This is a genomic window from Streptomyces sp. NPDC056222, from assembly GCF_042264065.1.
Taxonomy (GTDB): Bacteria; Actinomycetota; Actinomycetes; order Streptomycetales; family Streptomycetaceae; genus Streptomyces.
Genome location: NZ_JBHJTL010000023.1, coordinates 1 through 55,504, shown reverse-complemented (window position 1 = coordinate 55,504; position 55,504 = coordinate 1). Strand labels below are relative to the sequence as shown.

Annotated in this window: 54 protein-coding genes (1 of these 54 cut by a window edge); 17 read left to right on the top strand and 37 right to left on the bottom strand. The window is 71.1% G+C overall.

Translation table 11 applies throughout. The features are described from left to right. A protein-coding gene (locus ACFC0D_RS13940) for a DUF1844 domain-containing protein (protein ID WP_329122634.1) crosses the window boundary here: on the top strand, nucleotides 1-182 show its 3' portion. 181 nt of this gene lie to the left of the window's left edge; the window shows 182 of its 363 coding nt (coding positions 182-363); its start codon lies off the left edge, out of view; its stop codon occupies nucleotides 180-182. Nucleotides 183-247: 65 nt separating this feature from the next. On the opposite strand, the gene ACFC0D_RS13935 is transcribed toward ACFC0D_RS13940, so the two are convergent. Beyond that, complete coding sequence (locus ACFC0D_RS13935) at nucleotides 248-982, bottom strand: SseB family protein (protein ID WP_376434526.1); 735 nt, start codon at nucleotides 980-982, stop codon at nucleotides 248-250. Between the two features lie 95 nt (nucleotides 983-1,077). Here ACFC0D_RS13935 and ACFC0D_RS13930 point away from each other — a divergent pair, with 95 nt between their 5' ends. Continuing rightward, a complete protein-coding gene (locus ACFC0D_RS13930; protein ID WP_376434524.1) occupies nucleotides 1,078-1,932 on the top strand; it encodes a serine hydrolase in 855 nt (284 codons plus the stop codon). Here ACFC0D_RS13930 and mycP read toward each other — a convergent pair. Then, nucleotides 1,907-3,088 (bottom strand): type VII secretion-associated serine protease mycosin, encoded by a 1,182-nt coding sequence (gene mycP, locus ACFC0D_RS13925; RefSeq protein ID WP_376434522.1) that lies wholly within the window; start codon nucleotides 3,086-3,088, stop codon nucleotides 1,907-1,909. The two genes, ACFC0D_RS13930 and mycP, sit on opposite strands and share 26 nt — an antisense overlap. Next, entirely contained in the window at nucleotides 3,085-4,218 is a 1,134-nt protein-coding gene (locus tag ACFC0D_RS13920) for a hypothetical protein (protein ID WP_376434520.1), read from the bottom strand. The genes mycP and ACFC0D_RS13920 overlap by 4 nt, the downstream gene beginning before the upstream one ends. Before the next feature lie 505 nt (nucleotides 4,219-4,723). On the opposite strand from ACFC0D_RS13920, the gene ACFC0D_RS13915 reads away from it, so the two are divergent. Together ACFC0D_RS13915 and ACFC0D_RS13910 are read left to right on the top strand one after the other, a co-directional pair. Then, nucleotides 4,724-5,071: a hypothetical protein gene (locus tag ACFC0D_RS13915; protein WP_376434518.1), complete on the top strand. Its 348-nt coding sequence runs from the start codon at nucleotides 4,724-4,726 to the stop codon at nucleotides 5,069-5,071. 99 nt (nucleotides 5,072-5,170) lie between these two features. Then, the gene (locus ACFC0D_RS13910) at nucleotides 5,171-6,373 is read left to right on the top strand and encodes an amino acid deaminase/aldolase (protein WP_376434516.1); all 1,203 of its coding nucleotides are present in this window, start codon (nucleotides 5,171-5,173) and stop codon (nucleotides 6,371-6,373) included. A gap of 7 nt (nucleotides 6,374-6,380) precedes the next feature. Here the strand turns inward: ACFC0D_RS13910 and ACFC0D_RS13905 are convergent, their stop codons facing one another. The 5 genes from ACFC0D_RS13905 to ACFC0D_RS13885 form a co-directional block, all read right to left on the bottom strand. Then, a complete protein-coding gene (locus ACFC0D_RS13905) occupies nucleotides 6,381-7,283 on the bottom strand; it encodes a DUF2510 domain-containing protein (RefSeq protein ID WP_376434514.1) in 903 nt (300 codons plus the stop codon). A 22-nt stretch (nucleotides 7,284-7,305) separates the two neighbouring features. Further along, nucleotides 7,306-8,562 carry a haloacid dehalogenase-like hydrolase gene (locus ACFC0D_RS13900; protein WP_376434512.1) on the bottom strand — a complete coding sequence of 419 codons (1,257 nt, stop codon included), beginning with the start codon at nucleotides 8,560-8,562 and terminating at the stop codon, nucleotides 7,306-7,308. Between the two features lie 93 nt (nucleotides 8,563-8,655). Continuing rightward, nucleotides 8,656-9,441 carry a 3-oxoacyl-ACP reductase gene (locus tag ACFC0D_RS13895; protein ID WP_376434510.1) on the bottom strand — a complete coding sequence of 262 codons (786 nt, stop codon included), beginning with the start codon at nucleotides 9,439-9,441 and terminating at the stop codon, nucleotides 8,656-8,658. Nucleotides 9,442-9,446: 5 nt separating this feature from the next. After that, nucleotides 9,447-10,820, bottom strand: a complete 1,374-nt coding sequence (locus ACFC0D_RS13890) for an aldehyde dehydrogenase family protein (protein WP_376434508.1) — start codon at nucleotides 10,818-10,820, stop codon at nucleotides 9,447-9,449. An 8-nt stretch (nucleotides 10,821-10,828) separates the two neighbouring features. Further along, nucleotides 10,829-12,193, bottom strand: coding sequence for a glutamine synthetase family protein (locus ACFC0D_RS13885; protein WP_376434506.1), 1,365 nt, complete (start codon nucleotides 12,191-12,193; stop codon nucleotides 10,829-10,831). 129 nt (nucleotides 12,194-12,322) lie between these two features. Between ACFC0D_RS13885 and ACFC0D_RS13880 the strand changes: the two genes are divergently transcribed. From ACFC0D_RS13880 to ACFC0D_RS13870, 3 genes are all read left to right on the top strand, one after another. After that, entirely contained in the window at nucleotides 12,323-13,033 is a 711-nt protein-coding gene (locus tag ACFC0D_RS13880) for a FadR/GntR family transcriptional regulator (RefSeq protein WP_376434600.1), read from the top strand. Between the two features lie 113 nt (nucleotides 13,034-13,146). Next, entirely contained in the window at nucleotides 13,147-14,589 is a 1,443-nt protein-coding gene (eat, locus tag ACFC0D_RS13875; RefSeq protein ID WP_376434504.1) for an ethanolamine permease, read from the top strand. A 28-nt stretch (nucleotides 14,590-14,617) separates the two neighbouring features. Further along, nucleotides 14,618-15,295, top strand: a complete 678-nt coding sequence (locus ACFC0D_RS13870) for a gamma-glutamyl-gamma-aminobutyrate hydrolase family protein (RefSeq protein WP_376434502.1) — start codon at nucleotides 14,618-14,620, stop codon at nucleotides 15,293-15,295. 352 nt (nucleotides 15,296-15,647) lie between these two features. Here ACFC0D_RS13870 and ACFC0D_RS13865 read toward each other — a convergent pair whose 3' ends face one another. Then, a complete protein-coding gene (locus ACFC0D_RS13865; RefSeq protein WP_376434500.1) occupies nucleotides 15,648-16,583 on the bottom strand; it encodes a LysR family transcriptional regulator in 936 nt (311 codons plus the stop codon). A gap of 70 nt (nucleotides 16,584-16,653) precedes the next feature. Here ACFC0D_RS13865 and ACFC0D_RS13860 point away from each other — a divergent pair, with 70 nt between their 5' ends. Beyond that, a complete protein-coding gene (locus ACFC0D_RS13860) occupies nucleotides 16,654-17,811 on the top strand; it encodes a TDT family transporter (protein WP_376434498.1) in 1,158 nt (385 codons plus the stop codon). Here the strand turns inward: ACFC0D_RS13860 and ACFC0D_RS13855 are convergent. The 4 genes from ACFC0D_RS13855 to ACFC0D_RS13840 form a co-directional block, all read right to left on the bottom strand. Next, nucleotides 17,738-18,520 carry a helical backbone metal receptor gene (locus ACFC0D_RS13855; protein ID WP_376434496.1) on the bottom strand — a complete coding sequence of 261 codons (783 nt, stop codon included), beginning with the start codon at nucleotides 18,518-18,520 and terminating at the stop codon, nucleotides 17,738-17,740. The genes ACFC0D_RS13860 and ACFC0D_RS13855 overlap by 74 nt on opposite strands. Next, nucleotides 18,517-19,074: a helix-turn-helix domain-containing protein gene (locus tag ACFC0D_RS13850; RefSeq protein ID WP_376434494.1), complete on the bottom strand. Its 558-nt coding sequence runs from the start codon at nucleotides 19,072-19,074 to the stop codon at nucleotides 18,517-18,519. The genes ACFC0D_RS13855 and ACFC0D_RS13850 overlap by 4 nt, the downstream gene beginning before the upstream one ends. 161 nt (nucleotides 19,075-19,235) lie before the next feature. Further along, complete coding sequence (locus ACFC0D_RS13845; protein ID WP_376434492.1) at nucleotides 19,236-21,041, bottom strand: ABC transporter permease/substrate binding protein; 1,806 nt, start codon at nucleotides 21,039-21,041, stop codon at nucleotides 19,236-19,238. Continuing rightward, a complete protein-coding gene (locus ACFC0D_RS13840) occupies nucleotides 21,034-22,107 on the bottom strand; it encodes a glycine betaine/L-proline ABC transporter ATP-binding protein (protein ID WP_376434490.1) in 1,074 nt (357 codons plus the stop codon). The genes ACFC0D_RS13845 and ACFC0D_RS13840 overlap by 8 nt, the downstream gene beginning before the upstream one ends. 510 nt (nucleotides 22,108-22,617) lie before the next feature. On the opposite strand from ACFC0D_RS13840, the gene ACFC0D_RS13835 reads away from it, so the two are divergent. Beyond that, nucleotides 22,618-23,523, top strand: a complete 906-nt coding sequence (locus ACFC0D_RS13835) for a 5'-3' exonuclease H3TH domain-containing protein (RefSeq protein ID WP_376434598.1) — start codon at nucleotides 22,618-22,620, stop codon at nucleotides 23,521-23,523. A 73-nt stretch (nucleotides 23,524-23,596) separates the two neighbouring features. Continuing rightward, a complete protein-coding gene (locus ACFC0D_RS13830; RefSeq protein WP_376434488.1) occupies nucleotides 23,597-24,433 on the top strand; it encodes a siderophore-interacting protein in 837 nt (278 codons plus the stop codon). A gap of 432 nt (nucleotides 24,434-24,865) precedes the next feature. Here the strand turns inward: ACFC0D_RS13830 and ACFC0D_RS13825 are convergent, their stop codons facing one another. Beyond that, a complete protein-coding gene (locus ACFC0D_RS13825) occupies nucleotides 24,866-25,498 on the bottom strand; it encodes a MerR family transcriptional regulator (RefSeq protein WP_376434486.1) in 633 nt (210 codons plus the stop codon). Between the two features lie 177 nt (nucleotides 25,499-25,675). Here ACFC0D_RS13825 and ACFC0D_RS13820 point away from each other — a divergent pair, with 177 nt between their 5' ends. The 3 genes from ACFC0D_RS13820 to ACFC0D_RS13810 are packed head-to-tail and all read left to right on the top strand — an operon-like array spanning nucleotide 25,676 to nucleotide 27,969. Continuing rightward, nucleotides 25,676-26,578: a hypothetical protein gene (locus ACFC0D_RS13820; RefSeq protein ID WP_376434596.1), complete on the top strand. Its 903-nt coding sequence runs from the start codon at nucleotides 25,676-25,678 to the stop codon at nucleotides 26,576-26,578. After that, nucleotides 26,575-27,012 (top strand): ABA4-like family protein, encoded by a 438-nt coding sequence (locus ACFC0D_RS13815; protein WP_376434484.1) that lies wholly within the window; start codon nucleotides 26,575-26,577, stop codon nucleotides 27,010-27,012. Before ACFC0D_RS13820 ends, ACFC0D_RS13815 begins: the two co-directional genes overlap by 4 nt. A 9-nt stretch (nucleotides 27,013-27,021) precedes the next feature. Then, nucleotides 27,022-27,969 carry an ADP-ribosylglycohydrolase family protein gene (locus ACFC0D_RS13810; protein WP_376434482.1) on the top strand — a complete coding sequence of 316 codons (948 nt, stop codon included), beginning with the start codon at nucleotides 27,022-27,024 and terminating at the stop codon, nucleotides 27,967-27,969. Between the two features lie 16 nt (nucleotides 27,970-27,985). Here the strand turns inward: ACFC0D_RS13810 and ACFC0D_RS13805 are convergent, their stop codons facing one another. The 14 genes from ACFC0D_RS13805 to ACFC0D_RS13740 all read right to left on the bottom strand — a co-directional run bounded on the left by ACFC0D_RS13805 (nucleotide 27,986) and on the right by ACFC0D_RS13740 (nucleotide 42,986). Beyond that, nucleotides 27,986-29,128, bottom strand: a complete 1,143-nt coding sequence (locus tag ACFC0D_RS13805; protein WP_376434480.1) for a winged helix DNA-binding domain-containing protein — start codon at nucleotides 29,126-29,128, stop codon at nucleotides 27,986-27,988. A gap of 14 nt (nucleotides 29,129-29,142) precedes the next feature. Beyond that, nucleotides 29,143-30,525 carry a cytochrome P450 gene (locus ACFC0D_RS13800; RefSeq protein WP_376434478.1) on the bottom strand — a complete coding sequence of 461 codons (1,383 nt, stop codon included), beginning with the start codon at nucleotides 30,523-30,525 and terminating at the stop codon, nucleotides 29,143-29,145. A gap of 214 nt (nucleotides 30,526-30,739) precedes the next feature. Beyond that, nucleotides 30,740-33,568: a DEAD/DEAH box helicase gene (locus ACFC0D_RS13795; RefSeq protein WP_376434476.1), complete on the bottom strand. Its 2,829-nt coding sequence runs from the start codon at nucleotides 33,566-33,568 to the stop codon at nucleotides 30,740-30,742. Between the two features lie 60 nt (nucleotides 33,569-33,628). After that, complete coding sequence (locus tag ACFC0D_RS13790) at nucleotides 33,629-34,573, bottom strand: diacylglycerol kinase (protein WP_376434474.1); 945 nt, start codon at nucleotides 34,571-34,573, stop codon at nucleotides 33,629-33,631. 43 nt (nucleotides 34,574-34,616) lie between these two features. Continuing rightward, a complete protein-coding gene (gene tatC, locus ACFC0D_RS13785; RefSeq protein WP_376434594.1) occupies nucleotides 34,617-35,519 on the bottom strand; it encodes a twin-arginine translocase subunit TatC in 903 nt (300 codons plus the stop codon). Between the two features lie 105 nt (nucleotides 35,520-35,624). Then, complete coding sequence (gene tatA / locus ACFC0D_RS13780) at nucleotides 35,625-35,909, bottom strand: Sec-independent protein translocase subunit TatA (protein ID WP_137990383.1); 285 nt, start codon at nucleotides 35,907-35,909, stop codon at nucleotides 35,625-35,627. 185 nt (nucleotides 35,910-36,094) lie between these two features. Then, entirely contained in the window at nucleotides 36,095-36,292 is a 198-nt protein-coding gene (locus tag ACFC0D_RS13775) for a hypothetical protein (RefSeq protein ID WP_376434471.1), read from the bottom strand. 47 nt (nucleotides 36,293-36,339) lie between these two features. Beyond that, nucleotides 36,340-36,603 (bottom strand): hypothetical protein, encoded by a 264-nt coding sequence (locus ACFC0D_RS13770; RefSeq protein WP_376434469.1) that lies wholly within the window; start codon nucleotides 36,601-36,603, stop codon nucleotides 36,340-36,342. A gap of 105 nt (nucleotides 36,604-36,708) precedes the next feature. Further along, nucleotides 36,709-37,665, bottom strand: a complete 957-nt coding sequence (locus ACFC0D_RS13765) for a helix-turn-helix transcriptional regulator (RefSeq protein WP_376434467.1) — start codon at nucleotides 37,663-37,665, stop codon at nucleotides 36,709-36,711. A gap of 17 nt (nucleotides 37,666-37,682) precedes the next feature. Further along, a complete protein-coding gene (locus ACFC0D_RS13760; RefSeq protein WP_376434465.1) occupies nucleotides 37,683-38,663 on the bottom strand; it encodes a helix-turn-helix transcriptional regulator in 981 nt (326 codons plus the stop codon). Nucleotides 38,664-38,802: 139 nt separating this feature from the next. Continuing rightward, nucleotides 38,803-39,174, bottom strand: a complete 372-nt coding sequence (locus ACFC0D_RS13755) for an FKBP-type peptidyl-prolyl cis-trans isomerase (protein ID WP_376434463.1) — start codon at nucleotides 39,172-39,174, stop codon at nucleotides 38,803-38,805. 61 nt (nucleotides 39,175-39,235) lie between these two features. Further along, entirely contained in the window at nucleotides 39,236-40,174 is a 939-nt protein-coding gene (locus ACFC0D_RS13750) for an FKBP-type peptidyl-prolyl cis-trans isomerase (RefSeq protein ID WP_376434461.1), read from the bottom strand. Nucleotides 40,175-40,292: 118 nt separating this feature from the next. After that, nucleotides 40,293-41,654 carry a Pup--protein ligase gene (pafA, locus tag ACFC0D_RS13745; protein ID WP_137990376.1) on the bottom strand — a complete coding sequence of 454 codons (1,362 nt, stop codon included), beginning with the start codon at nucleotides 41,652-41,654 and terminating at the stop codon, nucleotides 40,293-40,295. Between the two features lie 9 nt (nucleotides 41,655-41,663). Then, entirely contained in the window at nucleotides 41,664-42,986 is a 1,323-nt protein-coding gene (locus ACFC0D_RS13740; protein WP_376434458.1) for an MFS transporter, read from the bottom strand. Nucleotides 42,987-43,113: 127 nt separating this feature from the next. On the opposite strand from ACFC0D_RS13740, the gene ACFC0D_RS13735 reads away from it, so the two are divergent. Next, nucleotides 43,114-44,130: a LacI family DNA-binding transcriptional regulator gene (locus ACFC0D_RS13735; RefSeq protein WP_376434456.1), complete on the top strand. Its 1,017-nt coding sequence runs from the start codon at nucleotides 43,114-43,116 to the stop codon at nucleotides 44,128-44,130. Between the two features lie 75 nt (nucleotides 44,131-44,205). Here the strand turns inward: ACFC0D_RS13735 and prcA are convergent, their stop codons facing one another. From prcA to arc, 6 genes are all read right to left on the bottom strand, one after another. Then, the gene (gene prcA / locus ACFC0D_RS13730; RefSeq protein WP_376434454.1) at nucleotides 44,206-44,976 is read right to left on the bottom strand and encodes a proteasome subunit alpha; all 771 of its coding nucleotides are present in this window, start codon (nucleotides 44,974-44,976) and stop codon (nucleotides 44,206-44,208) included. Nucleotides 44,977-45,020: 44 nt separating this feature from the next. Next, on the bottom strand, nucleotides 45,021-45,860 hold the full coding sequence (prcB, locus tag ACFC0D_RS13725; protein WP_376434452.1) for a proteasome subunit beta: 840 nt from the start codon (nucleotides 45,858-45,860) through the stop codon (nucleotides 45,021-45,023). Beyond that, nucleotides 45,812-46,411 carry an endonuclease VII domain-containing protein gene (locus ACFC0D_RS13720; protein WP_376434450.1) on the bottom strand — a complete coding sequence of 200 codons (600 nt, stop codon included), beginning with the start codon at nucleotides 46,409-46,411 and terminating at the stop codon, nucleotides 45,812-45,814. The genes prcB and ACFC0D_RS13720 overlap by 49 nt, the downstream gene beginning before the upstream one ends. Before the next feature lie 36 nt (nucleotides 46,412-46,447). Continuing rightward, nucleotides 46,448-46,660, bottom strand: a complete 213-nt coding sequence (locus ACFC0D_RS13715) for a ubiquitin-like protein Pup (protein WP_215071186.1) — start codon at nucleotides 46,658-46,660, stop codon at nucleotides 46,448-46,450. A 161-nt stretch (nucleotides 46,661-46,821) separates the two neighbouring features. Further along, nucleotides 46,822-48,333, bottom strand: coding sequence for a depupylase/deamidase Dop (dop, locus tag ACFC0D_RS13710; RefSeq protein ID WP_376434447.1), 1,512 nt, complete (start codon nucleotides 48,331-48,333; stop codon nucleotides 46,822-46,824). A gap of 167 nt (nucleotides 48,334-48,500) precedes the next feature. Beyond that, nucleotides 48,501-50,267 (bottom strand): proteasome ATPase, encoded by a 1,767-nt coding sequence (gene arc, locus ACFC0D_RS13705; RefSeq protein WP_376434445.1) that lies wholly within the window; start codon nucleotides 50,265-50,267, stop codon nucleotides 48,501-48,503. 254 nt (nucleotides 50,268-50,521) lie between these two features. On the opposite strand from arc, the gene ACFC0D_RS13700 reads away from it, so the two are divergent. After that, nucleotides 50,522-50,833 carry a ferredoxin gene (locus tag ACFC0D_RS13700; RefSeq protein ID WP_376434443.1) on the top strand — a complete coding sequence of 104 codons (312 nt, stop codon included), beginning with the start codon at nucleotides 50,522-50,524 and terminating at the stop codon, nucleotides 50,831-50,833. Between the two features lie 4 nt (nucleotides 50,834-50,837). Here ACFC0D_RS13700 and ACFC0D_RS13695 read toward each other — a convergent pair whose 3' ends face one another. The 3 genes from ACFC0D_RS13695 to ACFC0D_RS13685 all read right to left on the bottom strand — a co-directional run bounded on the left by ACFC0D_RS13695 (nucleotide 50,838) and on the right by ACFC0D_RS13685 (nucleotide 53,631). Next, complete coding sequence (locus ACFC0D_RS13695; RefSeq protein ID WP_376434441.1) at nucleotides 50,838-51,410, bottom strand: hypothetical protein; 573 nt, start codon at nucleotides 51,408-51,410, stop codon at nucleotides 50,838-50,840. A gap of 181 nt (nucleotides 51,411-51,591) precedes the next feature. Further along, nucleotides 51,592-52,479 (bottom strand): tRNA (adenine-N1)-methyltransferase, encoded by an 888-nt coding sequence (locus ACFC0D_RS13690; RefSeq protein ID WP_019884997.1) that lies wholly within the window; start codon nucleotides 52,477-52,479, stop codon nucleotides 51,592-51,594. A gap of 18 nt (nucleotides 52,480-52,497) precedes the next feature. Continuing rightward, nucleotides 52,498-53,631 carry a site-2 protease family protein gene (locus tag ACFC0D_RS13685; protein ID WP_376434592.1) on the bottom strand — a complete coding sequence of 378 codons (1,134 nt, stop codon included), beginning with the start codon at nucleotides 53,629-53,631 and terminating at the stop codon, nucleotides 52,498-52,500. 241 nt (nucleotides 53,632-53,872) lie between these two features. Here ACFC0D_RS13685 and ACFC0D_RS13680 point away from each other — a divergent pair, with 241 nt between their 5' ends. Further along, complete coding sequence (locus ACFC0D_RS13680) at nucleotides 53,873-54,787, top strand: RecB family exonuclease (protein ID WP_376434439.1); 915 nt, start codon at nucleotides 53,873-53,875, stop codon at nucleotides 54,785-54,787. A gap of 10 nt (nucleotides 54,788-54,797) precedes the next feature. Next, nucleotides 54,798-55,469, top strand: a complete 672-nt coding sequence (locus ACFC0D_RS13675; RefSeq protein WP_137990365.1) for a response regulator transcription factor — start codon at nucleotides 54,798-54,800, stop codon at nucleotides 55,467-55,469. The last annotated feature ends 35 nt before the right edge of the window (nucleotides 55,470-55,504 follow it).

The window sequence follows — 55,504 nt, the reverse complement described above, 5'->3', positions numbered from 1 at the left end:
AGCTGGTCCACGCCCTGGCGGGCCTCCTCGACGCCGGCGCGACGGAGATCAGCTCCTTCCACGCGGCGCCGCTGCGGGACGGCCTGAAGTCCCTGCAGCTGGCCTTCCGCGAGGCCTCCCTCATCCCGGACGAGCCGGGCCAGGGACCGGGCGAGAAGTACACGGGGCCGGTGTACGGCTAGGTCGTCGAGACCGTGACACCGGGACGACCGGCCCGCGGGGGTGCGGGGGTCGCCCCAGGACCCGATCAGTTCTTTACGTAGAAGGGCTCGCCCGGAGGCGTGGCCGTGGCCGGCAGGAGTGCCAGGTCGAGGCCGCGTACCAGGCGGGCCCTCAGTGTTTCGTCGGCGGCCAGGGAACGGGCCACCCGCTGCGCGGCCTCCGCGGGGGCGGCATCGTCGGCCAGGACGAGCGCGAGGGTGCCGTCCGCGCTGCCGGGGCCGAGATGGGCGCGCAGGACCGCGGGCTCGGCGGCGACCGCGTTCCGTACCGCCTCCCGTACCGCCGGATCGCCCAACGGGTCCGCGCTGGTGCGGCCCTCCGCGAGGGCCAGCAGCACCGGGCCGCTCAGCTGGTACGGGACGGGTCCCGCCAGGTCGAGGACGACGGTGTCGGCCTTCTCGTGCGCGGCGGCCTGCAGCGCCTGGTGCAGGGGGACGGCGACGGGCCGGGCGGCCGGGTCCCACAGAGCGAGCGAGGCGATCGAGGTGAACGCGGGCAGCGCCCGCCGGTCGCCCGCGGTGAGCGTGGGCACGGCCATGTCGCTGGTCTTCTCGCGGCGAAGACCCGTCTCGGGGTCTTCCTCGACCTCGCCGAGGACGGCCACGATGGGGACGAGCAGGCGCGCGTCCCGCAGTGCCGCCAGGACGGGGCCGTGGGCGGTTCTGTCCTCCGCCCAGGCCGCGAGGGCCGCGGCGAGCCGCGGGTCGGCGGTACCGTCGTCGTCGGAGAAACCGGGGTCAGGGATGTTCTTGAGCGCCACGTACCGAGCCTAACCGCCGCTCCCGGGCCGCTTTCCCAGCGGGTCGACGGCTCGCGCACAGGCCACACCCAGGCGGCGTTCCTAGCGTCCCGCCCATGCCCCGTCCACGCCTCGCCCTGCCGGCCGTCGTGCTCGCGGCGGCCGCCCTGTGCGCGCCCGCCGTGCGCCCGCCCGATCCCGTTCCGACCGCCTCGCGGCCCACCATGGAGGAGACGGCCACCGTGACCGTGGAAGTGGATCTCGACGCCGTCCTCATGGAGGCCGTCGGCCCCGTGGTCGCCGGGAGCGACGCGTCCTTGTCGGTCGGGGTGCTCGACCTCGCGACCGGGCGCTCGGCCTCGTACGGCGGTGCGGGACGGACGTACGACACCGCCAGTGTCGTGAAGCTCGACATCCTCGCGGCCCTGCTGCTTCGCGCGCAGGACGAGGGACGGGAGCCGACCGCGGCGGAGCGGACGGCCGCCGCCGCGATGATCGGGCGCAGTGACAACACGTCGGCGACGACTCTCTGGCAGACCATCGGCGGGGCCGAGGGGCTCGACGCGGCGAACGCGCGGCTCGGGCTCTCGGAGACGACCGGGGCCGCGGCATGGGGGCTGACCCAGACCACGGCGGCCGACCGACTGACCCTGCTGGCTGCCGTGTTCGGAACGGATTCGCCGCTGGACGCGGACTCCCGCGCGTATGCCACGGAGCTGATGGAGTCCGTGGTCGCCGGGCAGGACTGGGGAGTGTCCGCGGCAGGCGACGGGCCGGCGCTGAAGAACGGGTGGCTGCCGCGGGACACGACCGGCAGGTGGGACATCAACAGCGTGGGGCGGGTGACGGCCGGCGGGCGGGTCTACCTGGTGGCGGTGGTGTCCGACGGGCACGCCACCAAGGAGGCCGGGATCGGGCTCGTGGAGGACGCGGCCCGTGCGGCGGTCAGCGCGGTGGGCGCGGTCCTGTAGCGCGGCTTCCGCGCCAGAGGACGACCGCGGCGGCGAGCAGCAGCGCGCCGAGGCCGCCGGCGGTGGGGGCGAGCAGGCCGATCGGCCTGCCGTCGTCGGGGGCGGCCTGCGGTCCGGGGCCGAAGTACCGGCCGGCGTAGCCGGAGGTGGTGCTCTTGGGGTCGCCGCCCTTGAGCTCGAGACCGGCCTCGATCGCGGCTGCCGGGTCTACGGTGCCGTACCCCTTGGAGTCGCTGCGGCCGTCCTTGGGCCGGTTGCGGGCGGTGTCGATGAGGAGCTGCTTGACCTGGGCGGGGGTCAGCTCCGGGTGGGCTGCGCGGACCAGCGCGACGGCGCCGGAGACGAAGGCGGCGGCGGCGCTGGTGCCCCAGCCCTCGTAGTAGCGGCGGTCGGGGTTGGCCATGACGATGTCGACGCCGGGGGCGCTGACGGTGGCGTACCACCGGCGGGTGGAGAAGGACGCGCGGGTGCCGAAGCGGTCGACGGCGGTGACGGCGATGACGCCGGGGTAGGCGGCGGGGTACGAGATGTGGTCGCCCTTCTCGCCCCCGTTGCCGGCCGAGGCGACCACGGAGACGCCCTTGGAGAGGGCGTACTGGACGGCCGCGTCCTCGCCGGCGTCGGCGTGGGCGGACTTGGAGTCGTCGCCGAGGGAGAGGTTGATGACGTCGGCGCCGTGGTCGGTGGCCCAGCGGATGCCTTCGGCGAGTGCGGTGCCCCGGGTCTTGCGCGCCTTGTCGCGGGCCTTGTCGGTGCCTTCGAGGATGACCCGGACGGGCAGGATCTCGACCTTCGGGGCGATGCCGAGGACGCCGTCCTGACGGCCGGGGCCGTGGCCGTGTCCGGCGATGATGCCGGCCATGGCGGTGCCGTGAACGGCCCAGGTGCTCTCGCCCCGCTCGGCGCCGAAGCCGACGAGGTCCTTGCCGGCGAGGACCGAGCCGGCGAGGTCGGGGTGGTCGGCGTCGACGCCGGTGTCGAGGACGGCGACGGTGATGCCCTCGCCCTTGGTGGTCCGCCACGCCTCGGTGGTGTGCATGGCTTCGAGGCCCCATTGGCGTGCGCGGATGGTGTCGGCGTACGCGGGGGTGGTGGTGGCGGGGAGGACGGCGAAGGCGGTGGCGAGGACGGCCGCGAGGGTACGGCGACGGTTCACTGGTCGTCGTCCTTCTTCGCTGCCGCGGCGAGGGCGGCGCGCAGTCCGCGTTCGACGCGGTCGGCGACGCCCTTGGCCTCGTGGCCGAGGCCGGCCTGGGCGGGGGCACTGCTCTGTCCGGCGGCCATGGCCCGTTCGGCGGGCTCGGGGGCGGCGACGGGGCGGCCGTCGGCGAAGCCGGAGACGGCGGTGACGACGACGGGTAGGTCGGAGAGGGGGCGCGTGAACCAGCTGGCGCGCTGCGCGGCGCCGAAGCGGGCGGCGACGGTACCGGGGGCGGCGAGCGCCGGGGGGACGTCGGCGGCGATCCGCGCGGCTCCCTCGTCAGCGAGGGAGCGGGTGGCTTCGGGCTCGGCCTGGGTGAAGACGAGTCCGACGGTGACGACGCTGCTGGCGGTGGCGTCAGTGTAGGTGGCCCGCAGGACGCGGTCGCAGCCGACCGCCTGCACGGCCGTGAGCAGGCTCTTCTGCAGGACGGCGGCCGAGCAGGGCGCGTCGGCCGCGACGACGACCCGGGTCCAGGTGCGGTCGGCGGCACCGGGGCCGGCGCCGGGGCCGGCGAGGGTACGGGGGAAGAGGGTGTCGACGGGGACGTCGTGCCACAGGCCCTTGGCCCGCTCGTACCCCGCGGGCTCGGCGGCTGCTCCGGCGTCGGTGGCGGCGAGCACGGCCCCGGCGACGGCCCCGCCGACGAGCCCGACCCCGAGGACGAGACAGACCCCGGCGGCGACGACCGGCCCGGTCCGCCGCTCACGGATGGGCCGCAGCCGGGTGGTGGTCTCGACGGGCGTCTCGGGCGGCACGGTGAAGGGGCGGTACGCGGCGTGGTGGTGGCGCGGAGGCGCGGAGCGCGGGGGCTCCGAGCGCAGGGGCTCGGGCCGGGGAGGCACGGGGTGCGCGGACGCGGACCGGGGAGGCACGGGGCGCGGGGGCTCGGTGGCGCGGATGGGCCGGAGGCGGGTGGTCGTCTCGACCGCGGGCAGATCGGAGGAGGGAGCGGGGCCCACGGGGCGCGGGGAGGGGACGGCGCCCGGCGGTCGGTGGCCGCCACCGGCGGTGGGCGCGGTACGCGGAACGGCCATGGGCTGCTGCAGAGGCACACCGGGGGCGGCGGGGGTGGGACGGCCCACGGGCGCTATGGGCGGGGCGGCCGCCGGCCGCGGCGGAGCGGGAGCGGTGCGTCCGGCGCCCGGAGCGGGGGCGGTGCGTCCAGCGCCCGGAGCGGGAACGGTGCGTCCGGCGCCCGAGGCGGGAGCGGTGCGTCCGGCGCCCTGAGCGGGGGCGGTGTGTCCAGCGCCCGGGGCGGGAGCGGTGCGTCCGGCGCCCTGAGCGGGGGCGGTGTGTCCAGCGCCCGGGGCGGGAGCGGTGTGTCCGACGCCCTGAGCGGGGGCGGTGTGTCCAGCGCCCGGGGCGGGAGCGGTGCGTCCGGCGCCCAGAGCGGGGGCGGTGTGTCCAGCGCCCGGGGCGGGAGCGGTGCGTCCGACGCCCGGGGCGGCCGGCATGGAGGCCGTAGGCCGAGGCGCGCCGGAGCCGTCCACCGGCGTGGTCGGGCCCACGGGGACCGCGGGCGGGGCCGTCGCCGGCAAAGGCGGGGCGGTACGGGCTGCGTGTCCGGCGCCCGGCGTCGCCGGAGCCGTGGCAGCCGTGGCAGCCGGGGTGGCCGCGACGGGCACGGTACGCGGAGGCACGGCGGAGGCACCCGTCGGCGGGGCCGGGGTGGACCGCCCGGCGCCGGGCGCCGTCGGAGCCGATCCGGCCGGGGCGGTCGGCGGCCGGTCCGGGCGCGGCGGGGCGGTGTGCGGGTGGGGGGCGCTCGCGGCCGGCGCGGCGGCGGGCCGGCCCGGGATGCCGGGCGTCGCCGGGGTGCTTCCGGCGTCGGGGCTCGGGCCGGTCGTCGTGGGCGGGAGCAGGGCGTCGGTGATGCGGGACGTGGGGTGGTGCGCGTCGGTGCTCATCCCCGTCCCCCTGGTCGTCCCGTTGTGATGCCTGCCCCGGCAATGCCCGCCACTCTACGGGCTGTTCCGCGTGGCGCGGGAACCCCGGGGGCTACCCACCCGTAAACCGGTCTGGCAAGCTCGGGCCATGACTCCCCGCGCCGCCGACCGGGCCCGGTACGACCGGGCCACCGCCCATCTCGACGCGCCTGTCGCCATCGTCGATCTGGAGGCGTTCGACGCCAACGCCGACGACCTCGTGCGGCGCGCCGGCGGCAAGCCGATCCGGGTGGCGAGCAAGTCCGTGCGATGCCGCGCGCTCCTGGAGCGGGTGCTGGCACGTGAGGGCTTCGCGGGGATCATGTCGTTCACGCTCGACGAGTCGCTGTGGCTGGCCCGGGCCGGGTTCGAGGACGTCCTGCTCGCCTATCCGTCCGCCGACCGCACCGCGTTCGGCGAACTGGCGACCGACCCCAAGCTGGCCGCCGCCGTGACCGTGATGGTCGACGACCCTGCTCAGCTGGACCTGATCGACGCGGCACGCGCGGGTGGCGGCGAGGAGATCCGGGTCTGCCTGGAGCTGGACACCTCGCTCCGGCTGCTCGGCGGCCGGGTGCGGGTCGGCGCGCTGCGCTCCCCGCTGCGCGAGCCCGCCCAGCTCGCCGAGCTGGCCCGTTCCGTCGCCCGTCGGCCGGGCTTCCGGCTTGTCGGGATCATGGCGTACGAGGGGCATGTCGCGGGCGTGGGGGACTCGGTCGCCGGACGGCCGCTGCGGTCCCGGGCGATCCGTCTGATGCAGTCGGCCGCCCGTAAGGAGCTGGAGTCCCGGCGCGCGGCCGTGGTCCGTGCGGTGCGCGCGGTGGCGCCGGACCTGGAGTTCGTCAACGGCGGCGGTACGGGCAGCGTGCAGCACACGGCGGCCGAGGACGCGGTGACCGAGATCGCCGCCGGCTCGGGGCTCTACGTGCCGCGGCTCTTCGACAACTACACGTCCTTCACCGGCCGGCCGGCGGCTCTCTTCGCGCAGCCCGTCGTGCGCCGTCCCGGCGTCGGCGTGGTGACCGTGCTGGGCGGCGGCTACCCCGCGTCCGGTGCGGCGGGCCCGGACCGGCTGCCCGTCCCGTACCTCCCCGAGGGGCTGCGTTACGACCCCCAGGAGGGTCCCGGAGAGGTGCAGACGCCGCTGCTCGGGTCCCCCGCCGACGATCTCCTCATCGGGGACAAGGTGTGGTTCCGGCACGCGAAGGCCGGGGAGCTGTGCGAGCGGTTCGACAGCCTGCAGCTGATCGAGGGCGACCGGATCACGGCGACCGTCCCCACGTACCGGGGCGAGGGCCGCACCTTCCTCTGACCGGCGGTCAGGAGCCCGGGGTGAGCGAGCTGCCCACTCCTCCGCCCGTCGCGCTGCCGATGGGCAGGATCCCCTTGGTGATCTCGTCCATCGCGGCGAGCGGCGGGCCGTCGGCCCCCGCGTCGAAAGCGAAGCGCACGACGACCGGCGACTCGCTGCCCGTGGGGGACGGGAAGACCAGCGACTGGACGTAGCCGCCGGGGCCCTTGCCGGTCGTGACCTGCCACCTGACCAGATAGCCGGTACGTCCGGCGACGACGGCGGGGCGGGCGGCGACCTGCTTGTGGGACTGGATGTCGCCGTACAGCCAGTTCCCGAAGACGTCGTCCCCGAAGAAGGCGTCGGCGGCCAGGGCGATGTCCTCCTTGGCCATGGCCTCGGGGGTGGCGGCGTCGGTGCCCGACGCCGAGAGGGAGGACACGGTGCCGTGCCGGCACTGCTTGTTGGTGGCGCCGGGGCAGGGGTACTCGCCGACGGTCGTGATCGTCGGCGCGCCGCCCGAGGTGAACTCCGGCTTCTCCCAGCCCTTGATGACCGGGAGCGTGATCCCGTTGATCTGGTCGAAAACCTTGGTGGGGTCCTCGTCGGGCGGGCTGCTGGAGGAGCTGGAAGTCGGTGCCGATGTGGTCGTGGTCGCCGAGGTCGGACCCGCGGTGCCCGGGTCCTTCTCCTCGTCGCCGCCGACGATGACGACGACACCGGCGACGACCGCAGCGACGACGACCACCGCGCCGGCACCGAGCGCGACGGCCCGGCCCCGCCCGCGGCCGGGCGCGGGCAGAGCGGCGACGGCCGTCGTGGGCGCCGTCGCCTGTCGGGTGTGCGCGGTCCAGGTCGTACCGTCCCACCAGCGTTCGACGGTGGGAGTGGCCGGGTCCGGGTACCAGCCGGGAGGGGTCGTCATGCTCATCCCGCAAGCCTAGAGGGCGGGTTCAGGAACCGAACACGGAGTCCCACTGGTCGGGCACGACACTGCCGTCGGCGCGCCGCACGGGCTCTGCCGTGCCGTCGGCGGCGGTGTAGGCGGTGGTGGCGCACGGATAGGGGCTCGTCCTCTCCTTCTTCGGCTCGATGAACATCGGGTTCACGATCCAGCGGCCGTCGCTGTTGTCGTACGCGCGGCACATCAGCTCGTTCTTGTTGCGGTTGAGGACCAGCCGCAGTCCGGTCGCGTCGCGCAGGAAGGAGATGTCGGTGTCGGAGTCGCCGGCGGCGAACACCTGGCGCCGGGAGGCCGGTTGGACCCGCTCGGCGGCGGGTCCGCGCACGCCGAAGATCTCCTGGTTGATCCAGCAGCGCTTGCCGTCGATGTACGTGATCATCGAGTCCTCGCCGTCGCGTACGCCGCCGCAGCCCTTCAGCCGGGCGCCGAGCCGGCCGTGCTCGATGGTGTTGCGGATGCCTATGGCGTGCGAGGGAGCGATGCCGACGCCCCGGGCCCAGACGTCGACGACCGGTTCGGGCGAGGCCGAGACGATCCAGATGTCGAAGCCGGCCGCGCGGAGGGTACGGACGAGGTCGCGCTGCTGCTCGTAGTAGCGGACCCAGGCCGTGACGTCGCCGGTGCCGACCTGCTGGGTGGCGCCGATCGGGGCGGCGAGGCTCTCGGCGCGGGCGGCCGCGGCGAAGGACTCGACCTGGCGGGTGGTCCAGCCGCGCAGGAGCTGCGCGAGCCAGGCGTACTGCGGTTCCATCCGACGGTGGTCGAAGCCCGCGAAGGCCTCGCTGCCGGTGGTCGTGGCGCCCTCCGCGTAGACGGAGAGGATCTCGTCGGCGCAGCGGGTGTCGGTGGCCGTGGGCAGGGTGCGGACACCGGTGGGGCAGGCGTCGCGCAGGGCGGCGGCCGCGTCGGGGGTCAGATAGCGGCTGGTCGTGGTCCAGTCGTCGTTCACGGGCGGGCGGATGCGGCTGTTGCGCAGGAGCCAGTACATCGTGGCGTCGCCGACGTCGTTCTTGATGACGGTGTTGTCCCAGTCGAAGACGGCGACGGGCCGGTCGGCGCCCCTGTCCGCGCAGTGCGCGTCGATGAGCTCCTGCAGTCTCGCGCGGTTGTCGCCGTACCAGCCCTCGGAGACCTTCAGTGTGGGGCACTTCGCGGGCTTCGCGTGGGCGGGTGCGGCGGTGACCGGGCCGGCGAGGGCGAGAACCGTGGCGGCCGTGGCGGTGATCCGGCGGAATCGGGGGTTCATGGGCGCGCTCCTGTCGGGGTGTCCGGATGCACGACAGCCGGGCGCCTTGCGACGCCCGGCTGCCGGGTGGGGGGTGGAGGGTGGGTGGAGGGTCTAGAGCGGGGTCACGTACGCGCCCGAGATGCCGCCGTCGACGAGGAAGTCGGTGGCGTTGATGAAGGAGGAGTCGTCGCTGGCGAGGAAGGCGACGGCGGCGGCGATCTCCTCGGCCTCGGCGAAGCGTCCGAGGGGGATGTGCACGAGCCGGCGGGCGGCCCGCTCCGGGTCCTTGGCGAACAGCTCCTGGAGGAGCGGGGTGTTGACCGGCCCGGGGCAGAGGGCGTTGACGCGGATGCCCTCGCGGGCGAACTGGACGCCCAGTTCGCGGGACATGGCGAGCACGCCGCCCTTGGAGGCGGTGTACGAGATCTGGCTGGTGGCCGCGCCCATGACGGCGACGAAGGAGGCGGTGTTGATGATGGAGCCGCGGCCCTGTCGCTGCATGTAGGGCAGGGCAGCCTTGCAGCACAGGTAGACCGAGGTGAGGTTGACGTCCTGGACGCGCTTCCATGCCTCCAGGCCGGTGGTGAGGATGGAGTCGTCGTCGGGCGGTGAGATGCCCGCGTTGTTGAAGGCGATGTCCACGGAGCCGTAGGTGTCGAAGGCGACCTTGAAGAGGTTCTCGACCTCCTCGGGGTCGGTGACGTTCACCTTGACGAACGTGCCGCCGACCTCCTCCGCGGCTGCCTTGCCGGCGGTCTCGTCGATGTCGCCGCAGACGACGTTCGCGCCTTCGGAGGCGAGGCGGCGGGCGGTGGCGAGGCCGATGCCGCTGCCGGCCCCGGTGATGACGGCGGTACGGCCGACCAGACGGCGGCAGACGATCTCTTCGGTGCTCATGCGGTTCAGGCCTCCGTGCTTTCCGTGCTGATGAAGACGTTCTTGGTCTCGGTGAACGCGGTGAGGGCGTCGGGGCCGAGCTCGCGGCCGAGGCCGGACTGCTGGTAGCCGCCGAACGGGGTCCAGTAGCGGACGCTGGAGTGGGAGTTGACGGAGAGGTTGCCGGCCCTGACGGCGCGCGAGACGCGCAGCGCGCGGCCCACGTCGCGGGTCCAGATCGAGCCGGCCAGGCCGTACTCGGTGGCGTTGGCGAGCCGGACGGCGTCGGCCTCGTCCTCGAAGGGCAGGACGACGGCGACCGGTCCGAAGACCTCCTCGACGGCGCAGGGCGCGTCCTCGGCGAGGCCGGTGAGGACGGTCGGCGGGAACCAGAAGCCGGGGCCCTCGGGGGCCTTGCCCCGGATGCCGGGGAGCGAGTCGGGGACGTACGCCCGTACACGCTCCAGCTGGGCCCGGGAGATGAGCGGGCCCATCTGGGTCCTCTCGTCGGCCGGGTCGCCGACGACGATCCCCTCGACGGCGGCGGTGAGCAGTTCCAGGAAGCGGTCGTGGACGGAGCGCTGGACCAGGATGCGGGTGCGGGCGCAGCAGTCCTGGCCGCTGTTGTCGAGGAACGACATCGGCGCCGCGGCGGCCGCGGCCTCGATGTCCGCGTCGGCGAAGACGATGTTCGGGCTCTTGCCGCCGAGTTCGAGCGTCACCCGCTTCACCTGGTCGGCGCACTTGGCCATGATGCTCTTCCCCACCCGCGTCGAGCCGGTGAAGACGATCTTGGCGATGCGGGGGTGTTCGACGAGCGCGTTGCCCGCGACGGCGCCCTCGCCCGGGAGGACCTGGAAGAGGTCCTGGGGAAGTCCCGCCTCCAGGGCGAGTTCGGCGAGTCGGAGCGCGGTGAGCGGGGTGGTCTCGGCGGGCTTGAGGATCACCGCGTTGCCGGCGGCGAGGGCCGGGGCGGTGGCCCAGGCGGCGATCGGCATGGGGAAGTTCCAGGGCGCGATCACGCCGACGACGCCGAGGGGTTCGAGGATCGTGACGTCGAGACCGCCGGCGACGGGGATCTGGCGGCCGTTGAGCCGCTCCACTCCCCCGGCCGCGTAGTCGAGCAGGTCCCGGACGTTGCCCGCCTCCCAGCGGGCGTTGCCGAGGGTGTGGCCGGCCTCGCGCACTTCGAGGAGGGCGAGCTCCTCGGTGTGGGCGTCGACGACGGCGGCGAAGCGGCGCAGCAGCCGGGCCCGGTCGGCGGGGGCGGCGGCGGCCCAGCCGCGCTGCGCCCGGGTCGCCCGTACGACCGCGGCGTCGACGTCGGCCGGCGTGGCGGCGGGGACGGTCGCGACGACCTCTTCGGTCGCCGGGTTGAGTACCTGGAGTTCCTGGAGCAACTCTTTCCTCACATGCGTTCGAAGGAGCGGCGCAGCTCCCAGTCGGTCACCGCGGCGTCGTACGCGTCGAGCTCGACGCGGGCCATGTTGCGGTAGTGCGCGACGACCTCGTCCCCGAAGGCGGCCTTGGCGATCGGGCTGGTCTCCCAGAGTTCAGCGGCCTCGCGCAGGGTGGTGGGGACGTGGGCGTACTCGGCGGTGTAGGCGTTTCCGCCGCAGGCCGCGGGCAGTTCGAGCCGCTGCTCGATGCCGTACAGACCGGCGGCGACCAGGCCGGCGACGGCGAGGTGCGGGTTGACGTCTCCGCCCGGCAGACGGTTCTCGAAGCGCATCGAGCGGCCGTGGCCGACGACGCGCAGGGAACAGGTCCGGTTGTCGACGCCCCAGGCGACGGCGGTGGGGGCGAAGGAGCCGGGCTGGAAGCGCTTGTAGGAGTTGATGTTGGGGGCGTAGAGGAGGGAGAAGTCGCGCAGCGCGGCGAGCTGTCCGGCGAGGAAGTGCCGCATGACGTCCGACATCCCGCCGGGTCCGTCGCCGGCCATCACGTTCGTGCCGTCGGCGTCCTGGAGCGAGAGGTGGATGTGGCAGGAGTTGCCCTCACGCTCGTTGTACTTCGCCATGAAGGTGAGCGAGACGCCTTCCTGGGCGGCGATCTCCTTGGCACCCGTCTTGTAGACGGCGTGCTGGTCGCAGGTGACGAGGGCCTCGTCGTACTTGAAGGCGATCTCGTGCTGGCCCGGGTTGCACTCGCCCTTGGCGGACTCGACGGTCAGTCCCGCGCCGGCCATCTCGTTGCGGATCCGCCGCAGAAGGGGCTCGATGCGGCCGGTGCCGAGGACGGAGTAGTCGATGTTGTACTGATTGACGGGGGTCAGGTTCCGGTAGTTCGCGTCCCAGGCCTGCTCATAGGTGTCCTTGAAGACGATGAACTCCAGCTCCGTGCCGACGTGGGCGGTGTAGCCGTGTTCGGCCAGCCGTTCCAGCTGGCGGCGGAGGATCTGGCGGGGTGCGGCGACGACGGGTGAGCCGTCGTTCCAGGCGAGGTCGGCGATCAGCATCGCCGTACCCTCGTTCCACGGGACGCGGCGCAGGGTGGAGAGGTCGGGGTGCATGGCGAAGTCGCCGTAACCGCGGTCCCAGGAGGACATCTCGTATCCGTCGACCGTGTTCATCTCGGTGTCGACGGCCAGGAGATAGTTGCAGCCCTCGGTGCCGTGGTCGAGGACGTCGTCGAGGAAGAACGGTGCGGCGAACCGCTTGCCCTGGAGCCGTCCCTGCATGTCGGGGAAGGCCAGGACGACTGTGTCGATCTCGCCGCTCGCGACGAGGGCACGGAGCTCCTCGACGGAGAGCGGGGCTTTACGGTCTGCCACGGGATTACTCCTCCTTCGGCCAGCCGGGAGTCATAAGGTATTGCTGAAGACCATTGCTTGGGAAGGGGAAACCGCAACGTGGCGAAGATCGGTGGGGAGACGGACGCGGCGACGGCCGGCGCGGCGGGCATGCCGGACCGGCTGACGCCCGTGCTGCGGCCGGTGCGGGCGGGCAACGGCTTCGAGGAGGCGCTGGAGCAGATCCTCCAGGTCGTGCGGCTCGGCCTGGTGCCGGGCGGGGAGCGGCTGCCCGCCGAGCGTGAGCTGGCCGACCGGATGGGGATCAGCCGGGTCACCCTGCGCGAGGTCCTGAAGGTCCTCCAGGAGCAGGGGCTCGTGGAGAGTCGGCGCGGACGGTACGGCGGAACGTTCGTGCTGCACCGGCCGCAGACGGCCGACGAGGACGAGCTGCGCCGCCGGATCGCCTCGATCGACGTCGAGGACACCCTGCGCTTCCGCGAGGTCCTGGAGGTCGGTGCGGCGGGGCTCTGCGCGGCGCACGGACTGACGAGCGAGGGCACGGAGCGGCTGCGGGCGGCCCTGACGGCCACGCACGACGCCACGCTGGCGGACTACCGGCGCCAGGACACGCTGCTCCATCTCACGCTCGCCGAGCTCTCGGGCTCCCCGACGCTCACCGCCCAGTACGCGGCCGTCCGGGCGACGGTCAACGACCTCCTGGACTGCATCCCCCTGCTCGTACGCAACCTGGAGCACTCCCAGCACCAGCACACGGCGCTGATCGAGGCCGTCCTCGACGGCGACGCCGACGCGGCCCGCGAGGTCATGCGCGAACACTGCGGGGGCACGGCGGCGCTGCTGCGGGGCTTCCTGACGTGACACCGCCGGATTCGCCGTAACGCGAAAGTAACGCACGGGGGTTGCGTTCCAGCCGACCCGGCGCAAAGGTATGGTCCCATTCCATTGGGCCCGACGCGGGAGCTGACGCTGCCATGACGCTCGAAGACACCTCCGGGGACAAGACAGCACCTGACGACTACCTCGAACGCCGCGCCCTGCGCCGCGGCAGCGCCGGCTGGCTGCTGCTCACCGGACTCGGCGTCGCCTACGTCGTCTCCGGCGACTTCTCCGGCTGGAACATCGGCCTGTCGAAGGGCGGGTTCGGCGGACTCGCCGTCGCCACCGTCCTGATGGGCGCGATGTACGCCTGTCTCGTCTTCGCGCTCGCCGAACTGTCCGCGATCCTGCCCACCGCGGGCGGCGGCTACGGCTTCGCGCGCCGCGCGCTGGGCACCTGGGGCGGCTTCCTCACCGGCACCGCGATCCTCATCGAGTACATCCTCGCCCCCGCCGCGATCTCCATCTTCATCGGCGACTACGTCGAATCGCTCGGCCTGTTCGGCCTCGAGTCCGGCTGGCCCGTCTATCTCGCCTGCTTCGTGATCTTCATCGGGATCCATCTGTGGGGCGTGGGCGAGGCACTGCGTTTCAGCCTGATCGTGACGGCGATCGCGGTCGCGGCCCTGGTCATCTTCGCGCTCGGCGCGCTCAGCGACTTCCACGTCGACGGGCTGAACGACATCCCCGTCGACACCGACGCGCTCGGCTCCAACTCCTGGCTCCCGTACGGCCTCCTCGGCATCTGGGCCGCGTTCCCCTTCGGCATGTGGTTCTTCCTCGGGGTCGAGGGTGTGCCGCTCGCGGCCGAGGAGGCGAAGGACCCGGTCCGCTCGATGCCGAAGGCGCTCGCGATCTCGATGGGCATCCTGGTGCTGCTCGCCGTGATGACCTTCTTCGCCTCCACCGGGGCGCGCGGCTCGGCCGCCATCCAGGAGGCGGGCAACCCGCTGGTCGTCGCGCTGCAGGGCGACGGGGACCCGACACTGCTCAGCCGATTCGTGAACTACGCGGGCCTCGCCGGCCTCGTGGCCTCGTTCTTCTCGCTGATCTACGCCGGTTCGCGCCAGCTCTTCGCCCTGTCCAGGGCCGGGTACCTTCCCCGGTTCCTCTCCCTCACCAGCCGCCGCAAGTCGCCGTACCTGGGACTTCTCATCCCGGGCGCGATCGGCTTCGCGCTCGCCGCGGGGACCGGGAACGGCGCGCGGATGCTGAACATCGCGGTGTTCGGCGCGACCATCTCGTACGCCCTGATGGCGCTCTCCCACATCGTGCTGCGCCGCCGCGAGCCGGAGCTGCACCGCCCGTACCGGACGCCGGGCGGGGTGGCGACCTCGTCCGTGGCCTTCGTCCTCGCCCTGTCGGCGCTGGTGGCGACCTTCCTGGTCGACAAGGACGCGGCCTTCATCGCCCTCGGGGTCTATGTGATCGCCCTCGCCTACTTCGCGTTCTACAGTCGGAAGCATCTGGTGGCCAAGGCGCCGGAGGAGGAGTTCGCGGCGCTGGCGGCGGCCGAGGCCGAACTCGAACGCGACTGACCACCACCGACCGACGGAGGAGTCTTCCGTGTCCAAGCCGCTCATCGGCGTGACGACCTATCTGGACCAGGCCCGCTGGGGGGTGTGGGACATGCCCGCGGCCCTGCTGCCCGCACAGTACCCACGGCTGGTCCAGGCGAGCGGTGGCCTCGCGACGATGCTCCCGCCGGACGACCCGTCGGCCGCGGCGGCGATGGTGGCCCGGCTCGACGGCCTGGTCGTCGCGGGCGGCGCGGACGTCGAGCCGGTGCGGTACGGGGCGGAGCCCGATCCCCGTACCGGCCCGCCCGCCCGGGCCCGGGACGCGTGGGAGCTGGCCCTGGTCGAGGCGGCGCTGGCCTCGGGCACTCCGGTGCTCGGCATCTGCCGGGGCATGCAGCTGCTCAATGTGGCGCTCGGCGGCACCCTGGTCCAGCACCTGGAGGGGCATGTGGAGGCGGTCGGCGTGATCGGCCGCCACGCGGTGAAGCCGGTCCCCGGCACGCTGTACGCCTCCCTGGTCCCGGAGCTGACCTCGGTGCCGACCTACCACCACCAGGCCGTGGACCGCCTGGGCGAGGGCCTGGCGCCCTCGGCGTACGCGGAGGACGGCACCCCCGAGGCCATCGAACTGGCCACCCCGGCCTGGGCCCTGGGCGTCCAATGGCACCCGGAAATGGGCGAGGACCTACGGGTGATGCGGGGCCTGATCAAGGCGTCGAGCTGACGGACCCCTGAGGCGGGCGCGGCCGGTCACGCCGCACCCACCTCAGGGACGTGGGGAACCACGCGAACGACCACGACGGACCCGCAGACACCCGACGGGACCGGCAACGCCGGACCTCAGGGGCGCGGGGAACTGCGCGAACAACCACGACGCACCCGCACACGGCACCGGTACCCCCCGGACCCCCGGGGCGCGGGAACCGCGCGAACAGCCACCACGCACCCGCAGACGGCACCGGCACCGCCGGACACCAGGGGTGCGGGGAACCGCGCGAACAGCCACCACGCACCCGCACACGGCAACGGCCACGGCACCCGCACACGGCACCGGCACCGGCACCGGCACCCCGCCCTCACCCCGTCGGCCTCGCCCTGGTCAGCGACAGCAGGTCGCGCGCCGGCCCCGTCGGCCGGTGGCCGGTCGGCCAGACCGCGCGGAGGTCGCGGCGGAGCAGCACGCCCTCGACCGGGATCTCGACCAGGCGCCGCGAGGTCAGCTCCTCCGCGACCGCGAGCTCGCTCAGAACGGCGGGCCCCGCGGAGCTGACCGCCGCCGCCTTCACCGCCGTGGTGGAGGCGAGTTCGAGGAGCGGCTGAGCCAGGCCGCCGTGCGCGGAGAGCGCGGAGTCGAGGACCTGCCGGGTCCCCGAACCGCGTTCGCGCAGGATCAGCGGGGTCGCGGCCAGTTCCCCGGGATCCAGCGGCTTGCGGCGGCGGGTCCACGCGTGGGACGGCGCGGCGACCACGACGAGGCGGTCGCGGGCGACGACGGCCCCGTCCAGGCCGTCGGGCACCGCGAGCCCCTCCACGAACCCCAGGTCCGCCTCGTCCGCGAGCAGCCGCTCCGCGACCGCCGCCGAGTTCCCCGCCATCAGCGAGACGGCCGTGTCCGGTCGCTCCGCGCGCAACGCGATCAGCCAGCCCGGCAGCAGATACTCGGCGATCGTCATCGACGCGGCCACCCGCAGCCGCGAGTCCCGGCGCCCGCGCAGCGCCTGCGCCCCGGCGTCGAACGCCTCCGCCGCCTCCACGATCCGCCGCGCCCAGTCGGTCACGAGCGCCCCCGCGTCCGTGAGACGCGAGCCGCGCGGCGAGCGGTCCACCAGGGCGACGCCGAGCTGCCTCTCCATGGACCGGATCCTGCTGCTCGCGGCGGGCTGCGTGATGCCCACCTCGCGGGCGGCCCGCCCCAGGCTGCCGTGCCGGGCGACGGCCAGGAGCAGTTCGAGCGCGCCGAGGTCGGGGACCCGGTGGGACAGGGGTGCGGTCTCGATAGGCTCGCTGCTCATAAAGTCAGCTTATGACGTCATAGCACCAAGATCCCTGGTCGGTCCCGCACGGCCGCGCGAGGGTGAGGTCATGGCAACCCTCGCAGCTTCCCGTCCGGTCCCCCGCGCCACCACCCCCGGCGCGCGGGCGACCGCGGTCCGTCACCTCGGCCCCAACTGGTACGCCTCGGTGATGGGCACCGCCATCGTCGCCAACGCGGGAGCGGCCCTCCCGGTGCACGTGCCCGGTCTGCGCACCGCGTGCACCGCCGTCTGGGCCCTCTCGTTCGGGATGCTCCTCGCCCTGGTCGCCGCTCGCGCCGCGCACTGGATCCATCACCGCGACCGGGCCAGGGAGCACCTCATGGACCCGGCCGTGGCCCCGTTCTACGGCTGTCTGTCGATGGCTCTTCTCGCGGTCGGCGGCGGCACCCTGATCGTCGGCCAGGACTGGATCGGGCTCCCGGCCGCCGTCGCGATCGACACCGTCCTGTTCACCGCCGGATCGGCCATCGGGCTGGCCGCCGCGGTCGCGGTCCCGTATCTGATGGTGGTGCACCACAAGATCGAGAGCGCGTCCCCGGTGTGGCTCCTCCCGGTCGTCGCCCCGATGGTCTCCGCCGCCCTCGGCCCGCTGCTCCTGCCCCATCTGCCGGCCGGGCAGGCACAGCAGACGCTGCTGATCGCCTGTTACGCGATGTTCGGCATCAGCCTGCTCGCCACCCTCGTGATGCTGCCACTGGTCTTCGGCCGCCTCGTCACCGGCGGACCGCTGCCCCTCGCGCTCACCCCCACCCTCTTCCTGGTCCTCGGCCCGCTGGGCCAGTCGACCACCGCCGCGAACAAGTTCGCCGACGTCGCGAACGGCGTGCTGCCCGCCCCGTACGCGCACGGATTCGCCGCCTTCGCCGTCCTCTACGGCGTGCCGGTGATGGGCTTCGCCCTGCTGTGGCTGGCGCTGGCAGGCGCGATGGTGGTGCGGGCCCGCCGTCAGGGCATGGGGTTCGCCATGACCTGGTGGGCCTTCACCTTCCCGGTCGGCACCTGCGTGACGGGCGCGGAGGGGCTCGCCCACCACACGGGTCTTGCCGTCTTCCGCTGGCTCGCGATCGCGCTGTACGTGTTCCTCGTCGCGGCCTGGCTGGTGGCCGGATTCCACACCCTGCGCGGGCTGTTCAGCGGAGCGCTGCTCGTAGGGCCCGGGACAGCACCTGCGGGGCCTCGGTCAGTGACGGCCCGTACCAGGTGAGATGACGCCCGCTGACGAGTGCGGCGGCGGTCCCGGGGAACGCCTCGGGGCCGTCGTCGGCCGTGAAGCGGTACGGCTCGTCGGGCAGGACGACCAGGTCGGCGCCGGCGGCCCGGAGTTCGTCGAGGGGGACGCGCGGATAGCGCTCGGCGTGATCGGCGTACAGCTGCCGGATGCCGAGGCGGGCCAGCAGGTCTCCGGCAAAGGTTTCGCGGCCGAGGACCATCCAGGGCCGGCGCCAGATCGGGACGAAGGCGGTCAGCGGCTCGCCCGGCGGGGCTACGGCGGTCAGGGGCCCGCCCGTCGCTACAGCGGTCAGCTGCTCGCCCGGCAGGTCCACCGCGGCCCACGCCTCCTCCGCCTCGTCCAGCCAGCGGGGCCGGCCGGGGACGCCACAGGCCCGCAACGTCCGCTCCAGCTCACGGAACGCCTGGTCGAGCGTGCGTACCTCGGTGACCAGGACGTCGATCCCGGCGGCGCGCAGCGCGGCCAGGTCGGGGGCGCGGTTCTCCTCCTCGTTGGCGATCACCAGGTCGGGTGCGAGGGCGGTGATCGCCGCGACGTCGGGGTTCTTCGTGCCCCCGATCCGTACGACGTCGAGATCGGCCGGGTGGCTGCACCAGTCGGTGGCACCGACGAGCAGGCCGGGCGCGGTCACGGCTACCGCCTCGGTCAGCGAGGGGACGAGGGACACGACACGGGCCCTCATGACGCGTCGTCGGCCTCGATGTGCTCGGCGACGGCCACGACGAGCAGGCGGGTGCCGGACTCCGTGGCGCGCCAGCGGTGCCGTACGCCTCCGGAGAGATACAGCGTGTCCCCGCGTTCCAGCCGGTACGCCCGTCCCTCGGCCTCCACCTCGGCGGCGCCGTCGGCGACGAACAGCAACTCGTCGTTGCGGTGCTGGAATTCGCGTCCCGCGTCCCGCTCACCGGTGAACTCGAGTGCGTGGAGCTGGTGCCGGCCGCGGACCAGGGACCGTACCCCTTCGGGCAGGTCGTGGCGGGCCTGCTCGGCGGCGCGTACGACATCGACCGTACGGGCGGACTCCGCGGCGGCCAGCAGCTCCGCGGCCGTGGTCTCCAGCGCTCCGGCGACCAGCTGGAGGGATCGCGTGCTGGGGCGGGCCCGCTCGTTCTCGATCTGACTGAGGAAGGGCACGGACAGGCCGCTGCGCGAGGCGACGACGGCCAGCGTGAGCTTGAGAGCCCTGCGGCGCCTCTTGACGGCCGCGCCCACGCGCAGTGATTCCTTCTCGTCCATGACGGCTCCCTCCCTCTTCCCTCGCGCCTGCGTACTGGTCGGTTACCTGAACCTTACGCAGCTTTCGGGCAGGGTTTCGCGTCGTGACGAAAAGGGGTGGCCACCGAATACGCTCGGCGACCACCCCTATTCGGACAGGAGTCGGGAATCCGTCCTCGGACCTACTGCGGAGCCAGCTTCTCGGCGAGGCCGGGGTTCTTCTCGAGCCAGCCGCGGACCGCCTCCTGCTCCTTGCCCTTGCCGGTCTCCTGGATGGCGGCTTCGAGATCCGTGAGCTGCTTCTCGGTCAGCTCGAAGTTCTTCAGCCAGGACCCGACCTCGGGGTTGTCGGCGGTGAAGCCCTTGCGGGCGAGGGTGTGGACGCCGTCGCCCGTGCCCCACGTGCCCTTGGGGTCCTTGAGCTTCTTCAGGTCGTAGCTGGAGTAGGCCCAGTGCGGCGACCAGAGCGTGACGACGACCGGTTCCTTCTTGTCGTAGGCGCGCTTCAGCTCGGCGAGCATGCCGGGCGTGGAGCCGTCGACGACCTTGTACTCGCCCTTCAGGCCGTAGTCGTTCATGACCTTGTCCTTGAGGATGCCCATCATTCCGGCGCTCGGCTCGATGCCGATGATCCGGCCCTTGAACTGGTCGCCCTTGCCCTTGAGGTCCTCGAGCGAGTCGATGCCCTTCATGTAGGAGGGCACGGACAGCTCGAGGGAGGTCGGGCCGTACCAGGAGCCGAGGTCCTCCAGCTTGTTCTGGTACTTCTCCCAGTACTGGGCGTGGGTGACCGGCAGCCAGGAGTCCGTCTGGAAGTCGATCTGGCCACCGGCGAGACCGGTGTAGAGCGCTCCGGCCTCCAGCTGCTTGGCGTCGACCTCGTAGCCGCGCCGTTCGAGCAGTTCCTTCCAGAGGAAGGTGGAGGCGATGCCCTCGTCCCAGGGGATGTAGCCGAGGTTGATCTTCTTGCCGTGGCCGATGTCCTTGCCGCCGGCGGTCGTCGAGGCCGCGCCGCCGCCGAGGAAGCCCATGCCACCCGCGACGAGGGCGAGGACGACCACGCCGACGAGGGCGGTGACGGGCTGCGGGCGATGGTTCCAGAGCTTCGCCCCGGCGCGCGCCGCGCTCGCGGCCCGCGCCTTGGCGAGGGCCCGACGGCCGAGTGGCGAGACCTGACGGCCGAGCGCGCCGGTCATCCGGTCCAGGTACATGGCGAGGATGACGATCGAGATGCCGGCCTCGAAGCCGAGGCCGATGTCGACGTTGCCGATGGCGCGGTAGACGGCGCCGCCGAGCCCGCCGCCGCCGACCATGCCGGCGATGACGACCATGGACAGGCCCAGCATGATGACCTGGTTGATGCCGGCCATGATCGTGGGCAGGGCGAGCGGCAGCTGGACGCGCAGGAGGGTGTTGCGCGGGGTGGTGCCGAACGCCTCGGCCGCCTCGACCAGCTCGCCGTCGACCTGGCGGATGCCGAGCTCGGTCATCCGCACGCCGGGCGGCAGGGCGAAGACGATGGTGGCGATGATGCCGGGCACCACGCCGACGCCGAAGAAGATGATGCCGGGGATCAGGTAGACCATGGCGGGCATGGTCTGCATGAAGTCCAGGACCGGGCGCAGCACGGCGCTGACGGTCTTGGAGCGGGCCGCCCAGATACCGAGCGGGATCGCGATCACCAGGGTGACGAGGGTCGCCACGAGCACCAGCGAGAGGGTCGACATGGCGTCGTCCCACAGCTCGATGGAGTCGACGAGCGCGAAGCCCGCGAAGGCGAGCACACCGGCGGTCAGCCCGCGCAGCCACCAGGCGACGACGGCGAGGATGCCCGCGAAGAGCAGGGGCTCGGGTGCGGAGAGGACCGCGTCGATGCCGTCGTAGAGACCGGTGACGGCGGCGGTGATGGCGTCGAAGAGCCAGGACAGTTGTGCCTGGAGCCAGTCGACGGAGCTGTCGACCCACTGGCCGAGAGGGAGCCTAGGCATGCGTGGCCACCTCCTTCTCGCCGGTGGTGCAGGCAATGGGCGGGCGCTGCTCGTCTCCGATGAAGCCGATCAGACGGGACTGGGGTACGACTCCGACGACGGTGCCGTCGGTGTCCTTGACGGCGACCGCGTGCGGGACGCGGGCGCTGACGGCACACAGGTCGGCGACCAGGGTGTCGGGGCCGACGGTCTCGCAGTCGCAGCCGTCCGGCGTCGGGTGCTCGGGCTCGGTCATCACGGCGGCTGCCGTGAGGACGCGGGAGCGGTCGACGTCCTGGATGAAGGAGGCGACGTAGTCGTTGGCGGGGCGGACCAGGATGTCCTCGGCGTCGCCGAGCTGGACGATCCGGCCGTCGCGCATCACCGCGATGCGGTCACCGAGACGCATGGCCTCGTTGAGGTCGTGGGTGATGAAGACGATGGTCTTCTTCAGTCGCTTCTGCAGTTCGAGGAGCTGGTCCTGCATGTCGCGGCGGATCAGCGGGTCGAGCGCGCTGAACGACTCGTCCATGAGCAGCAGGTCGGCGTCGGTGGCCAGCGCGCGGGCGAGGCCCACGCGCTGCTGCATTCCGCCGGAGAGCTCGTCGGGCCAGGAATTCTCCCAGCCGGCGAGGCCGCACATCTCCAGGGCCTCGGTGGCCCGGGTCTCGCGCTCGGCGCGCGGGACGCCCTGGACCTCCAGGCCGTACGCGGCGTTCTCGAGGACGCTGCGGTGCGGGAAGAGGGCGAAGTGCTGGAAGACCATGCTGATCTTCGTGGACCGCACGGTGCGCAGATCGCGGGGGCTGAGCGCGGTGAGGTCCTTGCCGTCGTGGAGCACGCGGCCTGCGGTGGGCTCCAGCAGGCCGTTGAGCATCCGCAGCAGGGTGGACTTGCCCGATCCCGACAGACCCATCACGACGAAGATCTGGCCGGGCTCGACGACGAAGGACGCGTCGATCACGGCTGCGGTCGTACCGTCGGCGCGGAGTTCGTCGCGGTCGGCGCCTCCGCTGAGTTTCTTGACGGCTTCGTCGGGTCGTCTGCCGAACACCTTGTACAGGTGATCGGCCTGGAGCCTGGACACATATACCTCACGCGTTGAAACGAAAACGGCCCTCCCCCAGGACTCCGTCCTGGGGAGACCCCCACCCCGCAGCCGGGCCGTGGAGCGGGGCGGTTTCGGCCCGCGCCTCCCGTGACGTACGAAGATCCGTTGTTGAATCCCGTACCGGGTCCGCTCCGGGCCCGCGCCTGCCCTGGTCCCCACGGGGCAAACGCAAAGGTGACGGGGGTCACTGGAACCGGGGGTTCGGCGCGTGGGGCGGGTGTCGGGTGGGGCGGTGGCGGCCGCTGGAGGCCGGGGCCGGTGAGGGCCGGTGAGGGCCGGTGGGGGCCGGTGGGGGCCGGTGGCGGTCGCTCGGGATCGGTGTCGGTGAGGGCCGGTGGCGGTCGCTCGGGATCGGTGTCGGTGAGGGCCGGTGCCGGTGACTGCCGGTTGAGGTCACTCCGGGCCGGTGTCGGTGACGGCCGGTTGAGGTCATTCGGGGTCGGTGTCGGTGGGGTGCGGCATGATCGGGGTGTGACGCGACGCCTGATGCTCCTCGACACCGCCTCTCTCTACTTCCGCGCGTACTTCGGTGTGCCGGACTCGGTCCGGGCCCCGGACGGCACGCCGGTCAACGCCGTGCGCGGCCTCCTCGACTTCATCACCCGGCTCGTCCAGGACCACCACCCCGACGACCTCGTCGCCTGCATGGACGCCGACTGGCGGCCCCAGTGGCGGGTGGACCTGATCCCCTCGTACAAGGCCCACCGCGTCGCCGTGGAGACCGAGACGGGGCCGGACGAGGAGGAGGTCCCGGACACGCTCGCCCCGCAGGTGCCGGTGATCGAGGCCGTCCTGGACGCCCTCGGCATCGCCCGGGTCGGAGTGGCGGGCTACGAGGCGGACGACGTCATCGGGACCCTGGCCGGGCAGGCCAAGGGGCCGGTGGACATCGTCACGGGCGACCGGGACCTCTTCCAGCTGGTGGACGACGAGCGCGGCGTGCGGGTGCTGTACCCGCGCAAGGGCGTCGGCGACTGCGATCTGGTCGACGGCGAACTCATCCGTACGAAGTACGGGGTGCGGGCCGACCAGTACGCCGACTTCGCGGCGCTGCGCGGTGACGCCAGCGACGGGCTGCCCGGGGTGAAGGGCATCGGCGAGAAGACGGCCGCGCAGCTGATCACGGAGTACGGCGATCTGGCGGGCGTTCGCGCGGCAGCGGTGGACCGCACGTCGAAGCTGACCCCGGCCAAGCGGCGCGGGATCGTGGAGGCGGCGTCGTATCTGGACGTGGCCCCGAAGGTCGTCGAGGTGGCCGGCGACGTACCGCTGCCGGACTTCGACCCGGCCCTGCCGGGCGAGCCGAGGGACCCGGAGGCACTGGCGGCGCTGGTGACGCGGTGGGGTCTGGGCGGGGCCGTCGGCAGGCTGCTGCCGGTGCTGGCGCGCTGAGGCCTTATGGGCCCGGGATCGCCGGGATGCTAGCTTAGGCATACCTAAGTTCGCGGAATCAGGGGAGACCGTCGTGGCAGAGCAGCCGGCGCGCAAGGCACCGAAGGCCCACGAGGCAGAGGTGTTGCACACGGAGCGGATCACGCCGCACATGGTGCGGGTGGTGCTCGGCGGGAACGGCCTGGACGCGTTCGAGCTGGGTGAGCACACCGACCACTACGTGAAGCTGCTGTTCGCGCCGGAGGGCGTGAGCTATCCGGAGCCGTTCGACATGGAGCGGATCCGCGAGGAGTTCCCGCGCGAGCAGTGGCCCACCACGCGGACGTACACGGTACGGAGCTGGGACCCGGACCACCGCGAGCTGACCGTCGACTTCGTGGTCCATGGCGACGAGGGCCTGGCGGGGCCGTGGGCGGCGCGGGCGCAGGCGGGCGAGACGATGCGCTTCCTGGGTCCCGGCGGCGGTTACGCGCCGGACCCGGCGGCGGACTGGCACCTGCTGGTGGGCGACGAGAGCGCCCTGCCGGCGATCGCGGTGGCCCTGGAGCGGCTGCCGGAGGGTTCGACGGTGCACGCGTTCCTGGAGGTCGCGGACGCGACGGAGGAGCAGAAGTTCGCGACGGCCGCGGGCGTCGAGGTGACCTGGCTCCACCGGGGCGACCGCCCGACGGGCGCGGCCCTGCTGGAGGCGGTGAAGGGCCTGGACTTCCCGGCGGGCGACGTGCACGCCTTCGTCCACGGCGAGGCGGGCTTCGTGAAGGACCTCCGCCGCCACCTGCGTCTGGAGCGCGAAGTGCCGCGCGAACGCCTGTCGATCTCGGGCTACTGGCGCCTGGGCAAGACGGACGAGGCCTGGCGCGCGATCAAGCGCGACTGGAACGACCAGGTCGAACGCGAACAGGAGAACTGACCCGGGTCCCACGGGGCACCTCCCACCCGCACCCACCGTTGCGGGCAGTCATCCCGAGGGGCGCCCCCACCCGCACCCACCGTTGCGGGCAGCCGTCCCACGGGGCGTCCCCCACCTCCACCCACGGTTGCGGGCAGTCATCCCACGGGGCGTCCCCCACCTCCACCCACCGTTGTGGGCAATCGTCCCGCGGGGCGGGACGGGTGGGCACAACCCACGGGGACGGCGCCCCTTCAAGGGCCGTTCAGCCCATGGGCCGGCGGCCCGCACCCGCAAGGGCCGGGCACGCCGGGGGCCGGGGCCACCCCGATGCGCACCCGCCCGCGGGGCACGCACGCCGGGGGCCGGGGCCACCCCGATGCGCACCCGCCCGCGAGGCACGCACGCCGGGGCCAGGGCAGCCCGAGGCGCGCGCACCAGCAAGGCGCCCGGTCACTCCCCGTCGCCGAAGACCCGCACCGACGCGTCCACATGCGCCAGCCGACGCATTGCCCCGAACACCGCGTCCCCCAGTACCGTCCCCACCACCACGCTCTCCACCAGGTCCTCGCGCTCCACGTTCCGCGCCACGTACTCCAGGTCCGCCCGCGCCACCTGCTCCGCCGCCTCCGCGTACGCCTCGAGCACCTCCGCGAAGTCCGCGTGCCCCACCGCGTCCAGCGCCGCCAGGGCCACCGCCAGCGCGTCCGCCGCCGGGTTGCCCGCGTGCACCCGCCAGCCGCGCCGCGCGATCAGCTCCTCCACCGTCTTCCGGGCATCGACGACGCCCTCCCCCGGCTCCTCGGTGTAGCGCGGCACCACCCGGTCCGCGGCCGCACCGAGCAGCTTGTGCACCGAGCGGTCCGGGTCCTCGACCGCCGCGATCACGTCGCGGATCGCCGCGACCGAGAGCCCCCCGACGTCCAGCAGCGCCCGGACCAGCCGAAGGCGCCGCTCGTGCGTCTCGTCGTACGAGGCCTGGTTCGGGCTCGTCAACTGCCCGGCCGGCAACAGCCCTTCCCGCACGTAGTACTTGATCGTCGGCACGGACACCCCGGTCCTGCGGCTCAACTCTCCGATGCGCACTCTGCGTTCACCTTCCCGATCCTGCCCCGGCCTTGCCAGCCGATCCCCCCATCATAGATAGTGGCGCTATCAGATAGCGGCAAGTGCCACTATCTATAACTCACGGGGGTACCCATGTCCTCATCGTTGCCGCAGGTCCGCGACCTGCATCGCCCACTTGTCTGGTTCTCCGCCTCCATGGCGTTACTCGCCCTGGTCTCGGTCGGCGGCCTGGTCCTCGACGACCGGATCCTGGTCGGCGTTCCGATCTGGACCAAGCCGTTCAAGTTCGCGGTCTCGTTCGTCGCTTACTGCATGACGCTCGCCTGGATGCTCACCCTGCTCCCCCGTGGCCGACGCGTCGGCTGGTGGGCCGGCACCGTCCTGGCCGCCGCCGGCGCCGGCGAGATGGTGCTGATCACGACGCAGGTGGTCCGTGGCAAGCAGAGCCACTTCAACCAGGAGACCGCCTTCGACGCCGCGGTCTTCCAGGCGATGGGCCTCACGGTCGTCGTCCTGTGGCTGGCCGCCCTGGTCATCGCGATCCTGCTGTTGCGCGCCCGGATCCTGGACCGCGCCACCGCCTGGGCCGTACGCCTCGGCTCCCTGATCGCCCTCCTGGGAGCCGCCATCGGCTTCCTCATGGTGCAACCGACCCCGGAACAGCTCGCGGCCGGGGACGACGCGGCGATCGTCGGCGCGCACAGCGTCGGCGTCCCGGACGGCGGGCCCTCCATGCCCGTGACCGGCTGGTCCACGACCGGCGGCGATCTGCGTATCGCCCACTTCTTCGGGATGCACGCCCTGCAGGTGATCCCGCTCCTGCTGCTCGCTCTTGTCGCGCTCGCCCCGCGGTTCGCCCGACTGCGCGACGAACGGGTGCGGTTGCGTCTGACGCTGGTCGTGTCGGGGACGTACGCGGCGGTGCTCGCCCTCGTCACCTGGCAGGCGTTGCGCGGTCAGGCGCTGCTGGACCCCGACGGCACGACGCTCGCCGCGGCCGGCGCTCTCGCGCTCGTCGGCGCCGTGGCGACATGGGCGGCTCTACGAACCCCGGCCCGCGCCGAAACCGCGCTCACCGCCAAGGAGTTCACGTCATGACCGGCTTCCTCTTCGAGCTCTCCTTCTTCCTCGCGGCGCCCGTCTGGCTGCTGATGATCTTCGCGCCGGGATGGCGTGGCACGGAGCGGCTCGCGGCCTCGCCGCTGACGGTCGTGCCGATCCTGGCGGTCTACCTCGCGTTGGCGCTCCCGATCCTCCCGGAACTGTGGGCGGCCGTCAGCAGCCCCGACCTCGACACCTTCCGGGACCTCACAGCACTGGCGAACGGCGCCGGAGCGATCTGGGCACAGGTCATCGCCTGGGACCTGCTGCTCGGCCAGTGGATGTACCGCGAGGCGCGCAGGCTGGGTCTCTCTCCCCTGCTGATGGGCCCGTTGCTGATCCTGACGATCCTGCTGTCCCCCTTCGGGCTGCTGCTCTTCCTGGCACTCCGGCTGCGAAAAGGCCCACGTCCCGCGCGAGATGCCGCCTAGGCTGCCGGGATGCGAACGACTGAACGCGCCGTCGGCGCCGTACTCGGCTCCGCGGTGGGGGACGCGCTGGGCGCCCCCTTCGAGTTCGGACTGCCGGGCATGTTCCGGGAACGCTTCCCCGACGGCGTCGGGGAGATGTGCGGGGGCGGCGGCTGGGACCCGGGCGAGGCCACCGACGACACGCAGATGGCCGTCCTGGTCGGGGAGTCGCTCCTCGACCGGGGCGGGCTCGACCTGCCGGACGTCTTCGACCGGTTCCGCCGCTGGGCGGGCGCCGAACCGAAGGACATCGGCCTCCAGACCGAGTCCGTCCTCACCGGCGGCGACCCGTGGGACACCGCGGCCGCGCTGCACTTCCAGGTCAACGGCCGTGCGGCGGGCAACGGTTCCTTGATGCGGGCGTCGACGTCGGCGGTCCACTTCGCGGCGGCGGGTCACGAGGCCACGATGGACGCCGCCCGCCGCATCACGGCCCTCACCCACGGCGACGGCGCCGCCTGGGAGGGTACGGCGATCCTCCACGACCTCGTCCGCGTCGCCCTCGACGGCGAGGACCCGCTCGAGGCCTTGCCCACCACGCTCGCCTCCGTCGCCGCGCCGCACCGGGACCGCTGGTCGACGGTCCTCGCCCCCGACTGGCACCCGGACGACGCCACCGAGTTCAACGGCGCAGTCTGGCCCTGCCTGGGCTCCGCGGTCTGGGCCCTGCGAACGACGGACTCGTTCGAGGCCGCTGTCGCCGCGGCGATCGACCTGGGCGGAGACACGGACACCGTGGCAGCCGTCACGGGTACCCTCGCCGGCGCGGTGTACGGCCCCTCGGCCATCCCCGCCCGCTGGACGTCCCCCCTCCACGTCCCCCTCCCCGGCTTCGACAACCGGGTCCTACCCGCCGAGGACCTGCGGGCTCTGGCAACCCGCCTGAGCACCCCGCACCGCCCCACGCCCCGGAGCTGAGCGAAGCCCCCACACCTCACTGCCCAGGCAGCAGCCGGGTCTCCGCATGCGGCAGCTTGCTCCACCAGTGGCCGTAGCGGCGGTACACCTCCGGCTCGCGGTCGGAGAGGAAGGCCACCAGCGAGCGGGCCTCCTCCGCCAGTTCCTCCCAGACCTGGTCCGGCAGGTCCTGGAACGCGGTCGCCTCTATCCCTCCCTCCATCGGGCGCCACACCCCGGCCACATATCCATCGACCAGCAGGGTCGGCAGCACGTCCCCGTTTCTGCGGATCACCTCCGTGCGGTACTCGGGCGGGATGACCCGCCCACGGTCGGCGTAGGCCAGCAGGGTGCTGTCCCACATGGCCATCAGCCGTGCCGGCGCGGGCGTGTCCTCGTCCGGGCGGCATGCGCCCGGCACGTCGAACAGTTCCTCGCCGTCCGGCCCTTGGCACCGCTCGAGCTCGTCGGACAGCACGCCCAGCGCCTTCCTGACCCTGGCCCGCTGGACCAGCCCGAACTGCGCCACGTCCGCCACCGACGCCGGCCCGAACCCTTCGAGATAGCGCAGGACCAGCATCCGCAGTGCCGCGTCCGACACCTCCGGCTCCGGCGGCGCCGGCGGGTCGGGGGGAGCGACATACGCGGGGCGCTCCCCGAACGACCACGGTGCCGTCGTGGGCGCGTGCAGCAGCGGCGTGTAGTGCCGCAGCCCCCACCAGGCCCCCGACTTCGGCGCGGCCCCCACCCGCTGTTCGAGCCACGCCTCGTACTCCGCGTTGGACCGGGGCCGGTCGGCGAAGGCCAGCAGCTCCGGAACGAGCATGTCCGCGTCCGCCGGGGTCAGACCCGACGCCGTGAAGCGGTCTCCGAGCCTCCCGGACCTCAGCAGCGGATGCACCGCCTCCCGGAAGGGCCGGTAGTCGTCGGCGTGCACCGCGTGGAGGGTGATCCGCATGAGTGTCGACTTGACGACCGTCCCGTCGGCGAAGGCGCCGTCGAGGTCGGACGGGTCGAACGCGGCGGTCCTGTTCCACAGCGCGACATACGGCGACGCCGGCTGCTGGGCCTGGAGGGCGACCACCCGTCGTACAGCTTCGGCCGCGCCGAGCTTCTCGCGCCGCAGCAGCAACTGCCGTGCCAACGTGGAGCGGTTGAGTCCCCGAGCCGTGATCTTCATACCTGAATCATTCCTCAGCCGCGGGCGCGGACCGTGGCGAGGACCTCCCGGTCCGGCTGGAGCGTCAGGCTCGGTACGGGGCGTATCTCCCCGGGATCGAGGTCGAGACGGAACCGCCGGGCGAGCACGGCGAGGACGAGCACGGCCTCGACCATCGCGAACCGCGTTCCGAGGCAGACGCGCGGCCCGCCGCCGAACGGGAACCAGGCGTACTCGGGTATCTCCTCGGCGGGCGCGCCCTCCACCGCTCCCCACCGTTCGGGGCGGAACTCCTCGGGGTCGCCGTACCAGCGGACGTCCCGGTGCGTGGCCCACTGGCTGCTCCATACCCGCGTCCCGGGAGGTATCGCCATTCCGCCGAGGGTCGCGCCCTCCTTGGCGATACCGGTGAGGAGCCAGATGGTCGGGTAGAGCCGCAGGGTCTCCTTCACGACGGCCTGGGTGTAGGTCAGCCGGGCGTAGTCGTCGAAACCGGGCTCGTGATCGCCGAGGACCCGGTCGAGTTCCTCGGCGAGCGCCTCGCGCACGCGGGGGTTGCGGGAGAGCAGATGCCATGCCCAGACCAGGGTCGAGCTGGTGGTCTCGTGTCCGCCGATGTAGAGAGTGACGGTCTCGTCGCGGATCTCCTGGTCGGAGAGGTGGGCGCCGGTCTCGTCCTGGGCGGCGAGGAGCCGGCTGAGCAGATCGGGCCGTTCGGTGTCGCCTTCGCGGTGGCGGGCGACGACTCGGGAGACCTCGGCGTCGATGACGGCGGTGGCGCGTTTGATGCGTGCGCGACCCGGGGTGGGTACCCAGTCGGGCAGCAGGGCGCCGATGCCGCTGAACTCGGCGCCTATCTCCTTCTGCGCGACGTCCATGGCGCGGCCGATGGCTTCGGCGTCGGCGGCGGTGTCGACGCCGAAGATGGTGCGGACGGCGATGAGTTGGGTGAGGGCGGCCATCTCCTTCTTGATGTCGATGCGCTGTCCGTCGCTCCACCGGTCGGCTAGGGCGATCGCGCACTCGGCCATGGTGGCGGCGTAGGACCGCACCTGCTTGGGCCGGACCGAGGGCTGGACGAGGGAGCGCTTGCGGCGCCAGTCGGCGCCCTTGGCGACGACCACTCCGTTGCCGAGCAGGGTGCGGAAGGCGATGCCGAGGTCGGGCTGGTCGAAGGTGCGCTCGACTTCGGTGAGGAGTTCGCCGATGGTGTCGGGGTGGGCAATGAACAGGGCGGGGCCCGGCCCGAAGCGCCAGCTGACGAAGTCTCCGCGCTCGCGCAGCCGCTCGAAGAAGGCGAGCGGGTCCTTGCCGAACTCCGGCAGGTTTCCGAGCAGCGGCACGCCCCGTGGCCCCGGCACGATCTTCTGTCCGCCGGCCGTCTCCTCGACGGCGGCCGAACCGGTTTGCGTGGTCACGTGGGTCCCCTCCCAGCAGTGTTGCCCGGTGTGTGAGTCCATGGAATCGGAGAGGCCTGACACTCCGCCACCCCTGTGGACAACGCCCTCGGGACGCCCTGTGGACAACCCGGCCCCTGCCGGACGAAACACCGCGGCCCCGAGGAAGAGGCTCGCGAACGCCAAGGGCCCGTGGCATCAACCACGGGCCCCTGCAAGCGACTTCGGACGAGGGTCAGCCCACCGAGCTGTAGGCGACGACGCCCCTCAGCAGCGACTCCACCGCCTTGCGCGCGTTCTTGGAGACGGTGCTGTTCTCCTTGGGCGCTGCCGCGGCGATCTGTCCGAGGACGTCGATAACCTGCTTGCACCAGCGGACGAAGTCGCCCGCGGGCATCTCGGCCTCGCGCAGGACCTCGTCGAGCCCCTTGTCGGAGGCCCACTGGTAGGCGGCCCAGGCGAAGCCGAGGTCGGGTTCGCGCTGACCGACCCCTTCCGCCTGGTTGATCTTGAACTCTTCCTCCAGGGCGTCGAGCCGCCCCCAGATCCGCACCATCTCGCCGAGCGCGGCCTTCGCCTTCCCGGCGGGGACCTTCGGCGGCACGGCGTCGTCGGCCTGCCGCGCCTCGTAGACCAACGCGGAGACGCAGGCGGCCAGTTCGGGCGGGGTCAGACCCTCCCAGACGCCGTCGCGCAGGCATTCGCTGGCCAGCAGATCGAGTTCGCCGTAGAGCCGGGCGAGCCGCTTGCCGTTGTCGGTGACATCGTCGCCACGGAGGTAGTCGAGCTCGGTGAGGAGTGCGACGATCCGGTCGAAGGTGCGGGCGATGGTGTTGGTGCGGCCCTCGATGCGCCGCTCCAGCTGCCGGGTGTCGCGCTGGAGCCGGTGGTAGCGCTCGGCCCAGCGGGCGTGGTCCTCGCGCTCGTCGCAGCCGTGGCAGGGGTGGGCGCGCAGCTCGGTGCGCAGCCGGTTGATCTCGCGGTCGTCGGCGGCCGCCGAGCGCTCCCTGCGGTGCCGCTCCGGGTTGAGGTGCCCGGCCTTGGTGCGCAGCGCGGAGGCGAGGTCCCGCCGGGACTGCGGGGAGCGCGGGTTGAAGGACTTCGGGATCCTCATGCGCTCCATGGCCTCGACCGGGATCGGGAAGTCGATCGAGGCGAGCCGCTTGACCTGCCGTTCGGCAGTGAGGACGAGCGGGCGGGGCCCGTCGTGGTGCTCGAAGCCGCGGTGGCCGTTGGTCCGCCCGGCGGGAATGCCGGGGTCGAGGACGAGGGCGAGACCGGCGAACTTGCCGGTGGGGACGTGGATGATGTCGCCGGGCTTGAGCTTCTCCAGGGAGGCGGCGGCCTGCGCACGGCGCTGTGCCGCGCCCTGCTTGGCCAGTTCCGTCTCGCGGTCCTTGAGGTCGCGGCGCAGCCGCGCGTACTCCTCGAAGTCCCCGAGGTGGCAGGTCATGCCCTCCCGGTAGCCTTCCAGGCCCTCTTCGTTCTTCTGGACCTGGCGGGAGATGCCGACGACGGACCGGTCGGCCTGGAACTGCGCGAAGGAGGTCTCGAGCAGCTCGCGGGAGCGGTGGCGCCCGAACTGGTCGACCAGGTTGACGGCCATGTTGTACGACGGCTTGAAGCTGGAGCGCAGCGGGTACGTACGCGTGCCGGCGAGTCCGGCGAGGTGGCCGGGGTCGAGGCCGCGCTGCCACAGGACGACGGCGTGGCCCTCGACGTCGATGCCACGGCGCCCGGCGCGTCCGGTGAGCTGCGTGTACTCGCCGGGGGTGATGTCCGCGTGCTGCTCGCCGTTCCACTTGACGAGCTTCTCCAGGACCACCGAACGGGCGGGCATGTTGATGCCCAGCGCGAGGGTCTCGGTGGCGAAGACGGCCTTGACCAGACCGCGCACGAAGAGTTCCTCGACGACTTCCTTGAAGGTGGGGAGCATTCCGGCGTGGTGGGCGGCGATGCCGCGCTCCAGGCCTTCCAGCCACTCGTAGTACCCGAGGACGTGGAGGTCTTCGGACGGGATGGATGCGGTGCGCGCCTCGACGATCTCGCGGACCCGCTGGCGGGCATCGTCGTCGTTGAGCCGGAGGCCCGCGTACAGGCACTGCTGGACGGCTGCCTCGCAGCCCGCCCGGCTGAAGATGAAGGTGATGGCGGGCAGGAGCCCTTCGGCGTCGAGCCGCTCGATGACCTCGGGGCGTCCGGGCGTCCAGATGCGGGAGCGCTGACGGCGCTCGCGCTCCCGGTCGGCCTCGCGGATCATCTTGCCGCGGCGGCGCTCGCGCGGGTTGTACGTACGGGAGTTCTCGGTCCGGGCCAGGCGCAGCAGATCGGGGTTGACCTCGCGGCGGGACGCGCCGCGGCCGCCGTGGTCGGTCTCCTCCTCGAAGAGGTCGTACATCCGCCGTCCGGCGAGCACGTGCTGCCAGAGCGGCACGGGGCGGCTCTCGGAGACGATGACCTCGGTGTCGCCGCGGACGGTGTCGAGCCAGTCGCCGAACTCCTCCGCGTTGGAGACGGTCGCGGAGAGTGAGACCAGGGTCACCGACTCGGGGAGGTGGATGATCACTTCCTCCCACACGGCGCCGCGGAAGCGGTCGGAGAGGTAGTGCACCTCGTCCATGACCACGTATCCGAGGCCGCTGAGAGCCTGGGATCCCGCGTACAGCATGTTGCGCAGGACCTCGGTGGTCATGACGATGATCGGGGCGTCGCCGTTGACACTGTTGTCGCCGGTGAGCAGGCCGACCTTGCCGGGTCCGTACCGCTTGACGAGGTCGGCGTACTTCTGGTTCGACAGCGCCTTGATGGGTGTCGTGTAGAAGCACTTGCGCCCTTGGAGCAGGGCGAGGTGGACGGCGAATTCGCCGACGATGGTCTTGCCCGAGCCCGTGGGGGCGGCGACGAGCACGCCTTTGCCCGCCTCGAGGGCCTGGCAGGCCTCGATCTGGAAGGGGTCCAGACCGAACTCGTACATCTCGCGGAAGGGGGCCAGCGCCGTGGCCTGCTCGGCATTGCGGGCCCGGGCAGCTGCGTACGCTTCGGCTGGTGTGAGGTCCTCTGTCATCTTGCTGTCGAGCCTACCCGTCACCTCTGACACTGACGCGATCTTTAATGACGGACCGATTCACCGCCCCGGCGCATGGTCCGGCGCCGGCCGATCGGGTCCGTCGGGCACCCCTTGGAGCGCCAGGACGCGCAGCGCTCCGGGGACGCATTCGGCGGTCAGCGGCAGTGGTCCGAGCGGCTCGCCGTCCGCGTAGCCGGTGACGTCGGGGGCGTCCAGGGTGACGGCGCGGACGCGGTGGACGGTGACCTTGGGGTGGTCGAGGTGCGTGCCGCGGTAGACCCGCGGGAAGACCTTGATCAGGGTCGTACGGGAGCAGCCGCCGACGACCGTGACGTCGAAGAGGCCGTCGTCCATGCGCGCGTCGGCGCAGATCCGCATCCCCCCGCCGTACGAGGTGCCGTTCCCGACGGCGACGAGGGTGGCGTCGACCTGCCGCTCGGTGCCGTCGTCGAAGGTGAGGCGGTACGGGACGGGCCGGAACGAGGCGAGCTCGGCGAGGATGGCGAGGTCGTACTTGAAGCGGCCGACCGGCAGCTTCATCCGGTTGCCGCGATCGTTGACGCGGGAGTCGAAGCCGGAGGCGAGGACGGTGCCGAACCAGCGGTCGCCGACCCTGCCGAGGTCGATGTCGCGTCCGCCGCCGCCCTTGAGCAGCTCGGCGACGAGCCGTCCGGCGGCCTCGGGGTCGCGTACGGGCAGGCCGAGGCTGCGGGCGAAGTCGTTTCCGGTGCCGACCGCGACCACGCCGAGCGGGGTCCGCGTGCCGGCGAGGGCCTGGAGGGCGAGCGAGATCATGCCGTCGCCCCCGACGGCCACGAGTGCGCCGGTTCCGTCGGCGACGGCGTCGCGGGCGCGCCGCAGAGCGTCGTCGGCGTCGGCGCCGACGACGGTACGGACGGCGAATCCGGCGTCCCTGAGCGCGCCGGCGGCCGGCTGCGCGGCGTGCGCGCCCCGGCCGTGTCCCGCGGTGGGATTGACGAGAAGGGTGATCTCGCTGGTCATGGGTGTCCCCCCGGACGGAGTCTGGGGGGAGGACCCTACAAGATCAGGTGATGTCGTCGTAACTGCCCGGCCGGGACGACCTGCCGCCGTCGGCCTCGCCACTGGACTGCTCGGGCAGGGCACGGGCCGCGCCGACGGGCTCGACGGCTTCGACGCCCTCCGGGGTGAGGTCGAGGCTGGATGCCTCGTCGTCGTCGAGTTCGGCGTCGGGGTTGTTGCGGGCCCGACGTCGGTCGTTGATCAGCGAGAAGCCGACGGCCCCGAAGTACAGGACGGTGATCGGTCCGGCCAGCGCGATCATTCCGACGGGGTCGGTGGTGGGGGTGATGACGGCGCCGAAGACGAAGACGCCCATGATCACGCCGCGCCACCAGCCGGCCATGCGGCGACCGGTGAGGACTCCGGTGAGGTTCAGCATGACGAGGACGAGCGGGAGCTCGAAGGCGAGGCCGAAGACGAGCACCATGCGCAGGGTGAAGTCGAGGACGTCACCGAGGGAGAGGATGTTCGCGGAACCGCCGGGCGTGAGGCTGATGAGGACCTTCACGCTGATCGGCAGGATGAGGTACGCGAGGTAGGCGCCGGCGGCGAACAGCGGGACCGCGGCGCCGACGAAGGCGTAGGTGTACTTCTTCTCGGTCTTGTGCAGGCCGGGCGCGATGAAGGCCCAGAGCTGGTACAGCCACACCGGGCTCGCGACGACGAGGCCGGTCACGAGGCTGACCTGGATCGTCGTGCTGAAGGGGGCGATCAGCGTGTTGAAGGAGACGACCGCACAGTTACCGCCGTCGCCCATCGTCCCCTGCGGGCACTTGGGCACGGACTTCGTCAGGAACTGCATGAGCTCCTCGCTGTACACGAGGGCCACGACGGTGACCGCGGCGATGGCCAGGAGGCCCTTCGCCATGCGGTTGCGAAGTTCACGCAGGTGCTCCACGAGGGGCATCCGGCCCTCGGGGTCCTTCTCCTGCTTGCGGGCAGACTTGAGCAACCCACGTCCTCATCTCGTGCGGCAGGCCGCCGCTCGGTGCGGCGGCCGCGGCGGACCGGGTCAGCGCTTGGTGGTGTCCGAGGGCTCGGTGACGGGACGCGAGCTGGTCACGTCGCCGGGCGCGGCCTGGATGGTACGCGGGGCGGCCTGGTCCGGGGTGCCGGGGGTCGGCGGGTCGGCAGGGGCGCTCTGCTGGTCGTCCGACTTCATCGCCTTTGCCTCGCTCTTGAGGATGCGGGCGGACTTGCCCAGCGAACGGGCCATGTCGGGGAGCTTCTTGGCGCCGAACAGCAGGATGATGACGACGAGGATGAGAATGATCTCGGTGGGGCCGAGCCTACCCATAGCTGTTTACCTTCTTCACCGAGGCGACATGGTGTGCATGCCCGGCGGGTCGGACATGCGTCCGGCCACCGCGCTGTCTGCGATCGTAACCCGCAGGAGTAAACGCAGGGCAATGCCTGTGCATACTCGCGATTGCGGCCCGCGCATCCCCTTCCGGGCCGTCCTGAGCAGCGTACGGCACGGGCTCAGCGCAGCGACTCGCCGGTTCGGGCCAGCTGTCCCGCGGCGTTTTCGAGCTCTTCGGCGGCACGGGTGATGCGTTCGGTGGTCCGGGCCACTTGACGGCCGAGCCGCTGGGCCTCGAGGAAGACCTTGATACCGAGGATGCCGAGGACGGCGATGCCGAGGAATCCGAGTGCGATGGCGAGCATGGGCCAGAACATGTGCCGAGCCTAGACGTTGCGGGACGGAGGGATCGCCGGACGGGGCGTCAGACGGTGGAGTGCAGGCGCAGGGTGCGGACCCCGCCGCCGGTGAGGAGTTCGATGATCCGTTCACCGGCGGGCTTGCGGACGGAGCTGCCGCACTCGGGGCAGGTGAAGGAGTAGAAGGTGGTGCGGCGGCTGGCGCCGATCGCGAGACGCAGCGCGCTCGCGGAGAGTTCGCAACGGGCGCGGCAGTCGGGGCAGGCCGCCCTGAAGAGGACCGGTGCGATTGACGCCGTCATTCCGTGCATCACGGACATTTCCCTCATCCCTTTCGGTTCCCGCGCTCTCGCGAATCCATCGGCTCCACTGGAAACAGCGTCGCCCCGGCAGGGAATGTCACATTCCCCTTGAGTCGCGCCCGTCCCGCCGAGTCACTCCCGGCCGTCGTAGGCGGCGAGGGCGGCCGTGGCGGCCTCCCGGGCGCTGTCGGCGAGGTCCTGGGGCGAGACGATCCGTCCGTCGCTGCCGAGCCGCAGCGCGAGGCGCCGAAGCGAGGCGGGGGCGGGCGTCCGCAGGGTGATGCGCAGTCCCCCGTCGGGCAGCTCGTCGGCCCGGTCGTGCGGGTAGTACTCGGCGACCCAGCGGCCGCCGGGGCCCACCTCGACCACGACCTCCGGGTCCTCGGCGGACGGCTGGACCAGCCCCTCCGACAGATCCCGCAGCTCGATCTCGGGCGGCGCCGACTGCTCGTCGAGGATCCGGATCTCGGCGACCCGGTCGAGCCGGAACGTGCGGCGCGCCTCGGAGAGCCGGCACCACGCCTCCATATAGGTGTGACCGACGGCGAACAGCCGGATCGGATCCACCTCGCGCTCGGTCAGCTCGTCGCGGGCCGGCGAGTAGTACCGCACCCAGAGCCGACGGCGCTCCGAGATCGCCCGGTCCACCTCGGCGAAGACACCGCCCTCGGACTCGAAGGTGACCGAAAGCCGGGAACTGGCCCCCGCCGCCTCACCGGCCGCCGTCTCCAGCTTGGCGGTGGCACGCAGCAGCGCCTGGCGGTCGCTCTCACGCAGACCGGGCAGCGTGGCCACGGCACGCGCCGCGACCAGCAGGGCCGTCGCCTCGTCGGCGGCGAGCCGCAGCGGCTCGGCGACATCGTCCGGGTTGTGCCACCAGATGCGGTCGCCGTCGGTGTCGATGTCCAGGAGATCGCCGCCGCGGAAGCTCGTGCCGCACATGGGCAGCACATCGAGGTCGGAGATCAGCTCGTCCTCGGTGATCCCGAAGGCGCGGGCGACATCGGCGACATGCGCGCCGGGCCGTTCCCGGAGGTAGGTCACGAGGGAGAGCATCCGCCTCGTCTGGTCGATCGCGTTCGCAGCCATGCTGTACGACTCCCCCTTCAGCCCTTGGCCACGGCACGCAGCCGGTCCACCACATCGGCCCGCAGATCCGCGGGCTCGAGCACGACGACATCGGGACCGAACTCCACCAGCCAGGCGTCCAGACCGTGTCCGTACGGAATCTCCAGCTCGTCCCAGCCGTCCGTACCTTCCTGTACGGACTGCGCCCGGGCCCGCAGCGGATAGCCGCAGCCGGTACGCAGCCGGATCCGGGCGGAACGGGTCGCGATCTCACCCGCCCAGCTCTCGACGGTCTCACGGACGGTGACGACGTCGGGCACCGGCGCGGTGAAGGCACCGGCCCGCGAACGCACCCTGCCGGTGATACGCGAGAGGCGGAAGACGCGCTCGGCGCCGCGGTCGCGGTCCCAGCCGGCCAGATACCAGTGGCCGCGCCAGCACTCCAGGGTCCACGGCTCGACCTGGCGGGTCTCGGGGCGCGCGGCCGTCGCCTTGCGGTAGTCGAAGACGACCGGGCGCCGGTCACGGCACGCCAGCATCAGGGGCTCGAACGCGGTCTCGTGGACGGGGATGCGGGGCTCGAGCGCGCTGTGCTGCGCGTCGTACGAGTCCTCGGCCTCGGGCATCCCGGCGGCACGCAGCTTCTGCAGGGCCCCGCTGGCCGCTCCGGCGAGGCGGGCCTGCTGCCACACCTTGGCGGCGAGACCGAGCGCAGCGGCCTCCTCTGCGTCGAGCGTGATCGGCGGGAGCCGGTTGGAGTCGCGGCGGGCCAGATAACCGATCTCGCCCTCGAGGTTCTCGACGGTCTCGATGACCAGACCGAGCTCGCGCAGATCGTCCTTGTCACGCTCGAACATCCGGTTGAAGGCGTCGTCGCCGCCGGCGCCGCCGTTGCCCGGCCTGACGGCCTCGACATATGCCTCGATCGAGTCCCGCAGCTCACGCTTGGAGAGCGGCCGGCGTGTTCCGAGCAGACAGAGGGCCAGATTCATCAGCCGCTCGGCCTTGGCAATCGCCATCGACGCCCTGCACCTCTTCTGCCGGATTGACTTCTCGGACATCCGACCGTACCGCCCCGGGGTGTCGTGACAAAAGCCGAGGGTCCCCGCCGTACGACGGGGACCCTCGAGTGACCGTTTCAGGTCGTGACCTGACCGATCAGACGGCGACCAGGTCGCAGACGAAGATCAGGGTCTCGCCCGGGGCGATCTTGCCGCCGGCGCCACGGTCGCCGTAGGCGAGGTGGGCGGGGATGATCAGCTGGCGGCGGCCGCCGACCTTCATGCCCTGCACGCCCTGGTCCCAACCGGCGATGACCTGGCCGGCACCGAGCTGGAACTGCAGCGGAGTGCCACGGTTCCACGAGGAATCGAACTCCTCGCCGGTGGAGAAGGAGACGCCCACGTAGTGGACGGAGACCATGGCGCCTGCCTTGGCCTCGGGGCCGTCGCCCTCCCAGATGTCCTTGATCTCCAGGTCGGCCGGCGGCTCGCCGCCCGGGAAGTCGACCTCGGGCTTCTCGATGCTCACTGCAGTGTGCTCCTCAAACTGATGAACCGCGCAAACGATGAACTACGCGACCGGGACAGTCTTACATCTTGGCCAGGATGTCGAGTGCGAACACCAGCGTGGATCCCTTCGGGATCCCCTGCTGCTCCTGGTCCCCGAAGGCCTCGGCCGGCGGGGCGACGATCAGGATGCGGCTGCCGACCTTCTTGCCGACGATGCCGTTCTTCAGGCCCTTGAGCGTCAGCTGCTCGAGCGGGAAGTTCGCCGTCTTGCCCGTCGCGTACGTCGAGTCGAAGACCTTGCCGTCCTTCCACAGCGCCGCGACGTAGTTCACGACGACCGTGTCGGTGGCTTTGACGACCTCGCCCTTGGACTCCAGCACATAGTTGGAGACGAGCTCGGTCGGCGGGTCGACCTTCGGAACGGTCAGCGAGGGCGCCTTGCCGTCGGTGTTCGTACCGACCTTCGGCAGGTCCTTGTTCTCCTGGGCGACCTCGGTGCCCTCGGCGGACTTGGGGACCGTGGTGGCCTTCAGGATGTCCACGACGAAGACGAGAGTGGCGTTGGGCTTGATGTCGCCCTGCCCCTGCGCACCGTAACCGAGCTCCGGCGGAATGCCGATCTCGACACGGCTGCCGACCTTCTGGCCCTCCAGGCCCTGGTCCCAGCCCTTGATGACCTGACCGGCGCCCAGGGTCAGCTCGAACGGCTGACCGCGGTCGAAGCTGTTGTCGAAGGGCGTGGTGGAGTCCCAGGCCTGCCCCAGGTAGTTCACCTGAAGCGCGTCACCCTTCTTCGTGACCGCGCCGTCACCCTCGCTGATCACATTGACCTTGAGCTCCTTCGGCGGCTCGCCCTCCCCCTTCGCGAGCGTGGGCTTCTCCCCGAACTTCTCACCCGCGGTGATGGCGGGCAGCCCGTTCTTCATCGAGGCGTTATCGGAGCCCTTGTCGTCGCTGCCGCAAGCCGCTGTCGAGAGCAGCAGCAGCGGGACGACCAGTAGGCCGGCAAGTCGGCGCACGTGTTCCTCAGATCTCAGACGGCACAGTAGTTGTCCGACACTCTAGGGGACCCTCAGGGCAGGCCAAGGGCCCCGCACGCGAAACGCACGGGGCCCTGGCACTTCGTACAGTGCTGTCCTACATTCCGGCGATCAGCTTTTCCACCCGGTCGTCGACCGACCGGAAGGGGTCCTTGCACAACACGGTGCGCTGTGCCTGATCGTTGAGCTTGAGATGGACCCAGTCGACGGTGAAGTCCCGCCGCTGCTCCTGCGCACGGCGGATGAAATCGCCGCGCAGCCGCGCCCTGGTGGTCTGCGGGGGCACCGACTTGCCCTCGAAGATCTTCAGGTCGTTGCAGATCCGGGCCGCCTGGCCCTTCCTCTCCAGGAGGTAGTAGAGCCCACGGCGGCGGTGGATGTCGTGGTACGCGAGGTCTATCTGCGCGACCCGGGGGTGCGACATGGTCATGTTGTTCTTCGCCCGGTACCGCTCGATGAGCTTGTACTTCATGACCCAGTCGATCTCGGTCCCGATGCGGTCGAGGTCCTCGGCCTCGATGGCGTCCAGCGTACGGCCCCACAGCTCCAGGACCTGGGCGACCGTGCCCGTACGGATGCCCCGGCGGTCGACGAAGTCGGCGGCCTTCTCGTAGTACTCCCGCTGGACCTCCAGGGCGGAGGCCTCGCGGCCGCTGGCGAGGCGGACCTTGCGCTGGCCGGTGATGTCGTGGCTGACCTCACGGATGGCCCGGATCGGGTTCTCCAGGGTCAGGTCGCGCATCACGGTGCCCGCCTCGATCATGCGGAGCACGAGGTCGGTGGCGCCGACCTTGAGCAGCATGGTCGTCTCGGACATGTTCGAGTCGCCGACGATGACGTGCAGCCGGCGGTAGCGCTCGGCGTCCGCGTGCGGCTCGTCACGGGTGTTGATGATGGGTCGGGAACGGGTCGTCGCGGAACTGACGCCCTCCCAGATGTGCTCCGCCCGCTGGGAGACGCAGTAGACCGCGCCACGCGGGGTCTGAAGCACCTTTCCGGCGCCGCAGATGAGCTGTCGGGTGACGAGGAAGGGAATGAGGATGTCCGCGAGCCGGGAGAACTCTCCGTGGCGGGCGACGAGATAGTTCTCGTGGCAGCCGTAGGAGTTTCCCGCCGAGTCGGTGTTGTTCTTGAAAAGATAGACGTCGCCGGCGATTCCCTCCTCGTGCAGGCGGCGTTCGGCGTCGACGAGCAGGCCTTCGAGAATGCGTTCGCCCGCCTTGTCGTGCGTGACCAGTTCGGTCACGTTGTCGCATTCGGGTGTTGCGTATTCCGGATGCGAACCCACGTCGAGGTACAGGCGGGCGCCGTTCCGCAGGAAGACATTGCTGCTGCGGCCCCATGACACAACACGGCGGAAGAGGTAGCGCGCCACTTCGTCAGGAGACAGTCGGCGCTGTCCCCTGAACGTGCACGTGACGCCGTACTCGTTCTCCAGCCCGAAAATGCGGCGGTCCATGTCTGAACATTACGCCTGATGGCCTGAGCTGAAACCGGGTTCGACAGCCCCGTTTCGATCATTTTCCGATGAGTGCGCGTTCTTATCGGCGTGTCCGCTGCTCCCGGTGCCCCCGCTGACGGCGTGTCGCACACTGCGGCCGGGGGCGGCGAGCACCCGCCCGGTGGCCAGGAGGACAAGGAGGGCCACGAAGCCACCGGCTCCGGCGACACCGAAGCCCGCGGTGGTTCCGGCGAGTTCGACGGCCGGCCCGGCGACCGCCGAGCCGAGGGCCGCCCCCACACCGAAGGTGGTGACGAGCCAGGAGAAGGCCTCGGTGACCGTGCCGCTGGGCGCGTGCCGGTCGACGACGATGAAGCCACACGCCAGGGCAGGGGCGAGGAAGACGCCGGAGAGCGCGGCGAGGGCCGTCATCGGCACCACACCGGGCGTCAGCATGAGCGGCAGATAGCCCAGGGCGAGCAGTCCGATGATGACCCGCAGCCGCCGCTCGGGGGCGCCTGCCCAGCGCCGTGCCCCATACAGGACTCCGCCGATCAGCGCGCCCAGGCCGAGAGCGGCCATCAGCCAGCCGTAGGCCGCTTCGTTGCCCTGGTCGTCGGCGTAGGCGAGGCCCGCGACGGTGATGGAACCGAGGGCGAGCCCGACGAAGAAGAACGAACCGAGAAGGGCCAGCAGACCGGGCGAGCGCAGGGCGCCCAGCCAGTGGGCCTCGCGGGGCTCCGAGCGCCACGCGCGCGAGGGCTCGGACAGCACGACGGAGAGCGCGCCGAGAATGCCGAGGACGTTGATGACGAGAAGCGCGGCGGCCGGCGACCAGAGGGCGACCAGCAGGGTCACCAGCAACGGTCCGACGGTGAACATGACTTCCTGGGCCACGGCGTCCATGGCGTAGGCCCGGTGCACCCGGTCCTCCCGCCCGAGCACGCTCGGCCACAGGGCACGCAGCCCGCCTTCGAGAGGCGGCGTGAAGAGCCCGGCGACGACGACGGCCGCGTAGGCGAGGACGAGGGGGCTGATTCCGGCCACGGCCAGGACGATCATGCCGAGCGCGGAGACGATCGCGGCGGGCAGCTGGACACGCGGCTGACCCTTCAGGTCGACAGCCCGGCCGAGCAGGGGCTGACCCACGGCCGTGGCGACGCCGTACGCCGCGGTGAGCCCGCCGGCCAGGCTGTAGCTGCCGCCCTCCGCCCGGGTGAAGAGCACGATGGCGATGGGCCCCGTGCCGTTCGGGAGCCGGCCGACCAGGGTGCCGGTGAGCAGCCTCAGGGCGTGCGGCGCCCTGAGGATGTCGAGATAGCCGCTGCTCTCCTTGGCCTCGCCGGCCATGTCCGTCTCCTCTCCCCCAGCGCCCCGCCCTGAGGTTTTACGTATAACTTCCTGGGTCATACGTACCATGGCGACATCCCGCGGGTCCACCCCACGGGACGGCAACCACCCCCCGCGGAGGCAACGAGTGCAGACCCCGGAACCCCCCAGCGCAGCACGGCCCACCAGCCGGGACGTCGCCAGGGCCGCCGGAGTGTCCCAGGCCACCGTCTCGCTCGTACTCGGCGACAAATGGCGCGGCCGCGTCTCCGAACGCACCGCACAGGCCGTACGGGAAGCCGCCCGAGGCCTCGGCTACCGACCCAACCTCGCCGCCCGCAACCTCCGCCTCGGACACACCAGGACCGCACTCCTCGTCGTCCCCGCACTCACCAACGAATTCTTCGCCCGCGTCTACACCGGCGCAGCCACCGTCGCCGCCCGCCACGGCTTCGGCGTCGTCCTCTACCCCTCCCCCGACGGCGTCGGCCCGGCCAAGGACCCCTTCGCCTCCGCCCGCGCCGCACTCGACGGCGTCATCGCCTCCTCCATGGCCGCCGACGCCCTCAAAGCCTTCCACGGCACCGACCTGCCACTGGTCATGCTCGACAGCGACCCCTCCGACACCGGCGCCGCCGCCCACGTCAACCTCGACATCGCCGACGGAATGCGCCAGGTCACCAGACACCTCCTGACCCTCGGCCACCGCCGCTTCATCCACCTCGCCTCGGCCGTACCGTCCTGGACCTTCGACGTACGGGCAGCCGCCCTCGCCGACGCACTGCGCGACACCTCGGTACGCACCGTGCACGCACCCCTCGACGTGGACGGCGCCCGCATCGCCGCCGAACACGCCCTTACAAGCCCCGGCCCACGACCCACCGCCCTCATCTGCGACGACGACATCCTCGCCGCCGGCGCCTGCAAAGCCGTCCGCCGACTCGGCCTGCGCGTCCCCGAAGACGTCTCCGTCACCGGCTTCGACGACCTGGCACTCGCCACCGCCGTCGAACCGGAACTCACCACCATCCGACTCCCCGCCGAACACGTCGGCGAACGCGGCATGGCCGCCCTCCTCGCCGTCCTCGCGGGCGAAACCCCCGAACCCGGCCGACTCCCGGTCACCCTGATGCCCCGCGGCTCCTCCGGACCCCCACCGTCCTGACCCCCTCCATCCTGAGCACGACGAAGCCCCGGCCCGCCGAAGCGGACCGGGGCCGAAGAACGGGCCAGGAGAGACCTAGTCCTCCATGTCGTCCAAATCATCCAGAATGTCATCCGACGGCTCGTCCGTCTTCGCGATCGCAGCGTTGTCCGCCTCCAGCAGACGCACCAGCTGACGCCCGAGGATCCGCTTGAACTTACGCTGCTGCGGGCGCGTACGGTCCAGAACCGCCACCTCGAGCCGCTCCGCGGGAATCTCCCGCTCACTGCCGTTGGTGTCCCGCGACAACGCCTGCACAGCCAGCTTCAGCGCCTCGGCGAGCGACATCCCGTCGCGGTGCCGCTGATCGAGGAAACTGCTGATCTGCTCCGCATTGCCGCCCACGGCGACCGAACCGTGCTCGTCCACGATCGAGCCATCGTGCGGCAGCCGGTAGATCTGGTCACCCTCGGGCTCCGCACCGACCTCGGCGACGACCAGCTCCACCTCGTACGGCTTCTCCCCGGCACTCGAGAAGATCGTGCCCAGCGTCTGGGCGTACACGTTCGCCAGACCCCGGGCCGTCACATCGTCCCGGTCGTAGGTGTAACCCCGCAGATCGGCGTAGCGGACACCGCCGATCCGCAGGTTCTCGTACTCGTTGTACTTGCCGGCCGCGGCGAACCCGATCCGGTCGTAGATCTCGCTGAACTTGTGCAGCGCACGGGACGGATTCTCGCCGACGAACACGATGCCGTCGGTGTACTGAAGGACGACCAGACTGCGGCCACGGGCAATGCCCTTGCGGGCGTACTCCGCCCGGTCGGCCATGGCCTGCTGGGGTGAGACGTAGAACGGAGTCGACACCGGCTACCCGTCCCTTTCTTCTGGGTTCAACGGACGACGAGTGATCAGAGCAGAGCCGCGCGAGGACCGTCGGGCTGCTCCAGGCGCCGATCGGTGACCGAGCGGGCCAGCTCCTGGGACTCTTCCTCGGTGAGCCTGCGGAATCCCTCGTCGGTGATGACGGTGACGATGGGGTAGATGTGGCGGTACAGGTCCGGGCCACCGGTCGCCGAGTCGTCGTCGGCGGCGTCGTACAGGGCCTGCACGACCAGCGTGGTGGCCTGCTCCTCCGTCAGGTCCGGACGGAAGAGCTTCTTCATCGAGCCACGGGCGAAGATCGAACCGGAACCGGTGGCGGCGAAGCCGTGCTCCTCGGAGCGGCCGCCGGTCACGTCGTAGGAGAAGATCCGACCCTTCTCCTTGCCCTCGTCCCAGCCGGCGAAGAGCGGCACGACGGCCAGGCCCTGCATGGCCATCCCCAGATTCCCGCGGATCATGGTGGACAGGCGGTTCGCCTTGCCCTCCAGGGAGAGGGTCGCCCCCTCCACCTTCTCGAAGTGCTCCAGTTCCAGCTGGAACAACTTGACCATCTCCACGGCGAGACCGGCGGTGCCGGCGATGCCCACGGCCGAGAACTCGTCGGCCGGAAACACCTTCTCGATGTCGCGCTGCGCGATCATGTTGCCCATGGTCGCCCGCCGGTCACCGGCGAGCACCACGCCACCGGGGAAGGTCGCGGCGACGATCGTGGTGCCGTGCGGCGCCTCGATGACCCCGTCGGGCAGCTTCCGGTTGCCCGGCAGCATCTCCGGCGAGTGGTCGGACAGGAAGTCCATGAACGAGGACGACCCCGGCGTCAGGAAGGCAGCTGGTAGACGCCCGGTGCTACGAGTGTTGGCTTCCACGCGTGTCCCTCCAAGTATGAGACGGCCCGCCGCAGAGTGTCGGGATCGTCTCCCAACTTGCCGATGGCCGAATTGCAGTTGAAGCACAGTACGCCACGGACCCTACCCGTCTCGTGACAATGATCAACGTGGACTGCGGGAGCGGCGAGGCAGATCGTGCAGATACCCATCTGGGAGGCGATCATCTCGTCGCGCTCGGCTTCGGTGATGCCGTAGGAACGCTTCAGGTGACCTGCGCGGCCCTGCGCCTTGCGGCACGCCTTGCATCTCGTGGAGAGGCCGTCCGAGGCGGTGGAGTTGCGATGCCACTCGCTGTGCGGCTTGACCTCACCACACTGCCGACAGAGCTTGCACCCTTCCGGCACCTCCACCTTCTCCCGAACGGCTTTGCCCTCGGCGGCCCGCCGGCTTCGGTAATGCTCGGCGCTGTAGGCGGCGACGCAGTCCCGGCATCTCGGTTGCAGACCGTCCCCGCGATTCCGATCCTTCGCGAAGCCGGTCAGCGGGATATCCCGCCTGCAACCGCGACAATGCTTTAACGCCTCGGACATCTCCCCACCCCTGAGGCTCAGCCTTCAATTCGAAGGCTACTGGCCGCCTTTTTGCACGAAACTCCGCACGAAATCCTCTGCATTCTCCTCAAGTACGTCGTCGATCTCGTCCAGCACGGAGTCCACGTCGTCGCTCAGCTTCTCCTGGCGCTCCTTGAGGTCGGAGGTCTCCTCCGCGGTCGTCTCCTCGACCTCCTCCGTGGAACGCGTCGCCTTCTGCTGTCCGCCGCCGGTGTCCTTGGTCGCCATATCCCTCACCCCGCTCGAATCGGCCCGCTCGGTTGGGTCTCTCAAGATCAGACCCTACAAGCCAGGTCTGACTTCGGCCCCGCAGTTTTGGTACAACGTCCGGGCACTAGTCCCATGATTCCCAGCGGCCGGCCATTTCAGCCGCGCCGGGCGCCACGCTCTCAGCCGCCCGAGAGGACGCGGACCAGTTCCTCCGCGGTCCTGCACCGGTCCAGCAGTTCCTTCACGTGGTTCCTGGTACCCCGTAGGGGTTCCAGGGTCGGCACCCGCTGGAGCGAGTCGCGGCCCGGGAGGTCGAAGATCACCGAATCCCAGGAGGCGGCCGCGACGTCGTCGGCGTACTGCTCCAGGCAGCGGCCCCGGAAGTAGGCCCTGGTGTCCTCCGGAGGCTTCGTCTCGGCCCTTTCGACCTCGGTCTCGTCCAGGAGCCGCTTCATGCGCCCACGGGCCACCAGGCGGTTGTACAGGCCCTTCTCGGGGCGTACGTCGGCGTACTGCAGGTCGACGAGGTGCAGCCGGGCGGCGTCCCACTCCAGGTTGTCGCGGCGCCGGTAGCCCTCCATGAGCTCCCGCTTGGCGATCCAGTCCAGTTCGCCGGCCAGGCTCATCGGATCGTGCTCGAGCCGGTTGAGGGTGTCCTCCCAGCGGATCAGGACGTCCTTGGTCTGGTCGTCGGCGTCGGCGCCGAAGCGCTCCTCGACGTACTTCCTGGCCAGCTCGAAGTACTCCATCTGGAGCTGGACCGCGGTGAGTGTCCGGCCGCTGCGCAGTGTGATCAGGTGCTGGAGCGTCGGGTCGTGGGAGACCTGGTGGAGGGTGCGTACGGGCTGGTCGACGGCGAGGTCCACGTTGATGAAGGAGTCCTCGATCATCGACAGGACCAGGGCTGTGGTGCCCAGCTTGAGGTAGGTGGAGATCTCCGAGAGGTTCGCGTCGCCGATGATCACGTGGAGTCGGCGGTACTTCTCGGCGTCCGCGTGCGGCTCGTCGCGCGTGTTGATGATGGGGCGCTTGAGGGTGGTCTCGAGGCCCACCTCGACTTCGAAGTAGTCGGCGCGCTGGCTGATCTGGAAGCCGTGTTCGCGGCCGTCCTGGCCGATGCCGACGCGGCCTGCGCCGGTGACGACCTGGCGGGAGACGAAGAAGGGCGTGAGGTGGCGCACGATGTCCGAGAAGGGGGTTTCCCGCTTCATGAGGTAGTTCTCGTGCGTGCCGTAGGAGGCGCCCTTGTTGTCGGTGTTGTTCTTGTAGAGGTGGATGGGCTGGGCGCCGGGGAGCTGGGCGGCCCGTTCGGCGGCTTCTGCCATGATCCGTTCGCCGGCCTTGTCCCAGAGGACGGCGTCGCGGGGGTTGGTGACTTCGGGGGCGCTGTATTCCGGGTGGGCGTGGTCCACGTAGAGCCGGGCTCCGTTGGTGAGGATCACGTTGGCCAGGCCGATGTCCTCGTCGGTGAGCTGGCTGGAGTCGGCGGCCTCGCGGGCGAGGTCGAAGCCGCGGGCGTCCCGCAGCGGATTCTCCTCCTCGAAATCCCAGCGGGCGCGGCGCGCCCGGTGCATCGCCGCCGCGTAGGCGTTGACGATCTGGGACGAGGTGAGCATGGCATTGGCGTTCGGGTGGCCCGGAACGGAGATCCCGTACTCCGTTTCGATGCCCATTACTCGCCGTACGGTCATGCGGCCCTCCTTGCCCGGCGGCGCTCCCCTTCGGGTGCGGCGCAACAAGTACCGACGAGCCTAGAGCGACTCCGCGCCGGTGGGGAGATCGATTCACTGTTTTGCTGAGGTGGAATACGACGGCTGCGGATGTCCGAGGTTCCGGACATCCGCAGCCGGTGTGCGATCTACAGGTACTGACCGGTGTTGGCCACCGTGTCGATGGAGCGTCCGGTGTCCGCGCCCTGCTTTCCGGTGACAAGGGTGCGGATGAAGACGATCCGCTCGCCCTTCTTTCCGGAGATTCGGGCCCAGTCGTCGGGGTTGGTGGTGTTGGGCAGGTCCTCGTTCTCCTTGAACTCGTCCACGCAGGCCTGGAGGAGGTGGGAGACGCGGATGCCCTTCTGGTTGTGGTCGAGGAAGGCCTTGATGGCCATCTTCTTTGCCCGGTCCACGATGTTCTGGATCATCGCTCCGGAGTTGAAGTCCTTGAAGTAGAGGACTTCCTTGTCGCCGTTGGCGTAGGTGACCTCGAGGAAGCGGTTCTCCTCGGATTCGGCGTACATCTGCTCGACCACGGACTGGATCATTCCGTGGGCGGCGGCCTCCTTGGAGCCCTGGTGCTCGGAGAGGTCGTCGGCGTGCAGGGGCAGCGAGGACGTGAGGTACTTCGCGAAGATGTCCTTCGCGGCTTCCGCGTCCGGACGCTCGATCTTGATCTTGACGTCGAGCCGGCCGGGTCGCAGGATCGCGGGGTCGATCATGTCCTCGCGGTTGGAGGCGCCGATGACGATGACGTTCTCCAGGCCTTCCACGCCGTCGATCTCGGCGAGCAGCTGCGGAACGATCGTGTTCTCGACGTCCGAGCTGACTCCGGATCCGCGGGTGCGGAAGAGGGACTCCATCTCGTCGAAGAAGACGATGACGGGGGTGCCTTCGCTCGCCTTCTCGCGGGCACGTTGGAAGACGAGGCGGATGTGCCGCTCGGTCTCGCCGACGTACTTGTTGAGGAGTTCCGGGCCCTTGATGTTGAGGAAGTAGGACTTTCCGGCGGGCTGGCCGGTGACCTCGGCGACCTTCTTGGCAAGGGAGTTGGCGACGGCTTTCGCGATGAGTGTCTTGCCGCAGCCGGGCGGGCCGTAGAGCAGGATGCCCTTCGGGGGCCGCAGTTCGTGTTCCTTGAAGAGGTCCGGGTAGAGGTACGGAAGCTCGACGGCGTCCCGGATCATTTCGATCTGGCCGCCGAGGCCGCCGATCTTGGTGTAGTCGACGTCGGGGACCTCTTCGAGGACGAGTTCTTCGACCTCGCTCTTGGGGACCACTTCGTAGACGTAGCCGGACCTGGGTTCGAGCAGGAGGGCGTCGCCGGGGCGGATGGTGATGTCCAGCAGCGGCTCGGCGAGCCTGACCACCCGTTCCTCGTCCGTGTGCCCGATCACCAGGGCGCGCTCGCCGTCCTCGAGGATTTCCTTGAGGGTGACGATGTCCCCGGCGCGCTCGAATTCCATGGCCTCGACCACGTTGAGCGCTTCGTTGAGCATGACTTCCTGGCCGCGCCGGAGCTCGTCGAGCTCGACGCTGGGGCTGACGTTCACGCGGAGCTTTCGGCCTCCGGTGAAGATGTCGCAGGTGCCGTCCTCGTTGGCCTGCAGGAAGACACCGAAGCCTGCCGGTGGCTGTGCGAGCCGGTCGACCTCCTCCTTGAGGGCCACGATCTGGTCGCGGGCCTCACGGAGTGTGTTGGCGAGCCGCTCGTTCTGCGCGGACACGCCGGCCAGGTTTGTCTGCAGCTCGACGATCCGCTCTTCGAGAATCCTCGTATGACGCGGAGAGTCGGCGAGCTTGCGGCGCAGGACGGCGATTTCCTGCTCGAGATAGGCAACCTGGCCGGCGGGGTCTTCAGACCCCCGCCCCGGCCGGATGCCGCGGTTGATGTCGTCGTCGTGGGCTGCCACGGTCCTCACCTCCTCCAAGGGGAGCTGGACGCTTCCTGACCCTACCTGCGTGGGTGGTGATTGAAACCCCTAGATCACAAAGACTGTCGAGGCGTGTCCGATCTTCACCCTTGCGCTTCCCCTCACGCCAGTGGAATACCCACCCATCAACATCGGAAAGCGGGCGGTTGTATCGTCGTGAGTGGTCAACACCCGTCAGGCTTGGCCGGACTTAGAAGAACGATCTCTTTCGACGCTCAGGAACGGCAGGAGACATGACCGTGCAGCACGAGGCCCCGACGACGGGCGCCGGCGAGGCGCTGGAGGTCTGGATCGACCAGGATCTCTGCACCGGGGACGGGATCTGCGTGCAGTACGCTCCCGAGGTCTTCGAGCTGGACATCGACGGGCTCGCCTATGTGAAGAGCGCGGACGACGAGCTGCTGCAGGATGCCGGGGCGACGACGCCCGTGCCGTTGCCGCTGCTCCAGGACGTGGTGGACTCCGCGAAGGAGTGCCCGGGCGACTGCATCCATGTACGCCGGGTTTCGGACAGGGTCGAGGTTTTCGGCCCTGACGCGGAGTGACTCGTCACACACTCCTCGCGTCGGCCTGGGCGGCTCGGACGAAGTTTCCGCCCCGCCAGCGCCAGCTGACGCGTTCCTGCTCGTCGGGGCAGCAACTGGGTACGTCCGGGGACGAGTAGCCGAGCAGGGTGGCGGTGACCGCCCGGTCGCGTACGGCGAGTCCTGAGACGCTTTTCTGCTCCGAGGATTCGACGAGGGTGGCGACCACGCGCGCGTCGGGGCCGGTCTTGGCGTGGGTCAGGACGTAGACGGCGTGGGGAGGTGTTCCCGATCCGGCTTCGCAGTGTACGACTGCGACGGTTTCCGGGTTTCCGTCTCCGTCGAGGTCCCCTGTGGCCCGCTGGGCGATCTTGACGGGGGCTCCGCCGCACTGCAGGGGGTAGTCGGCCGTCGTGGCGTCGGGGGCGGGCCGTGGGGCGGTCGTCCCGCTGCCCGCGGTGGTCGTGGTGGCGGTGGCGGCGCCGGGCTGCAGCAGGCCGGCGGCGGCCACGACGGCGGCCATCGCGGTCGCGGTGGCCAGCCAGTGCACCGGCCGGGCGTGGGTGTGCGCGAGGTCCGGGACGGCGGGGGGCTGCACGCGGGATGTCTCCTGTGACGGTGGTGCGGAAGGAGTTGCGGGCATCGTGCCACACGTCACAGTCGGGTGGAACAGGTGGGGTGCGGGCTGTCCGCAAAGATGCCGAACGTGAAGGTGCCGCCGTCGAGTTCCTTGCTCTGGGGCGGGAACTCGACGGCGGCGCGCGTTCGTTGTCGGGGCGTCAGCCCTTGTTGGGGCCTTCGTAGTCCTCGCCGTACGCGCCCTTGGCGGGGCGGCGGCGGCGCATGGGCGGCTCGACGCCGTCCGCGAGGCGGCGGGCGGTGACCAGGAAGCCGGTGTGGCCGATCATGCGGTGGTCCGGGCGGACGGCCAGGCCCTCCACGTGCCAGTTCCGGATCATGGATTCCCAGGGCTGCGGCTCGGCGTAGCAGCCGAACTCGCGGATGGACTCCACGGTGCGGGCGAGCTGGGTGGTGGTGGCCACGTAGCAGCAGAGGATGCCGCCGGGGACGAGGGCCTTGGAGACGGCTTCCAGGCATTCCCAGGGGGCGAGCATGTCCAGGATGACGCGGTCCACGTCGGTGTCGGACAGGTTGTCCTGGAGGTCGCCGACGGTGAGCTGCCAGGCGGGGTGCGGGCCGCCGAAGTAGCGCTCGACGTTCCCCTTGGCGATCTCGGCGAAGTCCTCGCGGCGCTCGTAGGAGTGCAGCATTCCGCTGTCGCCGATGGCGCGCAGGAGGAAGCTGCTGAGCGAGCCCGAGCCCACCCCGGCTTCCACGACGCGGGCGCCGGGGAAGATGTCGGCGAAGGCCAGGATCTGCCCCGCGTCCTTGGGGTAGACCACGGCGGCGCCGCGGGGCATGGACAGGACGTAGTCGGGGAGCAGGGGGCGCAGCGCGAGGTAGGCGACGTTTCCCGTGGTACGGACAACACTGCCCTCGGGAGCACCGATCAGCTCGTCGTGGGGGAAGGAACCCTTGTGGGTGTGGAAATTCTTCCCGGCCTCGAGCGTGAACGTGTAGTGGCGTCCCTTGGGGTCGGTGAGCTGGACCTGGTCCCCGACCTTGAAGGGCCCGCGACGGCGGGCGGCACCGGTCGGTTCGGACATGTGAACAGAGTACCGGGGTTACGCGGAGGGTCGTGCCATGGCCTTGACGAAGGCGCGTTCCACGTCGTTGGTGGAGAGCACTCCGTAGATCTCTCCGGTCTCCTCGACGACCAGGTACTCGGTGGCCGGGCTGGTGCGGAGGTGGTCGAGGAGGGGCTGGCCGGTGAGTTCGGCGGGGACCTTCATGCCGTCGGTGAGGTCCTGGGCGAGTGTGCTGACGGCGACCCAGGGTCGGCGGTGCTGGGGGACGCCGGCGATGGCGCTCTCGCGGACGAGGCCGGTGGGGCTGCCCTGTCCGTCGACGACGACCAGGGCGCGGGCTCCGGCCTCGTTGGCGCGGCGCAGGGCCTCGGAGAGCGGGGTGGTGGGTTCGACGGGGATGGCGCGCCGGGTGAGGGTGCGGGCGCGGAGTTCGGGGAGGTGCTCGCGGAGCCGGGCCATGCGGAGGCTGTTGCCGGCGCCGGTCCAGATGATGGCGGCGAGGATGGCGGCGAGCAGGGCGTCGGTGACGGTGTCCATGCCGCTGATGTCTTCGGTGGAGTTGCCGAGGGCGCCGGTGCGGGTGAGGAGGGGGAGGCCGATGAGGACGGCGACGGCGAGGGCGCGGCCGACCCAGGCGGCGGCGACGGTGCCGGCCATGGGCTTGCCGGTGATCTTCCAGATGACGGCGCGGAGCATCCGGCCGCCGTCGAGCGGGAGGCCGGGCAGCAGGTTGAAGATCGCGACGATCAGGTTGGAGATCATGAGTCCGGCGAGCAGGACGCCGGGGACGGTGCCGGGCTCGACGGCGTACAGGGTGAGGTAGAAGACGCCGGCGAGGGCCAGGGAGAGCAGGGGGCCGACGAAGGCGAGGACGAACTCGCGGCCGGGGGTCTCGCTCTCCTTCTCGATCTCGGACACACCGCCGAAGAACTGGAGCTGGATGCGGCGCACCGGGAGCTTGAAGCGGAGCGCGGCGATGGTGTGGGCCAGTTCGTGGACGAGGACGGAGGCGTAGAAGGCGATGGCGAAGAAGAGGGAGACGAGATAGCGGGCGGCTCCCAGCTCGGGCAGGACGCGTTCGATCTGGTCGCCGAAGACCCAGGTGATGAGGGCGGCGACGAGGAACCAGCTGGGGGCGACGTACACGGGCACACCGAAGGGGCGGCCCATGAGGATGCCTCCGCCGGGTTCCTCGCTGCGCCGGTTCCGGGAGTCCCCGGTGGACGGCGGTTCCGCGTCGCCGGACCGCGGCCGCTCGTTCTCGCCGCGCTGGTCGTCCTGGTTCACGGGTTCCTCTCGTAGCCTTCCGCGCGACCCCCGTCGTGCGTCACTCTTCGATCATGCAGCGTGACGGGGTCTGTCGTCGATGGTATTCGGCTCGCCGTCAGTGGCGGGTCGTAGGGTCTGTGTCATGAGTACGAGCGAGCAGCCGCCCGTGGGGGCCAGGACACCCATGTCGTTGTCGCCCTCGCGGGCGAGCGACTTCATGCAGTGTCCCCTGCTGTACCGGTTCCGGGTGATCGACAGGCTGCCGGAGAAGCCGAGCGAGGCGGCGACGCGGGGCACGCTGGTGCACGCGGTGCTCGAGCGGCTCTTCGACGCTCCGGCGGTGGACCGGACGGCGCCGCGGGCGAAGGCGCTGATTCCGGGGCAGTGGGACCGGCTGCTGGAGTCGAAGCCGGAGCTGGGCGAGCTGTTCGCGGAGGACGCGGAGGGCGAGCGTCTGGCGCGCTGGCTGGGCGAGGCGGAGCGGCTGGTGGAGCGGTGGTTCACGCTGGAGGATCCGACGCGGCTGGAGCCGGCGGAGCGTGAGCTGTTCGTGGAGACGGAGCTGGAGTCGGGGCTGCGGCTGCGCGGGGTGATCGACCGGATCGACGTGGCGCCGACGGGCGAGGTGCGGATCGTCGACTACAAGACGGGCAAGGCGCCGCGGCCGGAGTACAGCGAGGGCGCGCTGTTCCAGATGAAGTTCTACGCGTTGGTGATCTGGCGGTTGAAGCTGGTCGTCCCGCGTCGGCTGCAGCTGGTGTATCTGGGCAGTGGTGACGTGCTGACGTACGACCCGGTCGAGGCGGATCTGCTGCGGGTGGAGCGGAAGCTGCTCGCCCTGTGGGAGGCGATCCGGCTGGCGACGGAGACGGGTGAGTGGCGTCCGCGTCCGACGAAGCTGTGCGGCTGGTGCGACCACCAGGCGGTGTGTCCCGAGTTCGGGGGCACTCCCCCGGTGTATCCGCTGGAGATCCGGCGGGAGATCGTTTCCGCGCGCCCGCCGGAGTCGGACGATTCGGGGCAGGGCAGAATGGGGCCTGTCCCACCCGCGCCGTGAAGGAGTTCCTGTGGCTATCCGCGTCCTGTTGGTCGACGACCAGCCGCTGCTGCGTACCGGTTTCCGGATGATTCTGGAGGCGGAGCAGGACATCGCGGTCGTCGGCGAGGCCGGGGACGGTCTTCAGGCTCTGGATCAGGTGCGGGCGCTGCAGCCGGATGTGGTGTTGATGGACATCCGGATGCCGCGGATGGACGGGGTGGAGGCGACCCGTCAGATCACGGGTCCGGGCAGGGACGGGCCGGCGAAGGTGCTGGTTCTGACGACCTTCGATCTGGACGAGTACGTCGTGGAGGCGTTGCGGGCGGGGGCCAGTGGCTTCCTGCTGAAGGACGCGCCGGCCAATGAGCTGGTGCAGGCGATCCGGGTGGTCGCGGCGGGTGAGGCGATGCTGGCCCCGTCGATCACGCGGCGTCTGCTGGACAAGTACTCGGCGCATCTGCCGTCGGGCGACGAGCAGGTGCCGGACACGCTGAACACGCTGACCGAGCGTGAGGTCGAGGTGTTGAAGCTGGTGGCGCGGGGTCTGTCGAACGCGGAGATCGCGGCGGATCTGTTCGTCAGCGAGACGACGGTGAAGACGCATGTGGGCCATGTGCTGACCAAGCTGGGGCTGCGTGACCGTGTGCAGGCGGCCGTGTATGCGTACGAGAGCGGCCTGGTGCGCCCGGGCGCGCAGTAGCGGACGGCACGGGGCATACGGAGAGGGGCCCGGCA

What these genes read in the sequence shown, in the direction of transcription:
- ACFC0D_RS13790 (WP_376434474.1), bottom strand. Translation starts at nt 34,573, where the DNA reads ATGACCAGCGAGATCACCCTTCTCGTCAATCCCACCGCGGGACACGGC.
- ACFC0D_RS13835 (WP_376434598.1), top strand. Translation starts at nt 22,618, where the DNA reads ATGCTCCTCGACACCGCCTCTCTCTACTTCCGCGCGTACTTCGGTGTG.
- ACFC0D_RS13910 (WP_376434516.1), top strand. Translation starts at nt 5,171, where the DNA reads ATGACTCCCCGCGCCGCCGACCGGGCCCGGTACGACCGGGCCACCGCC.
- eat (WP_376434504.1), top strand. Translation starts at nt 13,147, where the DNA reads ATGACGCTCGAAGACACCTCCGGGGACAAGACAGCACCTGACGACTAC.
- ACFC0D_RS13820 (WP_376434596.1), top strand. Translation starts at nt 25,676, where the DNA reads ATGGCGTTACTCGCCCTGGTCTCGGTCGGCGGCCTGGTCCTCGACGAC.
- ACFC0D_RS13930 (WP_376434524.1), top strand. Translation starts at nt 1,078, where the DNA reads ATGCCCCGTCCACGCCTCGCCCTGCCGGCCGTCGTGCTCGCGGCGGCC.
- ACFC0D_RS13775 (WP_376434471.1), bottom strand. Translation starts at nt 36,292, where the DNA reads ATGTTCTGGCCCATGCTCGCCATCGCACTCGGATTCCTCGGCATCGCC.
- ACFC0D_RS13700 (WP_376434443.1), top strand. Translation starts at nt 50,522, where the DNA reads ATGACCGTGCAGCACGAGGCCCCGACGACGGGCGCCGGCGAGGCGCTG.
- ACFC0D_RS13850 (WP_376434494.1), bottom strand. Translation starts at nt 19,074, where the DNA reads ATGGACGAGAAGGAATCACTGCGCGTGGGCGCGGCCGTCAAGAGGCGC.
- ACFC0D_RS13865 (WP_376434500.1), bottom strand. Translation starts at nt 16,583, where the DNA reads ATGAGCAGCGAGCCTATCGAGACCGCACCCCTGTCCCACCGGGTCCCC.
- ACFC0D_RS13770 (WP_376434469.1), bottom strand. Translation starts at nt 36,603, where the DNA reads ATGAGGGAAATGTCCGTGATGCACGGAATGACGGCGTCAATCGCACCG.
- pafA (WP_137990376.1), bottom strand. Translation starts at nt 41,654, where the DNA reads ATGGACCGCCGCATTTTCGGGCTGGAGAACGAGTACGGCGTCACGTGC.
- ACFC0D_RS13900 (WP_376434512.1), bottom strand. Translation starts at nt 8,562, where the DNA reads ATGAACCCCCGATTCCGCCGGATCACCGCCACGGCCGCCACGGTTCTC.
- ACFC0D_RS13680 (WP_376434439.1), top strand. Translation starts at nt 53,873, where the DNA reads ATGAGTACGAGCGAGCAGCCGCCCGTGGGGGCCAGGACACCCATGTCG.
- ACFC0D_RS13810 (WP_376434482.1), top strand. Translation starts at nt 27,022, where the DNA reads ATGCGAACGACTGAACGCGCCGTCGGCGCCGTACTCGGCTCCGCGGTG.
- ACFC0D_RS13860 (WP_376434498.1), top strand. Translation starts at nt 16,654, where the DNA reads ATGGCAACCCTCGCAGCTTCCCGTCCGGTCCCCCGCGCCACCACCCCC.
- ACFC0D_RS13765 (WP_376434467.1), bottom strand. Translation starts at nt 37,665, where the DNA reads ATGGCTGCGAACGCGATCGACCAGACGAGGCGGATGCTCTCCCTCGTG.
- ACFC0D_RS13690 (WP_019884997.1), bottom strand. Translation starts at nt 52,479, where the DNA reads ATGTCCGAACCGACCGGTGCCGCCCGCCGTCGCGGGCCCTTCAAGGTC.
- ACFC0D_RS13895 (WP_376434510.1), bottom strand. Translation starts at nt 9,441, where the DNA reads ATGAGCACCGAAGAGATCGTCTGCCGCCGTCTGGTCGGCCGTACCGCC.
- ACFC0D_RS13795 (WP_376434476.1), bottom strand. Translation starts at nt 33,568, where the DNA reads ATGACAGAGGACCTCACACCAGCCGAAGCGTACGCAGCTGCCCGGGCC.
- ACFC0D_RS13685 (WP_376434592.1), bottom strand. Translation starts at nt 53,631, where the DNA reads ATGGGCCGCCCCTTCGGTGTGCCCGTGTACGTCGCCCCCAGCTGGTTC.
- ACFC0D_RS13845 (WP_376434492.1), bottom strand. Translation starts at nt 21,041, where the DNA reads ATGCCTAGGCTCCCTCTCGGCCAGTGGGTCGACAGCTCCGTCGACTGG.
- ACFC0D_RS13880 (WP_376434600.1), top strand. Translation starts at nt 12,323, where the DNA reads ATGCCGGACCGGCTGACGCCCGTGCTGCGGCCGGTGCGGGCGGGCAAC.
- tatA (WP_137990383.1), bottom strand. Translation starts at nt 35,909, where the DNA reads ATGGGTAGGCTCGGCCCCACCGAGATCATTCTCATCCTCGTCGTCATC.
- ACFC0D_RS13855 (WP_376434496.1), bottom strand. Translation starts at nt 18,520, where the DNA reads ATGAGGGCCCGTGTCGTGTCCCTCGTCCCCTCGCTGACCGAGGCGGTA.
- ACFC0D_RS13740 (WP_376434458.1), bottom strand. Translation starts at nt 42,986, where the DNA reads ATGGCCGGCGAGGCCAAGGAGAGCAGCGGCTATCTCGACATCCTCAGG.
- ACFC0D_RS13760 (WP_376434465.1), bottom strand. Translation starts at nt 38,663, where the DNA reads ATGGCGATTGCCAAGGCCGAGCGGCTGATGAATCTGGCCCTCTGTCTG.
- ACFC0D_RS13720 (WP_376434450.1), bottom strand. Translation starts at nt 46,411, where the DNA reads ATGTCCGAGGCGTTAAAGCATTGTCGCGGTTGCAGGCGGGATATCCCG.
- ACFC0D_RS13715 (WP_215071186.1), bottom strand. Translation starts at nt 46,660, where the DNA reads ATGGCGACCAAGGACACCGGCGGCGGACAGCAGAAGGCGACGCGTTCC.
- dop (WP_376434447.1), bottom strand. Translation starts at nt 48,333, where the DNA reads ATGACCGTACGGCGAGTAATGGGCATCGAAACGGAGTACGGGATCTCC.
- tatC (WP_376434594.1), bottom strand. Translation starts at nt 35,519, where the DNA reads ATGCCCCTCGTGGAGCACCTGCGTGAACTTCGCAACCGCATGGCGAAG.
- ACFC0D_RS13815 (WP_376434484.1), top strand. Translation starts at nt 26,575, where the DNA reads ATGACCGGCTTCCTCTTCGAGCTCTCCTTCTTCCTCGCGGCGCCCGTC.
- ACFC0D_RS13905 (WP_376434514.1), bottom strand. Translation starts at nt 7,283, where the DNA reads ATGAGCATGACGACCCCTCCCGGCTGGTACCCGGACCCGGCCACTCCC.
- ACFC0D_RS13805 (WP_376434480.1), bottom strand. Translation starts at nt 29,128, where the DNA reads ATGAAGATCACGGCTCGGGGACTCAACCGCTCCACGTTGGCACGGCAG.